The organism is Mycobacterium sp. DL440 (genome assembly GCF_011745145.1).
In the GTDB taxonomy this organism is placed as follows: Bacteria; Actinomycetota; Actinomycetes; order Mycobacteriales; family Mycobacteriaceae; genus Mycobacterium.
On the sequence record NZ_CP050191.1, the window covers coordinates 172,741 to 229,337 of the forward strand.

The 56,597-nt window shown below is 66.7% G+C and carries 55 protein-coding genes, 3 tRNA genes and 1 pseudogene (2 of these 59 only partly in view); 36 read left to right on the forward strand and 23 right to left on the reverse strand.

Going from position 1 to position 56,597, the window contains the following annotated elements:
* The 3 genes in view from HBE63_RS00785 to HBE63_RS00795 are tightly spaced (at most 55 nt apart) and all read left to right on the forward strand, a layout consistent with a single transcriptional unit that may run on beyond the window.
* Positions 1 to 1,176, forward strand: partial view of a DUF6398 domain-containing protein gene (locus tag HBE63_RS00785; RefSeq protein WP_166902451.1) — the 3' portion only. It extends 603 nt beyond the left edge of the window; the window shows 1,176 of its 1,779 coding nt (coding positions 604-1,779); the start codon falls outside the window, past its left edge; it ends in the stop codon at positions 1,174 to 1,176.
* Between the two features lie 55 nt (positions 1,177 to 1,231).
* Positions 1,232 to 1,471, forward strand: coding sequence for an AbrB/MazE/SpoVT family DNA-binding domain-containing protein (locus HBE63_RS00790; RefSeq protein WP_166902452.1), 240 nt, complete (start codon positions 1,232 to 1,234; stop codon positions 1,469 to 1,471).
* Positions 1,468 to 1,902 carry a type II toxin-antitoxin system VapC family toxin gene (locus HBE63_RS00795; RefSeq protein WP_166902454.1) on the forward strand — a complete coding sequence of 145 codons (435 nt, stop codon included), beginning with the start codon at positions 1,468 to 1,470 and terminating at the stop codon, positions 1,900 to 1,902. Before HBE63_RS00790 ends, HBE63_RS00795 begins: the two co-directional genes overlap by 4 nt.
* A 26-nt stretch (positions 1,903 to 1,928) precedes the next feature.
* On the opposite strand, the gene HBE63_RS00800 is transcribed toward HBE63_RS00795, so the two are convergent.
* Positions 1,929 to 3,992: an OPT family oligopeptide transporter gene (locus HBE63_RS00800; protein ID WP_208301272.1), complete on the reverse strand. Its 2,064-nt coding sequence runs from the start codon at positions 3,990 to 3,992 to the stop codon at positions 1,929 to 1,931.
* Positions 3,993 to 4,278: 286 nt separating this feature from the next.
* Between HBE63_RS00800 and HBE63_RS00805 the strand changes: the two genes are divergently transcribed.
* The 9 genes from HBE63_RS00805 to HBE63_RS00845 all read left to right on the forward strand — a co-directional run bounded on the left by HBE63_RS00805 (position 4,279) and on the right by HBE63_RS00845 (position 13,538).
* Positions 4,279 to 5,238: a mechanosensitive ion channel family protein gene (locus tag HBE63_RS00805; RefSeq protein WP_166902458.1), complete on the forward strand. Its 960-nt coding sequence runs from the start codon at positions 4,279 to 4,281 to the stop codon at positions 5,236 to 5,238.
* A gap of 56 nt (positions 5,239 to 5,294) precedes the next feature.
* The gene (locus HBE63_RS00810) at positions 5,295 to 5,492 is read left to right on the forward strand and encodes an antitoxin Phd (protein WP_166902460.1); all 198 of its coding nucleotides are present in this window, start codon (positions 5,295 to 5,297) and stop codon (positions 5,490 to 5,492) included.
* On the forward strand, positions 5,489 to 5,866 hold the full coding sequence (locus tag HBE63_RS00815; protein WP_166902462.1) for a type II toxin-antitoxin system death-on-curing family toxin: 378 nt from the start codon (positions 5,489 to 5,491) through the stop codon (positions 5,864 to 5,866). Before HBE63_RS00810 ends, HBE63_RS00815 begins: the two co-directional genes overlap by 4 nt.
* 101 nt (positions 5,867 to 5,967) lie before the next feature.
* Positions 5,968 to 8,376, forward strand: a complete 2,409-nt coding sequence (locus tag HBE63_RS00820; RefSeq protein WP_166902464.1) for an AAA family ATPase — start codon at positions 5,968 to 5,970, stop codon at positions 8,374 to 8,376.
* Positions 8,373 to 8,732, forward strand: a complete 360-nt coding sequence (locus tag HBE63_RS00825) for a hypothetical protein (RefSeq protein ID WP_371814865.1) — start codon at positions 8,373 to 8,375, stop codon at positions 8,730 to 8,732. The genes HBE63_RS00820 and HBE63_RS00825 overlap by 4 nt, the downstream gene beginning before the upstream one ends.
* A gap of 45 nt (positions 8,733 to 8,777) precedes the next feature.
* The gene (locus HBE63_RS00830; RefSeq protein WP_166902466.1) at positions 8,778 to 9,185 is read left to right on the forward strand and encodes a hypothetical protein; all 408 of its coding nucleotides are present in this window, start codon (positions 8,778 to 8,780) and stop codon (positions 9,183 to 9,185) included.
* 96 nt (positions 9,186 to 9,281) lie between these two features.
* Complete coding sequence (locus HBE63_RS00835) at positions 9,282 to 11,621, forward strand: esterase-like activity of phytase family protein (protein WP_166902467.1); 2,340 nt, start codon at positions 9,282 to 9,284, stop codon at positions 11,619 to 11,621.
* 48 nt (positions 11,622 to 11,669) lie between these two features.
* The gene (cax, locus tag HBE63_RS00840) at positions 11,670 to 12,752 is read left to right on the forward strand and encodes a calcium/proton exchanger (RefSeq protein ID WP_166902469.1); all 1,083 of its coding nucleotides are present in this window, start codon (positions 11,670 to 11,672) and stop codon (positions 12,750 to 12,752) included.
* 87 nt (positions 12,753 to 12,839) lie between these two features.
* Complete coding sequence (locus tag HBE63_RS00845; RefSeq protein ID WP_166902471.1) at positions 12,840 to 13,538, forward strand: LpqN/LpqT family lipoprotein; 699 nt, start codon at positions 12,840 to 12,842, stop codon at positions 13,536 to 13,538.
* A 9-nt stretch (positions 13,539 to 13,547) separates the two neighbouring features.
* On the opposite strand, the gene HBE63_RS00850 is transcribed toward HBE63_RS00845, so the two are convergent.
* Positions 13,548 to 15,170: a peptide chain release factor 3 gene (locus HBE63_RS00850; protein ID WP_166902473.1), complete on the reverse strand. Its 1,623-nt coding sequence runs from the start codon at positions 15,168 to 15,170 to the stop codon at positions 13,548 to 13,550.
* A 73-nt stretch (positions 15,171 to 15,243) separates the two neighbouring features.
* On the opposite strand from HBE63_RS00850, the gene HBE63_RS00855 reads away from it, so the two are divergent.
* Positions 15,244 to 15,777: a TIGR00730 family Rossman fold protein gene (locus HBE63_RS00855; protein WP_166902475.1), complete on the forward strand. Its 534-nt coding sequence runs from the start codon at positions 15,244 to 15,246 to the stop codon at positions 15,775 to 15,777.
* A gap of 125 nt (positions 15,778 to 15,902) precedes the next feature.
* A complete protein-coding gene (locus HBE63_RS00860) occupies positions 15,903 to 17,159 on the forward strand; it encodes an Ig-like domain-containing protein (protein ID WP_166902477.1) in 1,257 nt (418 codons plus the stop codon).
* A 39-nt stretch (positions 17,160 to 17,198) separates the two neighbouring features.
* On the opposite strand, the gene HBE63_RS00865 is transcribed toward HBE63_RS00860, so the two are convergent.
* Entirely contained in the window at positions 17,199 to 17,759 is a 561-nt protein-coding gene (locus HBE63_RS00865; protein WP_166902479.1) for a TetR/AcrR family transcriptional regulator, read from the reverse strand.
* Between the two features lie 77 nt (positions 17,760 to 17,836).
* Here HBE63_RS00865 and HBE63_RS00870 point away from each other — a divergent pair, with 77 nt between their 5' ends.
* Positions 17,837 to 18,718, forward strand: coding sequence for an SDR family oxidoreductase (locus HBE63_RS00870; RefSeq protein WP_166902481.1), 882 nt, complete (start codon positions 17,837 to 17,839; stop codon positions 18,716 to 18,718).
* A 25-nt stretch (positions 18,719 to 18,743) separates the two neighbouring features.
* On the opposite strand, the gene HBE63_RS00875 is transcribed toward HBE63_RS00870, so the two are convergent.
* Positions 18,744 to 19,391, reverse strand: a complete 648-nt coding sequence (locus HBE63_RS00875; protein ID WP_243858422.1) for a TetR/AcrR family transcriptional regulator — start codon at positions 19,389 to 19,391, stop codon at positions 18,744 to 18,746.
* Between the two features lie 129 nt (positions 19,392 to 19,520).
* On the opposite strand from HBE63_RS00875, the gene HBE63_RS00880 reads away from it, so the two are divergent.
* From HBE63_RS00880 to HBE63_RS00890, 3 genes are all read left to right on the forward strand, one after another.
* A complete protein-coding gene (locus HBE63_RS00880; RefSeq protein WP_166902484.1) occupies positions 19,521 to 21,308 on the forward strand; it encodes an alpha/beta hydrolase in 1,788 nt (595 codons plus the stop codon).
* A gap of 12 nt (positions 21,309 to 21,320) precedes the next feature.
* Positions 21,321 to 21,797 carry a hypothetical protein gene (locus HBE63_RS00885; RefSeq protein ID WP_166902486.1) on the forward strand — a complete coding sequence of 159 codons (477 nt, stop codon included), beginning with the start codon at positions 21,321 to 21,323 and terminating at the stop codon, positions 21,795 to 21,797.
* A gap of 160 nt (positions 21,798 to 21,957) precedes the next feature.
* Positions 21,958 to 22,107: a hypothetical protein gene (locus HBE63_RS00890; protein ID WP_166902488.1), complete on the forward strand. Its 150-nt coding sequence runs from the start codon at positions 21,958 to 21,960 to the stop codon at positions 22,105 to 22,107.
* Here the strand turns inward: HBE63_RS00890 and recD are convergent.
* From recD to HBE63_RS00915, 5 genes are read right to left on the reverse strand one after another with little or no spacing between them, the layout of a single operon-like run.
* Positions 22,104 to 23,777 carry an exodeoxyribonuclease V subunit alpha gene (gene recD / locus HBE63_RS00895; RefSeq protein WP_166909195.1) on the reverse strand — a complete coding sequence of 558 codons (1,674 nt, stop codon included), beginning with the start codon at positions 23,775 to 23,777 and terminating at the stop codon, positions 22,104 to 22,106. The two genes, HBE63_RS00890 and recD, sit on opposite strands and share 4 nt — an antisense overlap.
* Positions 23,777 to 27,031 carry an exodeoxyribonuclease V subunit beta gene (recB, locus tag HBE63_RS00900; RefSeq protein ID WP_166902490.1) on the reverse strand — a complete coding sequence of 1,085 codons (3,255 nt, stop codon included), beginning with the start codon at positions 27,029 to 27,031 and terminating at the stop codon, positions 23,777 to 23,779. Before recB ends, recD begins: the two co-directional genes overlap by 1 nt.
* Positions 27,028 to 30,231 (reverse strand): exodeoxyribonuclease V subunit gamma, encoded by a 3,204-nt coding sequence (gene recC / locus HBE63_RS00905; RefSeq protein WP_166902491.1) that lies wholly within the window; start codon positions 30,229 to 30,231, stop codon positions 27,028 to 27,030. Before recC ends, recB begins: the two co-directional genes overlap by 4 nt.
* Positions 30,232 to 30,255: 24 nt before the next feature.
* A complete protein-coding gene (locus HBE63_RS00910; RefSeq protein WP_166902493.1) occupies positions 30,256 to 31,506 on the reverse strand; it encodes an MFS transporter in 1,251 nt (416 codons plus the stop codon).
* Positions 31,503 to 31,979 carry a MarR family winged helix-turn-helix transcriptional regulator gene (locus HBE63_RS00915; protein ID WP_166902495.1) on the reverse strand — a complete coding sequence of 159 codons (477 nt, stop codon included), beginning with the start codon at positions 31,977 to 31,979 and terminating at the stop codon, positions 31,503 to 31,505. Before HBE63_RS00915 ends, HBE63_RS00910 begins: the two co-directional genes overlap by 4 nt.
* A gap of 132 nt (positions 31,980 to 32,111) precedes the next feature.
* On the opposite strand from HBE63_RS00915, the gene HBE63_RS00920 reads away from it, so the two are divergent.
* On the forward strand, positions 32,112 to 32,951 hold the full coding sequence (locus tag HBE63_RS00920; protein WP_166902497.1) for a hypothetical protein: 840 nt from the start codon (positions 32,112 to 32,114) through the stop codon (positions 32,949 to 32,951).
* 103 nt (positions 32,952 to 33,054) lie between these two features.
* On the opposite strand, the gene HBE63_RS00925 is transcribed toward HBE63_RS00920, so the two are convergent.
* The 4 genes from HBE63_RS00925 to HBE63_RS00940 all read right to left on the reverse strand — a co-directional run bounded on the left by HBE63_RS00925 (position 33,055) and on the right by HBE63_RS00940 (position 36,682).
* Positions 33,055 to 33,765 carry a crotonase/enoyl-CoA hydratase family protein gene (locus HBE63_RS00925; RefSeq protein ID WP_166902499.1) on the reverse strand — a complete coding sequence of 237 codons (711 nt, stop codon included), beginning with the start codon at positions 33,763 to 33,765 and terminating at the stop codon, positions 33,055 to 33,057.
* Positions 33,766 to 33,802: 37 nt separating this feature from the next.
* Positions 33,803 to 34,654: a hypothetical protein gene (locus HBE63_RS00930; RefSeq protein WP_166902501.1), complete on the reverse strand. Its 852-nt coding sequence runs from the start codon at positions 34,652 to 34,654 to the stop codon at positions 33,803 to 33,805.
* 72 nt (positions 34,655 to 34,726) lie between these two features.
* On the reverse strand, positions 34,727 to 35,716 hold the full coding sequence (locus HBE63_RS00935) for a DUF2235 domain-containing protein (protein WP_166909197.1): 990 nt from the start codon (positions 35,714 to 35,716) through the stop codon (positions 34,727 to 34,729).
* 240 nt (positions 35,717 to 35,956) lie between these two features.
* Positions 35,957 to 36,682: an MBL fold metallo-hydrolase gene (locus tag HBE63_RS00940; RefSeq protein WP_166902503.1), complete on the reverse strand. Its 726-nt coding sequence runs from the start codon at positions 36,680 to 36,682 to the stop codon at positions 35,957 to 35,959.
* Positions 36,683 to 36,806: 124 nt separating this feature from the next.
* Here HBE63_RS00940 and HBE63_RS00945 point away from each other — a divergent pair, with 124 nt between their 5' ends.
* The 13 genes from HBE63_RS00945 (at position 36,807) to rplA (ending at position 43,367) form a co-directional block, all read left to right on the forward strand.
* Positions 36,807 to 37,259, forward strand: a complete 453-nt coding sequence (locus tag HBE63_RS00945; RefSeq protein WP_166902504.1) for an Rrf2 family transcriptional regulator — start codon at positions 36,807 to 36,809, stop codon at positions 37,257 to 37,259.
* Entirely contained in the window at positions 37,256 to 38,491 is a 1,236-nt protein-coding gene (locus HBE63_RS00950; protein WP_166902506.1) for a globin domain-containing protein, read from the forward strand. The genes HBE63_RS00945 and HBE63_RS00950 overlap by 4 nt, the downstream gene beginning before the upstream one ends.
* Before the next feature lie 108 nt (positions 38,492 to 38,599).
* Positions 38,600 to 38,672, forward strand: a tRNA-Thr gene (locus tag HBE63_RS00955).
* 39 nt (positions 38,673 to 38,711) lie between these two features.
* Positions 38,712 to 38,785: transfer RNA gene (locus HBE63_RS00960), tRNA-Met, on the forward strand.
* A 46-nt stretch (positions 38,786 to 38,831) separates the two neighbouring features.
* A complete protein-coding gene (gene rpmG, locus HBE63_RS00965) occupies positions 38,832 to 38,999 on the forward strand; it encodes a 50S ribosomal protein L33 (RefSeq protein WP_003881823.1) in 168 nt (55 codons plus the stop codon).
* A gap of 10 nt (positions 39,000 to 39,009) precedes the next feature.
* Entirely contained in the window at positions 39,010 to 39,474 is a 465-nt protein-coding gene (hadA, locus tag HBE63_RS00970) for a (3R)-hydroxyacyl-ACP dehydratase subunit HadA (protein WP_166902508.1), read from the forward strand.
* Complete coding sequence (hadB, locus tag HBE63_RS00975) at positions 39,474 to 39,902, forward strand: (3R)-hydroxyacyl-ACP dehydratase subunit HadB (RefSeq protein WP_166902510.1); 429 nt, start codon at positions 39,474 to 39,476, stop codon at positions 39,900 to 39,902. Before hadA ends, hadB begins: the two co-directional genes overlap by 1 nt.
* Before the next feature lie 14 nt (positions 39,903 to 39,916).
* Positions 39,917 to 40,426: a (3R)-hydroxyacyl-ACP dehydratase subunit HadC gene (gene hadC / locus HBE63_RS00980; protein ID WP_166902512.1), complete on the forward strand. Its 510-nt coding sequence runs from the start codon at positions 39,917 to 39,919 to the stop codon at positions 40,424 to 40,426.
* 172 nt (positions 40,427 to 40,598) lie between these two features.
* Positions 40,599 to 40,671: transfer RNA gene (locus HBE63_RS00985), tRNA-Trp, on the forward strand.
* A gap of 81 nt (positions 40,672 to 40,752) precedes the next feature.
* Entirely contained in the window at positions 40,753 to 41,220 is a 468-nt protein-coding gene (gene secE, locus HBE63_RS00990; protein ID WP_166902514.1) for a preprotein translocase subunit SecE, read from the forward strand.
* A 177-nt stretch (positions 41,221 to 41,397) separates the two neighbouring features.
* Positions 41,398 to 42,081: a transcription termination/antitermination protein NusG gene (gene nusG, locus HBE63_RS00995; protein WP_243858808.1), complete on the forward strand. Its 684-nt coding sequence runs from the start codon at positions 41,398 to 41,400 to the stop codon at positions 42,079 to 42,081.
* Positions 42,082 to 42,149: 68 nt separating this feature from the next.
* Positions 42,150 to 42,578, forward strand: a complete 429-nt coding sequence (gene rplK / locus HBE63_RS01000; protein WP_166902518.1) for a 50S ribosomal protein L11 — start codon at positions 42,150 to 42,152, stop codon at positions 42,576 to 42,578.
* An 81-nt stretch (positions 42,579 to 42,659) separates the two neighbouring features.
* Positions 42,660 to 43,367, forward strand: coding sequence for a 50S ribosomal protein L1 (gene rplA, locus HBE63_RS01005; protein ID WP_166902519.1), 708 nt, complete (start codon positions 42,660 to 42,662; stop codon positions 43,365 to 43,367).
* A gap of 291 nt (positions 43,368 to 43,658) precedes the next feature.
* On the opposite strand, the pseudogene HBE63_RS01010 reads toward rplA, so the two are convergent.
* The 7 genes and pseudogenes from HBE63_RS01010 to HBE63_RS01040 form a co-directional block, all read right to left on the reverse strand.
* Positions 43,659 to 43,957 (reverse strand): annotated as a pseudogene (locus HBE63_RS01010) (sigma factor-like helix-turn-helix DNA-binding protein); the annotation flags it as partial.
* 55 nt (positions 43,958 to 44,012) lie between these two features.
* On the reverse strand, positions 44,013 to 44,396 hold the full coding sequence (locus tag HBE63_RS01015; protein ID WP_243858424.1) for a YciI family protein: 384 nt from the start codon (positions 44,394 to 44,396) through the stop codon (positions 44,013 to 44,015).
* Positions 44,397 to 44,449: 53 nt separating this feature from the next.
* Positions 44,450 to 45,310 carry a cyclopropane mycolic acid synthase family methyltransferase gene (locus tag HBE63_RS01020; RefSeq protein ID WP_166902521.1) on the reverse strand — a complete coding sequence of 287 codons (861 nt, stop codon included), beginning with the start codon at positions 45,308 to 45,310 and terminating at the stop codon, positions 44,450 to 44,452.
* A 190-nt stretch (positions 45,311 to 45,500) separates the two neighbouring features.
* Positions 45,501 to 46,373, reverse strand: coding sequence for a cyclopropane mycolic acid synthase family methyltransferase (locus tag HBE63_RS01025; RefSeq protein ID WP_166902523.1), 873 nt, complete (start codon positions 46,371 to 46,373; stop codon positions 45,501 to 45,503).
* A 171-nt stretch (positions 46,374 to 46,544) separates the two neighbouring features.
* Entirely contained in the window at positions 46,545 to 47,462 is a 918-nt protein-coding gene (locus HBE63_RS01030) for an alpha/beta fold hydrolase (RefSeq protein WP_166902524.1), read from the reverse strand.
* 9 nt (positions 47,463 to 47,471) lie between these two features.
* Complete coding sequence (locus tag HBE63_RS01035) at positions 47,472 to 48,842, reverse strand: AarF/ABC1/UbiB kinase family protein (RefSeq protein WP_166902526.1); 1,371 nt, start codon at positions 48,840 to 48,842, stop codon at positions 47,472 to 47,474.
* A 52-nt stretch (positions 48,843 to 48,894) separates the two neighbouring features.
* Positions 48,895 to 49,890, reverse strand: a complete 996-nt coding sequence (locus HBE63_RS01040; RefSeq protein WP_166902528.1) for an oxygenase MpaB family protein — start codon at positions 49,888 to 49,890, stop codon at positions 48,895 to 48,897.
* A 77-nt stretch (positions 49,891 to 49,967) separates the two neighbouring features.
* Between HBE63_RS01040 and HBE63_RS01045 the strand changes: the two genes are divergently transcribed.
* A complete protein-coding gene (locus HBE63_RS01045) occupies positions 49,968 to 50,573 on the forward strand; it encodes a TetR/AcrR family transcriptional regulator (RefSeq protein WP_166902530.1) in 606 nt (201 codons plus the stop codon).
* Here the strand turns inward: HBE63_RS01045 and HBE63_RS01050 are convergent.
* Positions 50,570 to 51,169, reverse strand: a complete 600-nt coding sequence (locus tag HBE63_RS01050; RefSeq protein WP_166902532.1) for a DinB family protein — start codon at positions 51,167 to 51,169, stop codon at positions 50,570 to 50,572. The genes HBE63_RS01045 and HBE63_RS01050 overlap by 4 nt on opposite strands.
* 2 nt (positions 51,170 to 51,171) lie before the next feature.
* Positions 51,172 to 51,696 carry a DinB family protein gene (locus HBE63_RS01055; RefSeq protein WP_166902534.1) on the reverse strand — a complete coding sequence of 175 codons (525 nt, stop codon included), beginning with the start codon at positions 51,694 to 51,696 and terminating at the stop codon, positions 51,172 to 51,174.
* 61 nt (positions 51,697 to 51,757) lie between these two features.
* On the opposite strand from HBE63_RS01055, the gene HBE63_RS01060 reads away from it, so the two are divergent.
* Positions 51,758 to 52,732 carry a YafY family protein gene (locus HBE63_RS01060; RefSeq protein WP_166902535.1) on the forward strand — a complete coding sequence of 325 codons (975 nt, stop codon included), beginning with the start codon at positions 51,758 to 51,760 and terminating at the stop codon, positions 52,730 to 52,732.
* 75 nt (positions 52,733 to 52,807) lie between these two features.
* On the opposite strand, the gene HBE63_RS01065 is transcribed toward HBE63_RS01060, so the two are convergent.
* Positions 52,808 to 53,356, reverse strand: coding sequence for a nucleotidyltransferase (locus tag HBE63_RS01065; RefSeq protein ID WP_166902537.1), 549 nt, complete (start codon positions 53,354 to 53,356; stop codon positions 52,808 to 52,810).
* Positions 53,357 to 53,421: 65 nt separating this feature from the next.
* Between HBE63_RS01065 and HBE63_RS01070 the strand changes: the two genes are divergently transcribed.
* On the forward strand, positions 53,422 to 54,174 hold the full coding sequence (locus HBE63_RS01070; protein WP_166902539.1) for an endonuclease/exonuclease/phosphatase family protein: 753 nt from the start codon (positions 53,422 to 53,424) through the stop codon (positions 54,172 to 54,174).
* 18 nt (positions 54,175 to 54,192) lie between these two features.
* Positions 54,193 to 56,597, forward strand: the 5' portion of a protein-coding gene (locus HBE63_RS01075) for an NEW3 domain-containing protein (protein WP_166902541.1). The gene runs 1,744 nt beyond the window's last position; the window shows 2,405 of its 4,149 coding nt (coding positions 1-2,405); the start codon lies at positions 54,193 to 54,195; its stop codon lies beyond the right edge, outside the window.

The window sequence follows — 56,597 nt, forward strand, 5'->3', positions numbered from 1 at the left end:
GCCGACGACCCGGACGTGATCTGGGAGGAACTCAGCCTGGCTGATGCGCGCGCGTGGCTCGACGAGGCGATCGAAATCGCCGTCATCACCTTCCCCCCGGTCGAAACCGAGACGTGGCCCGCGTGCCGCCCGCTGATCGAATGGGTCACCCGCGGATTGCCCGAAGGGGGATCTGGTTATCAACGGCCCGAATGGGATTCGGCGAAGACTGAGCAGCTCGCAGATCGGTTTTTCGCCTCGAAGTGGGGCCGCCCGCTCGATGACGACGATCATCGCGGACTGCTCGATTCGCTGCTCTGGTATGGCACCGACTACGGACCCGGTGACCCGCTGCGCTGGAGCGGTGTTCAGGTCGAGATCCTGTTCATGGATTGGCTGCCTCGCAAGATCGTCGCACCAGCCGACTATCTCGCCAACGCGCCGGAGCTATTACGGGCCTTTGTGTGCTTTGCGCACAACGAATCTGGGGTACGAGCGGAACTGACGGAGCAGACCTTGGCGGCGATCGATGCCTACGCTCCGCAATACCAGGAAGTGATCCGCTCACCCCGGCCACAGGGGCCGGCAGCGCTGCTCGGTGCGCTCGGCATGGATACAGCGCCGTCGGAGTTCGACGAGCCGCACTGGTCCGAGGAAATGGAGCTGGACAGCCTGGCGCAGGAGGTTGGCAGCCACGAGCAGTTGGACCGGCTCGACACCGTGCCGCTGCCCGACGAACCATTCGACTGGACGGGGATTCCTGACGACATCGCCGCGCGGGTAGCCGAAGTGCTCGAGCTGACCGACCGCTGCTGCGACGAGCTGCTCGATGATGTCGAATACCGAACGGTCGCCCGTCGCGTGCTCGCCCGCGTTGCCTCCGAAGGGCCTGCGGTGTTCAGGCGCAAAGCAGCGGCGGATACGGCGGCCGCAGCGGTGGTGTGGATCGCGGGTAAGGCGAACGGCCTTTTCGAGTGGACTTCCGATCTTCGGGCCGCCGACATCGTGAGGCACTTCGACATCAAAAGCAGCCCCTCGCAGCGCGGCGCCGTCATGCTGCGGGCCGGTGGCTTCCGGGACGAAACCTATGCCGTGGAACTCGGCTCACCCGACTATCTGATCGCCGATCGTCGGGAATGGATCATCGGGCGGCGTGACCACCTCCGTCAGCGGATCGCGTCGCATGACCTGGAGTAATCCAGATTCCAGTTCGACAAGGTAGTAAATGGGATTTCGCTGGTACTATGATCCCATGGAGGCTGTCATCGATTCCGGTGGCCGGATTGTGCTGCCGAAGCAGTTACGTGATGCATTGGGTCTGGCGCCAGGTACGACCGTCGACATTTCTGCTTACGGCGGCGGATTACACGTCATCCCCGGGGGGAGAACCGCGCGCCTCGAGCGGGATGAGAACGGGCGCCTGATCGCCCGGGCCGATACGGTCGTGACCGACGAGATGATGTTTGCGCTCATCGATTCGGGACGGCGTTGACGCCAGCGTCGCTCACAGCAGTCGACACGAGCGTCGGGGTGCCGCTCTTGGTGAGCTCGCACCGGCAACACGCTGCGGTCGCGGAGTGGGCGAAAGGGCGCACCCTCGGGCTCAGCGGGCATGCGCTGGCCGAAACGTACTCGGTGCTGACGCGCCTGCCGGGTGACGCTCGGGTGACTCCTGCCGACGCGCTGGCACTGATCGACGAGAACTTTCCAGAATCCTTTTCCCTCGGCGCACGTGCCGCACGAGTTGCGCACCGCGAGCTCGCCCGGCGGGGCATCGCCGGCGGGGCGACCTATGACGGACTCGTTGCGCTGGCCGCTCGTGAGCGTGGTGCCGTGCTGGTCACCCGGGATGCGCGTGCACGATCGACCTACGAAGTACTCGGGGTGCGCACCGAGGTGCTGGTAGACAACGCTGCACCATGACGGTCCGTCGCTGACGGCTGGGACGCCTATACCTCCGAAGAAGCGGGCAGCTCGCGCGCAGAAATCTTCCGCGTCCGCATGTACAGCCACAGCAGCACCGCCGCGAACCCGGCCACCCCGACCACCTCGGCGAAAGTCCCGTCGTTCCCGGGGAAGATCGCGAACGGATCATCGCTCCCAGTGCCGGCGACGAACCCGGCGAACACCACGCCGTAGAGGCTCTCACCGACGATCATACCGGTGGCCAGCAGCACGCCAAGTCGCTTCTTGCGGTCAACATCGCCACCCTTCCGGTCGGCCCACCGGTTGTAGAACCAACCCAGTAGCGAGCCGAGCGGGATGATCAGCGTCAGGCTCATCGGCAGGTACATGCCCATCCCGACCGCCAGCGGCGGCAGGCTGAACCGTGATGTGCGGGTGAGGATTTCGTCGACGATCACGATCACTACCCCGATCGCCGCACCCAGGCCGATCAGTGACCAGTCCAGGGATCCGCCGAACACCCCTTTGGCGAGCGAGGAGATCAACGCGGCCTGCGGTGCGGCCAGCGCGTGGTCGGTGGCCCCCGGTGCGCCGAGGAACCCGAAGGCCTGCTGCATCAGATCGAGCACCGGCGGAATGATCGCCGACCCGAACAGAACGCCAATCACCAAGGCCACCTGCTGTTTCCACGGTGTGGCGCCGACGAGCTGGCCGGTCTTGAGGTCCTGCAGGTTGTCGTTGGAGATGGTGGCCACCCCGAACGTGACGGCCGCGACGAACAGGGTGAAGGCCACCAGCGCGAGCGACTGGTCATCGTCGGCACGGCCGAACACCACCTTGATCACCAGTGCGGCGATCAGCACCGTCAGGATGCCCACCCCGGAGATCGGGCTGTTCGACGAGCCGATCAGGCCGGCCATGTAGCCGCACACCGCGGCGATGACCAGGCCGATGACGAAGATAAACACCAGGCTCGCCACGATGATCCCGGCCGAACTGCCCTGCAGTGCGGTGCCGCGACTGAAGCCCCACAGCAGCGCCGCGATCGGGACCAGCATCGCCACGATGACCCCCACCACGAGGGGGAACGGGATATCGCGTTGAGTGATGTCGACCAGTTGGCCGTCCCGCCGGTCTCGTGCCGAGGCCATCGCCTCGGTGATGCCCTTGATGATCGGGCGCAGGATCTTCAGCAGCGTCCACACCGCGGCCACCGCGATCGCCCCGGCGCCGATGAACCGCACCTCGTGCACGAACACGCCGTCGATGACGTCGGCCACGGACTCGTCGGTCCCGAACGTCCCGATGGTACGGATTGGCAGCAGCACCCCGAAGGAGATCACCAGCCCGACGAGCATCGCGATGCCCACAGTCATCCCGATCAGATGGCCCACCCCGATCAACGCCAGCGACAGGCTGGCGCCGAACATCGACCCACCGGCCCCGACGCGGAAGTACGCCGCCACATAGTTGGCGAGCACTTTCAGGTTGGCCAGCAGCCCGAATCCGGCCGATACCAGCGCGCCGAACGCGATCACCCGGATGCCGACGCGGTTCTCCTCGACGCCCTGCGTGCTGTCACCGACCTTGAGCACCTCGGCGGCGGCCACCCCTTCGGGATAGGGCAGATCCGAGCCGGTCACCAGGGCCCGGCGCAGCGGGATGGAGTACATCACGCCGAGGATGCCGCCGACCGCACACACGGCCGCCGTGATCCAGTACGGGAACCCGGTCCACCAGCCGATCATGATCAGCCCGGGCAGCACGAAGATGATCGCCGAGAGCGTGCCGGCCGCCGAGGCGACGGTCTGCACGATGTTGTTCTCCACGATGGAGTGGTTGGCGAAGTTGCGCAGGAGGGCCATCGAGATCACCGCCGCCGGGATGGCGGTGGCGAACGTCAGGCCGACCTTGAGACCGAGGTAGACGTTGGCGGCGGTGAACACCAGCGTGATCGCTCCGCCGAGCAGGATGCCGCGGACGGTGAGCTCGCGCAGCGTCGGCGTGGTGGGGTCTACCTGGCTTTCCGTGGCCAACGCGGCCTCCTCTCGGTTGCTGCCTCCCGGGCTGTCGCTGACGCGACGATTCGGTGGATACACGGTATGCATTGGTGCGCTATAGCGCGGGATGATCGACGCAGAGAACGCGGGCCGCACGGCAAAGCGGGCAGCCGAAACTCGTTCGCGGCAACCCAGCGTCTGGAGAGGTTGCGTGCCCGTTTCAGACGGTGCTGATGAGGCTGGAGGGCACATGAAATCAGGCATGTGCGGTGACATAGGTCCCTACATTGCCCGGAGGTGAATTCGATATCGGCACAGTCGATTTGCCGATTGGCCAACGTGAGCCGTTCCGCTTGTTCGACGTGGGCGTCAGTTCTGCCGTACGGTCGAAAATATGGCTGTGTACAACCTGGCTTTCGAATGGACCGATACCAATCGGCATTGGCTGATCGAGGCTCCCATTCGGGTTGTCGCGTACATCGTTGTCGCGTTAATCATTCGATTTTTGCTGCATCGCATGATCAACCGCGCGACCACCGGCAGGACCAAGAAATCCGTTAGCGGCGAACTCGAAGGGCAAGCGAAAAAACCTCCGTTGCTGCGGTATTTGCGGGACCGGGCCTCGGCGACGACCACCGCTATTCGCGCGGCCGAACGCCGTCAGCAGCGCGCACAGACCATCGGGTCGGTACTCAAATCCACCGTGTCGATTGTGCTGCTGGTCTGGGTCGTCTTGGCGCTCCTCAGCGTGCTCGGGGTGAACATTGCTCCGTTCATCGCGTCGGCCGGGGTGGTCGGCCTCGCGATCGGCTTCGGTGCCCAGAACCTGGTCCGCGACTTCGTCAGCGGCGTGTTCATGCTGCTGGAGGACCAATACGGCGTCGGCGACAACGTCGACCTGGGCGACGTGTCCGGGGAGGTGCAGAGTGTCGGGCTGCGGATCACCACGGTCCGCGACATCGACGGCACCCTCTGGTACGTCCGCAACGGTGAGATCGCCCGTGTCGGGAACATGAGCCAGGACTACGCCGTGGCCCGCGTCGAGGTGCCCGTCGCGCTGACCGCTGACGTGGACCGCGCCGAGCAGGTTGCCGTCGAAGCCGCCCACGAAGTGGTCGCCGATCCGTCGATGGCCGGCAAGGTCATCGGCGAACCCGAGATGCTCGGTGTGCAGTCGCTGTCGGCCGACCAGCTCACCTTGCGGATGACGCTGAAGACCCGGCCGAACGCGCAGTGGTCAGTGCAGCGCAAGCTCCGGCGGGAGATCCTGCGCGCCTACGACGAAAACGGCATTGATCTGCCCTACCCGCAGGGCCGTATTCACGCGGTCGTCGGTGGCCGCGACGCTGAGTGACGGCCGGCCTCGCCACGAGGTACCAATTTTGGTACTAAAGAAGGTATTCTGCACCTATGCCTTCGCTGAACATTGACTTCGACGACGCCGAGATGGAGCAGATCCGGGCCGCTGCCCGGGCTGATGACCTGTCGCTGAAGAAGTTCGCGCACGGGGCCGTCATGGAGCGCGCCAGCATGCACAAGCGCAGAGTTGCCGAGGCGGCGCGCATCGTCGCCGAGCGGTCCGCCGAGCTCAACCGCCGGCTGGCGTGACCGAGTATCTGGATCGCGACGATGTGCTCACGGCGGGGTCCATCGCGTTTGGCGCTGAGCTGAAGGTGCGCGACTACGGCTTGCTTGACGCCGCAGTGGCCAGGCCGCAAGCGACCATATTTGGCGTCGATGCGTATCCGGAGCTCTGGGACAAGGCAGCGGCACTGTTGCAATCGCTGGCGCGCAATCGTGCGCTCGTCGATGGCAACAAGCGCACCGCATGGGCCGCAGCGTGGGTGTTCCTATACATCAACGGAGTTGAGCTAGCGGCCGACTTTGATGTCGATCGAGCCGAAGATCTGATGAACGAGGTCGCGACCCAGGAGTGCGAACTGGGCCATATCGCGACTTCGCTGATGGGTTTCAGCGCGTAGGGGCGGTGGGTCTCGCGGTGCTCCTGTGACGGCTGAGGTCCGAAACCTACCCGGCTGACGATCCCGACAAATTTGTCGGGCGCAGGTTGTTAAATCGTTGCATGCCGCAAGAGGGTCAGGCCGCCGCAGGTGCCGAACAGTCCGTGCACGACGTCATCTTGGAACTGCTCGGGACAGACGACGCGTTGTCCGACGGAGCCAAGGACATTGTCCTCAATGCCCTGGCCGAAGTGTCGGGTGGGACTGGCGAGAAAACAGAAACCAGCCCGGCGCCAACATTTCTCAGCTCGATCACGGTCTCCGGATTCCGGGGCGTCGGCCCGTCGGCGCGGTTGGACCTCTACCCGGCGCCGGGTCTGATGGTGGTCAGCGGCCGCAACGGCTCGGGGAAATCCAGCTTCGCCGAGGCGCTGGAGCTCACGCTCACCGGAACGAGCTACCGCTGGAACAAGAAGGAGAGCCTGTGGGCCGAGGCCTGGCAGAACCTCCACCACCCCGACCCATGCGAGATCCAGGTCGGGTTCACCCGCGAGGCGCTCGGCCCGTTCACCGTTGCGGTGGAATGGGACCAGGGCGAAAAGCTGGAGAACTGCACCACCTGGACACAGACCGGCGGCGGCAAGCGGGTCGACGGCACCGCGGCCCTGGGCTGGTCGCGGGCCCTGGAACTGCACCGCCCGCTGCTGTCCTACGAGGAGCTGGGACGGCTGTTCGACGGCGGACCGTCCGCGCTGTACGACGCGCTGGCCAAACTGCTGGGGCTCGACGCGCTCGCCGACACCGAGAAGCTCCTCGCCGCACGACTCAAGGCGATCAAGACCGCCAGCGACACCGCCGACACCGAACGCCGACGCGTCCTGGCCTCGCTGGCCGAGCACACCGATGAACGCGCCGGACGGGCCGACAAACTCCTGCGCAAACGCCCTGTGCCCCTTGATGATGTCCGCGCGTTGGCGACCGGGGCGGGGGGGGCTCAATCGGACGTGGCGCCGGCCTTGCGGGCCCTGACCCTGTTGGAGCCGCCGACCCTCGACAGCGTCGACGAGGCCGTCGGGCAACTGCGCGCAGCTATCACCGCCGCGGCCGACTCCGCGTCCGCCGCGATCGACCTCACCAGTCAACGGGTCGAGCTGTTGCGCACCGCGCTGCGATTCCATGACACGGGCGGTGACGCCGACTGCCCGGTCTGCGCGCAGGGACGCCTCGACGAGGATTGGGCGACTGCGGCCCAGAACAGCATCGCGCAAAGCGAAGAGTTGCTCGACGAATACCGGTCCACGGCACAACAACTCAAGACCACGCGGTCAAGCCTCACCACGCTGATCCAAGGGCTCACCGCAGCGGCCGCGGTGCCCGGCGTCGCACTCCCGGCGCTCGACGCCTACAACGACGCGGTGGCCGCCGCCCGGAAGATCCCGGTCGGCGACGATGCCCTGGCGGCGCACGCCGAGTCGACGCTGACCGAGGCGATCGTCGCCGCTGAATCGCTTCGTGCCGACGCGGCCGACGAACTCGCGCGTCGCGAAACCGCCTGGGCTCCGCTGGCGGCCCAGCTGGGCGGCTGGGTCGGCCTGGAAGAACAGGCCCGGGCGGTGGACGACGAGCTCACCGCCGTGGCCGCCGCCAAGAAATGGGTCAACGAGCACGCTGCCGCCTTCCGCAATCTGCGGCTCAAACCCATTGCCGCCCAAGCCCGCGACATCTGGCATCGACTCCGCCAGGAAAGCAACGTCGACCTCGTCGAGATCTCGCTGGAAGGTACATCCACCCGGCGCAAGGTGGTGCTGGAAGGCTCGGTCGACGGCAAACCCACCAAGGCGCTGTCGGTGATGAGCCAGGGTGAACTGCACGCGCTGGCGCTGGCGTTGTTCCTGCCGCGCGCGACCTCGGCGAAGAGTCCCTTCCGCTTCGTCGTCCTCGATGACCCGATCCAGGCGATGGACCCGTCGAAGATCGACGGATTCGTCCAGGTGCTGTGCGAGATCGCCAAGACCCATCAGGTGATCGTCTTCTCCCACGACGACCGGCTGGCCTCGGTCATCCGCGACACGGGGGTCGACGCCAGGCTCATCGAGGTGGTCCGCGAGGCGGGCTCGCGAGTCACCGTGCGCGACAACATAAATCCGGCGCTGCGACAGGTGGGCGACATCTTCGCGTTGATCAAAGACGCCAAGATGCCCGAGGACATCAAAGGCCGGGCGGCGCCGGCGTTGTTCCGGATGGCACTGGAATCCGCCGCCAAGCAGACCTTCTACGCCAAGGAGGCGCTGGCCGGGCGGGCACTCACCGAATCCGAAGACAGATGGTCGTCGGCCAAGAAGACATCGAGCCGGCTGGCCCTGGCGATCCACGGGGATCCGACGACAGATCTGACGCCATGGCTCAAGCCCGAACGCAAACGGGCGCTGCGAATCTGCAATGCGGGCGCCCACGGCGACGCGAAACCGGTCTCGATCCACGACGCCCGGGATCTGGAGAAGACCGTGCTCGAAGTGCTGGCCTTGCGATGAGCACGATGAATGCGATGAACCTGCTCGGTCAGGCGCAACGCGTCCTGCAGGATCCGGGAGCGGCCGAGGGGTTGTCGTCGCGGGTCGCGGCGTTTCTGGCCCGACAGGCCCTGGAGGAGATCATCAATCAGCGGTGCACTGCCCTCAATGCCGACGCTCCCTGGGCGAATTCGCGCAGCAAGCTTGTCGTGCTCAAGTCCTTGGACACCGCGGAGGCCGCCGACCGCGCGGCGCTGGCCTGGAACCGACTCAGCGTCGCCTGCCATGTGCACGCCTTCGAGATGCAGCCGTCGGTCGCGGAGGTCGAGCACCTGTGCGGGGTGGTCGCCTCGCTGATTCCCACCGAGTCCTTCTGAGCCGAGCCCTTCTGATTGGCGAGGCCGCGGACTTATGATCGGCACATGGCTCGGGCCTGTTTGGTGCTGTTGTCAGGGGTCGTGATCGCGGGGTTCGCCGGCGTGATCACGCCGGTGGCCCATGCCGAACCAGCGCCGCCATGCGATTTCACACTGTCGCCGCCCGCCGTCGTTCACGTTGACGGTGCCGATATGGTCGGCGCGACCGTCACCGCGACCGCCTGTGGAGCCCCGGCAGACCCCCGCTTCAGCGTGGCCTGCGTGCAGCGTCAGGACAACGCCTCGCCCATCCAATGCAATCAGGGCAGGGGAGCCGACCCCGCCGAGGTGCTGGCGCCCTTCAAACCGGGAGCGACGTACGTGTCCACCGGTCGAGGATGCGGCGGTTGGATGGGCATCGCCGAGATCGCCCCGCAGTGTCAGGTGCTCGGCCCGCTCTCGGCGCCGCTGTAGCTACGCGTCGCTTTCCGTTCACCTGTGGACTCCCCGCCAGTTACCTGTGCGGGGCAAGCTCGTGCGACGCACCGGCACAACTGAAGAGGGTGGCGAATGAACACGGCGAGACGGGCCGCAGCGGTGACCACGGCCGCAGCGTTGATCCTGGCGGGCTGCACCACCGAGGACCGGACGCCAGAAGCGCCCGACACCCCGAAAGCGACCTCGCCGGTCGACTGGAACCTGCCCGACGCGGACCGGTATCACCGCACGGCCACGTATCCGGTGTATCTCAACAAACCTGCCGAGGATCCGGTCGAGGGGGAGACCGTCGCCGAGATCTCCACTGTCACCCCGGACGGCAACACCGTCATCTACACCGACGCCGCCGCCAAACGCATCGGCTTCCTCGACATCCACGATCCCGCCAAACCTGTTGGGAAAGGCACGCTTTCCCTCGCAGAGCTGGGCCATAAAGACGACCAGCCCACCTCGGTAGCGGCGGTGGCAGACCACGTCCTCGTCGTCGTCGACACCACCGGCGGTGACTTCGCCCATCCGTCCGGGCGGGTCGACGTCGTCCGCGCCACCGACCGCACCCGCGTGCACAGCATCGATCTGGGCGGCCAACCCGACTCGATCGCCATCAGCCCCGACGGCTCCTTCGCCGCGATCGCCATGGAGAACCAGCGCAACGAGGAGTTCACCCCGCCCGGCAAGGAGGAAGGCGATCTTCCACAGCCGCCAACCGGATTCGTGCAACTGATCGACCTCAACGGCGCACCGAACACCTGGAAACCACGCAAGGTCGACTTCGACTTCGACGTCGAAGCCGCACGGCAAGCCGGCCTGGACACCCCCGAGGATCTCGAACCCGAGTACGTCAGCATCAACTCCCGCGGCCAGGTTGCGGTGACCCTGCAGGAAAACAACGGCATCGCCGTCATCGACGGCCACGCCGGCACGGTGCAAAAGATCTTCAGTGCCGGAAGCGAATCCGTCGAAGGTATCGACACCAAGAAGGACGGCACGATCGACCAGACCGGGTCGATCAAAGACGCGCCGCGCGAACCGGACGCCATCGGCTGGATCGGCGACGACCACCTGGCCACCGCCAACGAGGGAGACTGGAAGGGCGGCACCCGCGGCTGGACGATCTTCGACGCCCATACCGGTGACGTGGTCTGGGATGCCGGCAACACCCTCGAACAGCTCGCGGTGCGCACCGGCCTGCATAGCGAAGGCCGGGCCGAGGCCAAGGGGCCCGAGCCGGAAGGCCTGGCGATCACCAACATCGGGGGCCGGCCCACCGCGCTGATCGCCTCGGAGCGCAGCAACTTCGTCGCGGTCTACGACGTCAGCGATCCCAAAGCGCCGACCTTCCGGCAGATCCTGCCGACCACCCCGGGTCCGGAAGGTGTCCTGCCGATCCCGTCGCGCAATCTGCTGGCCATCTCTTCGGAGGCCGACGACGCCGAAGCCCACGTGCGTGCCTCGGTCAACTTCTACGGCTTCGGCGAATCATTCGCCGCCGCAGGAAAACCGGACTTCCCGTCCATCGTCTCCGGCGATATCGACGGCGCCCCGATCGGGTGGGGCGCGCTCGGCGCGCTGTCGGCGGACCCACAAAACCAGGATCGGCTGTACACCGCGACCGACATCGCTTACGGTCCGGCCCGCATCCTCGGCATCGACGTCAACCAGAAGCCCGCCCTGATCGACACCGAGTTGCCGCTCACCGAGAACGGCAAGCCGGTCACGCTCGACACCGAGGGCGTATCCGCCCGGCCCGACGGAGGATTTGTGCTGGCGGTCGAAGGGAAGGACGGCCCCGGCAACCAGCTCGTCTACGTCGACGCCGACGGCCGCATCGAGAAGCGCGTGCCGGTGCCCAAAGACATTGCAGCCCAGCTGGGTGGCCAGGGTCTCGAAGGTGTCGCCTTCCAATCGAGCAGCGCCGGCGACTCGGTCTGGGTGGTGCTGCAGCGTGAGCTCAAGTCTGACCCGACTGGTGTGGTCCGCATCGGACGCTACACGCCGGCCGGGGACAAGTGGGAATGGTTCGGCTACCAGCTGGAATCCACCGACACCAAGGACAACTGGATCGGTGTCTCCGAAATCGCGGTCCACAACGGCGAATTGCTGGTCCTCGAACGCGACAAACTCAACGGGCCCGACGCACGGCTCAAAGCGCTGTACCGGGTGGCGATTCCCGACGGCCAAGGAGTGGAGTCCGCGGCCGACAAGCCAAAGGTGCTGCCGAAGACGTTGGCCCGCAATCTGGTACCGGATCTACAGGCCACCAACGGTTATGTGCAGGAGAAGGTCGAAGGCTTCGCGATCGCCGGCAACCAGAACCTCTACGTGGTCACCGACAACGACGGGCTCGACGACGCCAGCGGTGAAACGGTGTTCCTCGGTCTGGGCCCGGCTGCCGAGGCGTTGAAGGGGTAGCGCGCCGGTTCAGCCCCGGAGACCGGCCGACGTGTCATTATGGCGCGTATGGGGGCGGCGCTCATCCGATCCGACAAGCTGTTGATCTTCGGTGGCCTGGCCATCTGCGTGGTCGCTGGGCTGTCCCATTACGGTGGCTGGCCGCACCTGGTCGGCTTTGTCGTCAGTGCGCTGGCGGTCACCGTATTGGCGTCGGTCGTCGGCTTGGCCGTCGAACAACTCGGAGATCGGTTCGGCCCCGGCGCAACTGGTGTGCTGCAGTCCGCCCTCGGCAATCTGCCGGAGCTGTTCATCTGCATCTTCGCGCTCAAGGCCGGATTGGTCGACGTGGTGCGGGCCGCGCTCGTCGGTTCTATCCTGGCCAACCTGCTGCTGGTGTTGGGACTGGCTTTCGTCGTCGGCGGCCTGAAGCACGGCCCGCAGAAGCTCGGCTCCGCGCAGGTCCGGACCATCCTGGTGCTGATGGTGCTGTCGGTGACGGCCATGGCGATTCCGTCGATCGCGCACGAGGTGCACGCCCCGGCCTCCGAACACGAAGTGTCCTTCTCGATGATCGTCGCGGTCGTCCTGCTGGTGCTGTTCGGGCTCTCGCTGCCGTACTCGCTGCGTCGGGACAAGACTCCCGAAAAGACCAGTGACCCGGTGCCGCAGCCGCACAAAGAACAGCCGCGATGGCCGGTCGGCTTGGCGATCGGCATGCTCGCCCTCGCGGGCGGCTCAGCGGCGTTCGTCTCGGATTGGTTTGTCGCCGCACTGGAACCGGCGATGGACTCGCTGCACATCTCGCAGGCCTTCGCCGGTCTGGTGATCGTGGCCATCGCCGGCAACGCGGTGGAAAACGTCGTCGGTGTGCAACTGGCAGCCAAAAACCAGTCGGAGTACGCCTTCTCGATCATCCTCAACAGTCCGATCCAGATCGCCCTGGTGTTGGCCCCGGTGCTGGTGTTGGTGAGCCAGATCTTCGGGCTCGCCTCACTGACCCTGGTGTTCGGGCCGATGCTGATCGTCGCGCTGTTGGTTGCCGTCGTCCTCGCGGCGATCATCGCTTTCGACGGGGAATCAACGTGGTTGGAAGGTGCGGCGCTGATCGCGTTGTACTGCATCATCGCCGCGTCGTTCTGGTGGGGCTGACCGTTCTAGACGGCTATTCCCGTCATGGACACGAGTAGCTGGCCGTTAGAGTTTCAGGGGGGACCGGTCGAGGGGGAAAAATTGGTCATGCAGCTGGCACATCGATCTGCGCGCGGCGCCGCTGCGTTGCTCGTTGCCGTCGTGTCGCTGTCGGCGTGCAGCAGCGAGAAGCCCGTGTCGATCGAGGACATCATCAAAGACCACGTGCCGAGCCCGGCGATGACACCGTCCGCTCCAGTGGGTGATGCCATCGGAGATCCGAACGCCTGCGCGCACTTCGACGGGCCGTTGCTCGATATACCGTCACGTGGCTCCGCGGAGCCGAAACTGCGGGTTCCCAAAGCGACGGGCTGGAACCGCAGCACAAAACTCGACAGCGAAATTGTCCGATTCGTCCTGGTAAACACCGATCTCGCGGCTAATCAGTTCGCACCCAATATCGTGGTCACGCTGGAGGACGCCCCCAAGGCTGATGTTCAGACCATTTTCTCGCAGCAACACGCGAATCTGGTGAAGTTAGCGGGGGCGAAGGACCTCACATCCGAGCCGGCGACGGTCTGCGGGCTGCCCGCCGAGACCATCAAGTTCACGGCTGATCCGACTGGCCCCGGGGCACACAGTCGTGTGTTGACCGTGTTGTCGGTGCCTACCATCGTCGGCGGCCACCAGTACTTGGTTACAGCGACCGTGCAGACAACTGACCCGGACAGTCCGACCTATCAGCACGACGCCAAAGCTCTCCTGGATGGATTCCAGGTGCTGCCACCTGAACTCGGTGCGCCGTGACGTCGTGAACTACCCCTCTGCCGCCACCAGCGACCCCAGCTTGATGTCGGGGTTGTCGCGCTGGAAACCCTCCAGCCGCCACGGCGTCGAGAACAGCACGAGCATGACGCCATCGGAACGGGTCAACACCTCGGCCGACACCTGACGGTTCACGAAGTCCGCGTCCTCCGGGGAGACCACCCGCGCGACCTGATACGGCAGGTTCTCCAGTGCGATCGGCGCGCTGAGTTCGGTGGCCATCCGGTGGGCGGCCACCTCGAACTGCATCGGCCCGACGGCGGCGAACACCGGCGCCTGCTCGCCGCGCTTGTCCGAGCGCAGCACCTGCACGACGCCTTCCTGCTCGAGCTGCTCGATCCCCTTGCGGAACTGCTTGTGCTTGCTCGGGTCGGTACCGCGGGCCACCGCGAAGTGCTCGGGGGAGAAGCTCGGAATCGGCGGGTACACCACCGGGATGTCCCGGTACAACGTCTCGCCGGGGCGCAGCGCCGCAGCGTTGGCCAACCCGATCACGTCGCCGGGCCAGGCGTCGTCGAGCGTCGAGCGCTGCTGGCCGAACACCGACTGCGCGTACTTGGTGACGAACGGCTTGCCGGTGGCCGCGTGGGTGAGCACGTCGCCGCGCTCGAACGTGCCCGAGACGACGCGCGCGTAGGCGATGCGGTCGCGGTGCGAGCTGTCCATGCCGGCCTGCACCTTGAACACGAACGCGCTGAACGGCGACTCCACCGCCCGGTGAGTCCCGTCGACACCGAGCGACCCGCTGGGCGCCGGGGCCAACTCGACCAGCACGTCGAGCAGCTGGTTGACGCCGAAGTTCAACGCCGCCGAGGTGAACAGCACCGGGGAGGACTCGCCGCCCAGGAAGGTCTCCCGGTCGTAGTCGGACCCGTCGATCGACAGCAGCTCGGATTCCTCGACCGCGGTATCCCAGTCATCGCCGGCGGCGGCGTGGGCGTCGGCGGCAGCGATGTGCTCCTCGGGGGCGGCGGTGGCCCCACCCGCGGTGCGGGTGAACCGGATGAACTTCTCGGCCCGGCGGTCCATCACGCCCTTGAAATCACCCGCGATGCCGACCGGCCAGGTCAGGGGAGTGGTGCGCAGCCCGATCCGCTCGTGGATCTCGTCCATCAACTCCAGCGCGTGCCGGCCCGGGCGGTCCCACTTGTTGATCACGGTGATGATCGGGATGCCCCGGTGCTTACACACCTGGAACAGCTTCAGGGTTTGTGGCTCAAGGCCCTTCGCGGCGTCGATGAGCATCACCGCGCAGTCCACGGCCGTCAGCACCCGGTAGGTGTCCTCGGAGAAGTCGGCGTGCCCGGGGGTGTCGAGCAGGTTGATCACGCAGTCGCGGTACGGGAACTGCAGTGCGGTCGAGGTGATCGAGATGCCGCGGGCCTTCTCCATGTCCATCCAGTCCGACACGGTGGAGCGCCGGCCGGCCTTGCCGTGGATCGCGCCGGCCTCGGTGATCACCCGGGCGTGCAGCGCCAGCGCCTCGGTCAGCGTGGACTTACCTGCGTCGGGGTGGCTGATGACGGCGAAGGTGCGGCGACGGGCCGCCTCGGCGGCGATCTTGGCAGCTTGGGCGGTGTTGGTGGCTGGGGCGTCGAGGGCGTTGTCGGTCATCTCGACTAGCGATGGTATTGGGGTCGAGGGGCAAACCAATAATTGAGGACGCCGGAAGGCATGATCGTTCGTGATGAACATCTGTGTCTTCCTGTCCGCCGCCGACCTCGATGAGCGCTACACCGAGCCGGCGCGTGAATTCGCCGAACTCCTCGGCAAAGGCGGCCACACGCTGGTCTGGGGCGGGTCCGACAACGGCTTGATGAAGGTCGTGGCCGACGGGGTGCAGGCCGGCGGCGGCCGGTTGGTCGGGATCTCGGTCGAGTTTCTGCGTCAGCACGCCCGGGCGGGAGCCGACGAGATGGTGATCACCGCCGATCTCTCCGAGCGCAAGGCGCTGCTACTGGAGCGTTCCGACGCGCTGGTGGTGATGGCCGGTGGGCTCGGCACCCTCGATGAGGCCACCGAGATCCTGGAACTGCGCAAGCACCGGCGCCACGACAAGCCCGTCGTGCTGCTGAACACCGCGGGCTTCTACGACGGCCTGGTGATCCAGCTGCGACGGATGGAGCAGGACGGGTTCCTGCCCGTGCCGCTCGATGACCTGGTGTTCGTCGCCGACGAACCCGCCGCGGCGATGGCGTACCTGGATCGCGCCGCCAACTGAGGGCAACGACACCGTCACGACTCGCCCACATCGCTGAGCCGTTGCGCCGTGGCCGAACCGGCCCGGCTACCATTGAGACACTGATCACGCCCTGATCAATCAGGCCCTCGCCGAACCACATTGGAGTGATGTTGACGTCTGTTCGTCGTGCCTACCTGGCGGTCGCACTTGCCGTGCTGGCCGTGTCGGGTGGTGTCGTTGTTTCGGCCCTGCCGGACTGCGCCGAGCATTGCCAGACGTTGGCTGCCGCACCCCAGGGCGCCCCGCAGGCCTCGCCCACCGAGCCGGCCAAGCTGACCATCGTTCCCAAGCCCGACGCCGAGGTTGACCCGCTGGCCCGGGTCATGGTCACCGCTGACACCGGCACCGTGGCGCGCGTGACGATGCTCAACGACGCCGGCAAGGAGATCCCCGGCGTCCTCACTCCCGATGCCAGGACCTGGAAGCCGACCACCACGCTCGGCTACGGCCGCACCTACACACTGAAGGTCGACGCGCGCGGCCCCGGCGGCATGCCGACCCGCAAAACCACCAACTTCTCCACCGTGACCCCCGGCTACCAGGCCCGCGTCTACCTCAACGGTACGAACTACGCCCCGCTGCAGGACGGTGCCACCTATGGCGTCGGCATGGTGATCGTCGCGCGATTCGATGAACCGGTCACCGACAAGGCCACCGCCGAGAACCGGATGAAGGTCATCACCGAGCCCAAGGCCGTCGGCTCGTGGAACTGGATCGACGATCAGACCGCGCACTGGCGGCCCGAGAAGTACTACGCGCCGGGCACCAAGGTCACCGTCGACGCCGGCATCTACGGCGCCAAACTCGGCGACGACCTCTACGGCGCCCAGGACGAGAAGGTCGCGTTCACCATCGGCGCCTCGCACGTCACCATCGCCGACGACACCGACAAGCAGGTCAAGGTCTACGACAACGGCAAACTGGTGCGCACCATGCCGACCTCGATGGGCATGGGTGGCACCGAGACCATCGGCGGCACCACGATGAGTTTCTGGACCCCGCGCGGCATTTACACCGTGATGGACAAGGCCAACCCGGTGATCATGGACTCCTCGACCTATGGCCTGCCCGTCAACTCACGGCTCGGGTACAAGACCACCATCCCGTGGGCGACGCGCATCAGCATCGACGGCATCTATCTGCATCAGCTCAACGCGACGGTGTGGGCGCAGGGGAAAACCAACACCAGCCACGGCTGCCTCAACCTGAACGGCGAGAACGCCGAATGGTTCTACAACTTCTCGGTGCCCGGCGACATCGTCGAGATCCGCAACACCGGCGGTGACCCGCTCAAGCCGACCAACAACGGCGACTGGTCCGTGCCCTGGGCCGAATGGGTCAAGGGCAGCGCGCTGCGCTGAGTGGTCCGCCGCCGCGGTGAAAGCCAGGCGCGAACGGGGCTAGCCAGTGAGGGCTTTCAATTCGTCCATTGTCGACGTGACGATCTCGCCCAGCCCGGCCTTGGTGCGCCCGTGCACCCACCGGCCGAACGCGACCTTGAACACCGCCATCCCCGCTTCGGCGCCCAAGCGTGCGGCTGCATCGTCGATACCGCGGCGCCGTAGCGCCTCGGCCATCTCGGCGGACAGCGTGGCGAGTTTGATCAGTTCGCGCTCCTGCAGCGCGGGGTTGGCGTCGATGACGGACTGCCGGCGCAGGGCATGCTCGCGCCGGCCGTCGAATACCGGTCCGAGTGCGGTCATCGCGGCACCGACCACGTCCAGTGGTCCTGCGTCGGCCGGGGCGCCGTCGATGGCGGCGACCAAGACCTCGGTGAGCACGGCCTGTCCGCCGAACAGCGCCTCGCGCTTGTCCGCGAAATACCGGAAGTAGGTGCGCTCGGTCAGCCCGGCCCGCTCCGCGATTTCGGCGACGGTGGTCTGCTCGAACCCGTGCTCGAGGTACAGCTGCAGGGCCGCCTCCTGCAGGCGGTCGCGCGCGTTGGGCTCCCAGCGATTCATGGAATTCGATCCTAGGGAATGTCAGTGACTGTCGTCGCGTTCCAGTGATGACAGTTACTGACATCAGGAGGATCTCCATGAAAGTTTTCGTCACGGGTGCATCTGGTTTTGTGGGCACCGCGGTGGTTCGTGACCTCGTTGCCCACGGTCACGACGTCGTCGGCCTGGCTCGCTCCGACGCCTCGGCCGACGCGATCAGCGCGGCCGGCGCCCGCGTCCACCGCGGGGATTTGAACGATCACAACGGCCTGCGCGCCGCCGCCGACGCCAGCGATGGCGTCATCCACCTGGCCTTCCATCACGACTTCGACAACTTCGCCGACGCCGGGGAACTCGACCGCCGTGCCATCGAGGTCCTCGGCACCACCCTCGCGGGGTCGGGCCGCCCGCTGGTCGTCACCTCCGGCGTGGCCGGTCACAGTGCCGGCCGCCTGCTGACCGAGAACGATGCGTTTCAACCCGGGCTGCCGCGGCACTCCGAACCCGCGGTGTTGGCCTTCGCCGAGAAGGGGGTGCGCGCCTCGATCGTGCGGCTGTCGCCGACGACGCACGGAGAAGGCGATCACGGCTTCGTGCCGCGGCTGATCCAGATCGCCCGGGACAAAGGTGTGTCGGCCTACATCGGTGACGGCGCCAACCGCTGGCCGGCGGTGCATCGCCTCGACGCCGCGCCGCTGTTCCGGCTGGCCGCGGAGAAGGCGCCCTCCGGGACGGTCCTGCACGCCGTCGCCGAGGAGGGTGTCGCGGGCCGCGACATCGCCACCGCGATCGGCCGCCACCTCGGACTGCCGGTGACCTCGGTTCCCGTCGAGCAGGCCTTCGAACACTTCGGGTGGATCGGCGGCATGTTCGCTCTCGATGTCCCGACGTCCAGCGCGTTGACCCGGCAACGGTTCGGCTGGCAGCCGTCCGGAGTGGGACTGCTCGAGGATCTCGACGGCGGGCACTACTTCGAATGAGCGTTGCAGCGCCGGTGTGTCGCGATCAGTGCGGGAACACCCGACGCACCGGCGGCGGCTTCTTCACGATGGCCGGCAGGACGAACGTCTCGATGTAGCGCCGCGCCGCGTCGGGATCGGTGATGTCTGGGACGGTCTTCACCAGGAAGCTCAACGCGGTCGCAATGATGAACTGCGCCAGGTCGTGTGGGTCGAGACCGGGACGGAACTGGCCGGCGTCCTCGGCGATCATGGCCTTGATGGTGGTCGTCACCAGATCGGTCAGTTCGGAATCGGTGGCGATCAATGAGGCGATCGTGCCATCGGGGGTCTGGTCGGCGATCGTGTTGAGCAGCGGGTCCGACACCAGTTCGGTCGCGACGATCACCAGACTCTCGACCAGCAGATGGATGGGCCCGGCGTCCTCGGGTATCCGCGGCAGGATCGACACCATGTGCCGCTGGGTGGTGCGCTGCACCATGGCTGCGATCAGCTCGTCGCGGTTGGTGAACTGGCGGTAGATCGCCGTACGTGAATAACCGGCCTCGTGGGCGATGACCTCCATCGTCGACGCCCGGTACCCGCGGGTGACGAACAGGTGCTCGGCGGCGTCCATCAACACCCCGCGCGCCTGTTCGGCGGTATTGCCGCCACCGACGGGTCGGCCCCGGGGGCGGCGTTCTGGTGCTGACAATCGACTGTCCTGGTCGGCGGCGTGTGGGATTTCAGTATGCCGGACGATCCGCAACGCCATTAAAGAAACATCTATGTCGATTTGTTCATTTGCCTGCGGGCTCCCGATGGAGGCGGTTAGCGTGCCTGCGTGACCACACGGGGGCGGGCAATTCACGCAGTTGCGGCGATCGGATGGGGCGTACTGGTGGTGGCCCTCTGGATGGGCTTGGTCGTGGGGACGGCTTCGACGGCCCATGCCGATCCCGGTCGCGATAAATCAACCACTCAGTCCGCCAACGACTCTGGCGCATCGAGGACGCAACGTGACCCGGTGTCCCGGCTCGGCCCGCGCAAGGAGAAGCCGCGCCGGACCGATAGGGCGACGCTGCGCCAGCGCCCACGGTTGTCCCTGTCGAAGTCCCTGCCGAAGCCCCCGTCGACACATACCGACGTGCGTGACCTGGTCGACGATTTCACGGCTCGCGCGCGCACCGCGGTGAGCGACCTTGCCGACCGCGCGCCGAACCTTGGTTCTGCACAATCACTTCCACGCCCCAAGGCCACGACGAAGCGTGACGCAGTGGAGCGTGACTCAGCGGAGCGCCCCGAGGTCGCTGCCGCCGCCGTGGCCGACAAGGCACCAGATATTGCCGACGCGATCGATGCCATCACCCGCCCGGGCGATGCGAAGGCGCCGCTCTCCGACGTCAGCACGGTCGTCGACCGCGTCGCCGCCCAGGGCCGCACCCTGCTCACCGATATCGGCGACCGGATCACGAACCCGGTTGCGGCCCAGGCGCGTCAGACTGTGACGCCGATCGCCGCCATGACCGCCCCGTACAGCACACCGCGGTCGGTTCCGTTGGTCAACATCGTCGGCTCGCTGGTGTTCGACGTGGTCGGCGCTGCGCTGCAGGTGTTTTCGGGCCCGCCGGTGCTCCCGCCGGGCAGCAACGTCACCGTCCGCACCTCGACGCTGGAGATGCCGGGCACCAACCAGACCGTGCGCGCCGACTGGTACTTCCCCGAAGACCCGGACTCCGCCACCGGCGTCATCTACCTGCAGCACGGATTCATGGCCACCGGCCCGATGTACAGCTACACCGCGGCCTACCTGGCCGAACAGACCAACAGCGTCGTCGTGGTCCCCACCATCTCGTCAAACCTGTTCGACCCCAGCGGGGAATGGATCGGCGGAGAACCGATGCAGCAGTCCGTGGCCGATCTGTTCGCCGACGGCAGACCAGAATTGACCGCGAGCGCCAGCGCGGCAGCCGGCCACCCCGTCACCCTGCCGTCCACGTTCGTCCTGGTCGGCCATTCCCTGGGCGGGATGCTGGTCACCGGCGCCGCCGGACGCATGGTCGACAACGGCGCCGTCGACAACCTCGCCGGGGTGGTGCTGCTCGATGCGGTGGACACTCACGAGGACATGCCCGAGGCGCTCGACCAGCTGAAGAGTGCCAATTACCGTCCGGTGCTGCTCATTTCGTCCGAACCCTACGTGTGGAATCGCAACGGGACGGTGGGCCAAGAACTGCAGGCTGCCCGCCCCGGAGAGTTCAACGGCGTGATGCTGGTCGGCGGGCGGCACATCGACGGATTGCAGGGCGCCAACCCGATCCTGCAGTTCGCCGAGTACCTCGTCGCCGGTTTCTCGCAGCCGCAGAACGTCGGTGCGGTCAAGACGATTTCGGCCGGCTGGATCAACGACATGTACCACGGCACAGCCAGCGGTGTGTACGGCGCACCGCAGGAGAGCATCGAGATCCCCACCTCGTCGGGCACTGCCACGGCGGTGGTGCTGCCGTTCACGTCGACCGAGCCGGTGCAGGCGACGCCGTGGGACGGGTTGGTGGGTCCGATCCTGGATGCTCTGTTCCCGTACGCGGTATACGAACCGTTGGCCGGAAAGTCCGTGCCGGTGGCCGTCTGACGGCCGAAATCGGTGCCCGCAGCCGCACGGTTCCGCCTCTATCCTGGTGAGGACGCCGAACCGGGGGTGCTTGTGGAGGAGATACCACCAGAGGACTACCCGCACGAGTGGGTTGACCGTTACGGGCCCCAGCCCTACGCGCCCCAGGCCTATCTCCAGCCACCGCCGACAGATCGGCACTACCAACTCGTGCTGACGCTCCGGTGCCTCGCCGCGCTGATCGGCGCCGGCGCCCTGGCGCTGTGGGCCATGGTCGTCTTCGTGATGCTGAGTTCGGCGTTCTCGACCGACCCCGCCAGCGATCCGCACGGCTACGGCATCATCTTCGGCATTCTTTTCTACCTCCCGCTCGGCCTCTTCTGGGCCCTGCTGCTGCCGTTCGCCGCGCCCAGGCGCCGGTGGGGCCGCGCGTTCGCGATCTCGTTGCTGAGCTTCGCGGGTGTCACCGCACTGGTGCTCGTGGCGTTGAACGTGTCGGGCGCCGGGTAGCGCCGCCTCCGAGTTCGCTGAGGTGTGCTGAACAAGGCATATACCAAGCTCAGCTATACATGTTGCCGCAAAATTGTTAACCGAATTGGTGCCCCATCTGTATGTGATTCAGCCCACGGACGATGTACATTGTGATCGCTGTCATACGAAAGGGCGGTCCATGTTTGGAGCAATTGTTGGGGCACTCCTGCTGGTGCTCGGCATCGGTGCGATCGCCGGTGTCGTAGTGGCAGTGGCAATGGGTCTTCCCACCCTGGCACTCGTGATCGGTCTCATTTCCGGCGCATTTTTCGCCGGACGTGCCGTTTAGAGCTTCAGCCGCTTTCGCAGGCCGGTCGCTCGGACTGCCTGCCGGGCGATAGCCGCGCGGATTTCCGCTTCGGAACCCACGACGCGTACCCGCGTCTTGGCCCGGGTGACCGCGGTGTAGAACAACTCCCTCGTCAACAACCGGGAGTCCTCCGGGGGCAACAGCACGGTCACCTCGTCGGCCTGGCTGCCCTGAGACTTGTGGATTGTCATGGCGTGCATGGTCTCCACCTCGGTGAGCCGGCCGGTCGCGAATGACGCGGACCCGCCCACTGTCCCACCCACGACGGCACGTAGCCCGTCCGGGGTGGCCACGGTGACGCCGGTGTCGCCGTTGTAGAGCTTGAGCCCATAATCGTTGGCCGTCACCAGGATTGGCCGCCCGACGTACCACTGCGCCCAGGTGGGATCCCCGGTCGCCTCAGCCAGCCACCGCTGCACCTGACGGTTCCACTGCCCGACACCGAACGGACCGTGCCGGTGCGCGCACAACAACCGATGCTCGTCGAGGATATCCAGGGCCGCACCGGCGTCCCCGAGAATCGCTGCCTGCCGCAGTGCAAGGGCGTGTGGCACAAGCACTTCCCGCAGCCGCTCGCCTGCGTCGGCAGACACCCACTCGACATGCTCACCGCCGGCCGCCAACACCTCCACCGCACCCGAAGCGTCCCCGGCCCGGATAGCTGACGCCAGCGCACCGATCGATTCACCGAACCGGTGCGAGGTTTGCAGCGCCGCCACCCCGCGCGACCCCAGCCCGTCGACCAGGTCGGCCAACACGGCCCCGGCCTCCACCGACGCCAGCTGATCGGGATCACCCACCAGCAGTAGCCGGGTCTGCGGACGCACCGCCTCCAACAACCGGGCCATCATGGTCAGCGACACCATCGACGTCTCGTCGACGACGATCACGTCGTGCGGCAACCGATTCGCCCGGTGATGACGGAACCGTGACGACGTGTCCGGACGCGACCCCAACAACCGGTGCAACGTGGTGGCCTGCAGCCCCGAGATCCGTTCACGGTCCACGGCATCGAGCCGGTTCACCTCGAGCTGCACAGCCTCCTGCAGCCGGGCCGCGGCCTTACCCGTCGGCGCGGCCAGCGCGATCCGCAGTGACGGCCGGCCGGCCAGCGCCGACTGCTCGGCCAAAAGCGCCAACAACCGCGCCACCGTGGTCGTCTTTCCGGTGCCCGGCCCACCCGTGAGCACGGTGAGCCCCTGCGACAACGCCACCTTCGCCGCGGCCCGCTGCTCCTCGAAACCCGGTGGGAACAACCGCGCCACATCGGGAACCATGCCGCCCGGCTGGGCGCCCACCAGGGCCAGCACGTCGTCGCACACCTGCTGCTCCTCCAACCAGTACCGGTCGAGGTACAGCAGATCCCCGAACAATCGCAGCACCGGGGGAGTGCCCAGCAGCGGGCTGGCCGCCACGGCCGCCAGCCACTCGTCGACCGGCGGCCACGGCAGCTCGGGCAGCTGGGCCTGCTCGGCCACCGCGCGCAGATCCACACACACCGAGCCGCCGCGCAAGGCGCGTACCGCCAGGGCCAGGGCCAGGGTGACAAACTGATCGGCCGCGCTGTCCTCGCCGTAGGCCAGCGTGCTCAACCGTTGAGCGACTTGCACATCGGCAGGTTCCAGGATCTCGGCGAACGCGTCCAACATCATGGAGCCCCCTGATCCAGTAGCTCCGACATCGCGATGACCAACGCGGTGGGCGGCTCCCAGCTGAACACGCCGGCCGGGTGCCCGTCGACGACGGGCGTCTGCGCCCCGCACATCCCGCGCACGAACAAATACATCACCCCGCCCAGATGCGTGCCCGGGTCGTAATCCGGCAACCGCCAGCTCAGGAACCGGTGCAACACAACGCTGTACAGCAATGCCTGGAGCGGATAGTCCGAGTGCAGCATGGCCTCTGCCATCCGGTCCCGCCCGTAATCGGCCGCGGTGAGCGGCGCGTCGCCGGTCCCCAGCCAGTTGGTCTTGTAGTCCACGACCACGAAGCGTTGCCCGATCCGCAGCACCACATCCACCGAGCCGGACAGGTAACCGCGCAGCGGCTGGCGGCCCAGCAGCCCGGTCGACAACCGCTCGGCGTAGACGGCCATCGGATCGCCGGCAGGCAGATGCGCGTCGAGCAGGGCCCCGATCTCAGCCAGCCGCGCGAACTCGCCGCCGCGCAGATCGCCACCGGCCATCGGGAACTCGAAGTCCAACTCGCACAGCCGGTCTGCCAACCCGATCCGGCGGAGCGTCACACCGGGCGCCAATGGGCCCAGTGGGGTGTCGTGCATCGGCAGCAGGGCGGCGGCCAGCTCGTCGGCCTCGATTTCGACGGGCCAGTGGGCGGCGTGGCGGCGCACCTCGGTCTGCAGCTCGGCCGTCAGATCCGCGGCCAGCGGGTCGGTGGTCTCCAGCACCGCGTGCACGAGCGACCCGAACGCGGCCCCGGTCGGAAGCGACGCCATGGGGGAGGGGACGTCGGCGCCCTGGGTGGGGGCGACGACGGCAATGTCGGTCGACTCGTCGTCGAGCTCGGCGACCTCGGGTTCGCTGGACACCCCGGAGTTTCCGGCATCTTCGGCGGCCCGCAGTAGTCCCGAATAGGACGTGCGGCGCCATGTCGTGTCGATGGAGCGGTGAAAATGCCGCGCCGCCAGATCATCCGGTATCGGGTGGGTCGGCACCGGCATGACCGCGCCGATCACCGACTCCTCCAACACCGGGCCACCCGCGTCCGCCCACGCCCGCAGCCGGGCCAGCGCATCGTCATCGGAGACCCTGGCCGGTGCGCAGCGATCGGGCACCGCGGACTGCCCGGGAGCGCGCCCCCGCAGCAGGCGCGACAGACCGCCGTTCGGCTCGTCGTTGGACGGTGCCCACCACGCCACCACCTGTGACTGGGCCCGCGTCATCGCCACATAGGTCAGGCGGCTGTCGTCGGCGGCCGCCTCGGTGCGGCCGGCGCGGGTCACCGCCGGATCGGGGCCGCCGATCTGCAGACAGCGCACCCCCTCATCGTGGAACAACACCAGATCCGGCTCCGGCACATACCGATTGAACGCGAACGGCAGGTACACGATGGGGAACTGCAGTCCCTTGCTCACCCACACCGTCATGATCTGCACCGCGGCGGCATCGCTGTCCAGGCGCCGGTTGCGCTCGGACGCGCCGCCGCCCTCGGCGCGCTGGGTGCGCAGCCAGTCCCGCAGTGCGGCCAGTCCGAAGCCCTCCCGGTGGGCGGTGTCGCCGAGCAGCTGAGTCATGTGGGCCAGGTCGGTCATCAACCGCTCTCCGCCCTGCCAGGACAGCACCCGCCTGCCCATACCGGCCAGCTGCGCGGCCTCGAAGATCGCCGCCACACCGCGCTCGCGGGCATGGCCGGCCCAGGTGCGCAGCGTGTCGGCGACCCGGTCGGTCAACGCATCACCCCCCGCGGCAAGGGTTTCCGCGGTCTCCCCGAAGAACATCGTGGCGGCCGCGGCGCGCACCAGCCCGGGACGGTGCGGCTGGTCGAAGGCCTCCAGCAGATACAGCCAGTCCTCGGCCGCCTCGGAATTGAACACGTCCGAATCCCCGGTGTAGACCGCGGGGATGCCGGCGTCGAGCAGCGCGGTGTGGCAGGCCCGGGCGTCCTTGTGGGTCTCGACGATCACCGCGATGTCGCCCGCCTCCAGTTTCTGGCCGGCGTAGGTGGCGCCGCTGGCCAGCAACGCCCCGATGTCGGCGGCCAGGTCCCTGCCGATGTGGTGGCGCAGATCGGCGATCGGAATCACCCTGGTACCGGTGCGATTCCGCGTCACCACCCGCAGCCGGAACGGGTCATTGCGCGGCGCTCCGGCCAGCCGATGCCCCTGATGGTGTGCCTGCACGTCGTGCACCACGATGTCGGGGCCGCCGAGTTCGGCGCCGCGCAGCACCGCCTGCAGACGGTCGACCAGCACACTGTCACTGCGCCAGTTGGTGCCCAGCGTCTGCTTGTCCCCGGCGGTCGCCGCGGCCCGCAGGTAGGTGTCGATGTCCCCGCCGCGGAACGCGTAGATCGCCTGCTTGGGGTCACCGATCAAGATCAGGGTGGACCGTCCGGAGAACGCGCGCTCGATCACCTGCCACTGCACCGGGTCGGTGTCCTGGAACTCGTCGACCATCACGATCGGCCAGCGCTGCGCCATCCGGACCCGGGCTGCGGAATTCTCGGCGGCCAAGGCGCCGGCCAGCCGGGTCAACAGATCGTCGTAACCCAGCACGCCGCGGCGCCGTTTGCGAATCTCCAACTCCGCCAGCACCGCCCGCGCGAACGCCACCCGAATCCCCGCCGGGGACTCCGGTTCGGGGTCCAGCGGGCGCAGCTCGGTCGCCGGATTGGCCACCACCACCCGGGCCAGCCGCAGCGCCTCGGCATACCCCAGCTCCGGGGTATCCCGCTGAGCACCGAAGTGGGCGAGATACAGATCGTCGGTGATCTCGCAGACCAACTCGTCGAGACTTTCGACCAGCGTCACACCCGAATCGCTGTCCCCGGCCACACCGAGGGATTTCAGTACGATCTGGCAGAACTGATGCGTGGTGGCGATCGTCGCCGCATCGAAACCGGCCAGAGCGTCGCGCAGCCGCTGCCCGCGGGCCGCCTGGTCCTCGGCGATCAGATACTGCAACAGATCGTTGTCGGCGCGTGAGGGGTCCTCCAACGCCGCCAGAGCGCTGACGATCTGGGCGCGCACCCGCTCACGCAGCTCCTGACTGGCGGCCCGCCCGAAGGTGATGAGCAGCATCTGATCCAGCGTCGCCGCGCCCTCGGCCACCAGGCGGGTCACCAGCCCGGCCAGCGCGAAGGTCTTGCCGGTGCCCGCGCTGGCCTCCAACACCGTGGTGGTGTTGGTCAGCGGCAGTGGGCCGATCAGGTCGAAGACGTTCACCGGACCGACCTTTCGGCCTGCATCTCGGCCCGTAGGACTGGCAGCCACAACCGCTCGGAATATTCGCCGAGACCAAGTCCGACCAGCCGGCTCAACGGCGCGCCGCGGCCCCACGCCCGCACATGGGCCGGCGCCTCGTCCTCCCCAGGGTATTTGCCGCTGCGCCACCGGAATCCGGCCTCGCGTTCCGGGTCGTCACCGGCGTGGCGTGCTGCCGCCCACGCATAGGAGGTCTTGATGGGCAGCGGCAATGGCTCCCGCCGGCCCGCGTCGTAGATGGCGACCAGATCGGCCAGCAGCGCCACCGGATCGTCCGGACGACCCAGCCCTTCGATGCGCGGGGTGTCGCCGCGGCGGGGCCGCCCGATGCACACCGCCGACCAGTCGCGGTCGGGATGCCCGGCAGCCAACGCCAGCAACGGAATCCAGGACTGCAGCAGATGCTTGCCGTCGAGCTTGGAGTAGGTCACCGACACCAGCCGGTCGCCGAAAACCGGCGAGACCGTGCCGGTGAGCCGCCGCCCGGTGCCCAGGTCGATGTCGACGTCATAGGCCTGCGCGTCGGCATCCCGGTACCGCAGCGCCTCGGCGGCCAGCAGCGCACACCGATCACGCAGCGCGACCGCGCGGCGCCAGCCCAACTGGCCCGGCGGCAGGGTGCCGCGCCGCCACTCGGCCTGCTGGGCGTCGGCCGGGGTCATGCCCCCCATGATGTCGCCGAGCATGCGATCGCCGACGGTCCACTCCTCCAGCGCATCGATATCGACGGGCATCACATCCGACACCCCGTCCACATCCCAGGGCAGCGTGTAGTCCAGTGCCCGGAAGAAGCCCTTCACCGGATCCCTGAAGAACGTGGCGAGATCCTCCAACGCGACGTCCCCGGTGGGCGGCGACGGAAGTTGACGGGCGAAGAACGGCGGCCGTTCCGCCCGCTGCCCGGCGCTGGCCTGCGCCGCGGTCAGCACCGTGGGATCGAACGTGAACGGTCCGTCGGGAAGTAGCGCGCCGGGGGTGACATTACGAATATCGAAGGGCTGCAACGGGTGTGTGGTGACGACATCCACCGGCTGCTCGGCGGTGATCTTCAGCGTGTCGATCAGCTCGGACAATGGCACCGCCGGCGGTCGGGCCTGCCCGGAGTATTCGTTGGCGCCGGTATAGGTGACCACGAGGGTCTGTGTGGCCGCGCCGATCGCGTCGAGCAGCAACTGGCGGTCCTCGGAGCGGATGTCGCGCTCACCCGTGCGCGGGTCGCGGGCCAGGACGTCGTCGCCGTCGACGGCACCCAGCCGCGGAAACACGCCGTCGTCCAGCCCGACCAGGCACACCACGCGGTGCGGCACCGAGCGCATCGGCACCATGGTGCACACCGTCAGGGTTCCGGTGCGGAAGTTGGCCCGCGTCGGACGGCCGGCCAGATGCCGATCCAGCAGCGCGCGAACATCACTGAGCCGCAGTGGTGTTGCTGCCGCACCCGCGGCCTCGCCGATCTCGGCGAACTCGCGCTGCACCTGGGCCGCCGGCCACTCCTCGTCGGAGTACGCCAGCGCCTCGATCCCCGTGCCCAGCGCCGACAACCACTCGTCGAGGTGGCGGACGCCGCTGAGCTGACGGACCGTGTGGCTGAGTTTCTCCACGAAGTCGGCGAACCGGCCGGCCAGCTCGACCCGGTTGCTGCTGACGTCGTCGAGTGGCAGCGTGGTGCCCAGCCAGGCATGCGAGTCATCGGACATGGCCACTCCGGCGAGCACCCGGTCGATGCCGAAACGCCAGGTGTTGTGCACGAATTCGACGCCGTAGGGGCTGCGGTGCTCCTGATCGAAACCCCACCGGATGTTGGCCTCGCGCACCCAGGCGGTGACGGCCTCCAGATCATCATCGGTGAACCCGAACCGGGCCCGCACCGGGTCTGACTCAGCCAGGTTGAGCACCTCGCTCGCGGTGGCCCGCCCACCGGCCAGCGTCAGCACCGACGAGGCCACCGACAGCAGCGGATTCGTCTGCACCAGAGCGCGATCGGCCAACCGCACCCGCAGCTTGTGCGCCGGATGCGCGCCGCGCACCACATCGCCCAGCCCGAACCCGGCCGTGATCAACGGTGCATAGGTCTCGATGTCGGGGCACATCACCAGGATGTCGCGGGGCTCCAGGGTCGGATCGTCGGCGAGCAGGCCCAGCAGCACCTCGCGCAGCACCTCGATCTGACGGGCGGGGCCGTGACAGCTGTGCACCTGCACCGAGCGGTCCTCACGCCGTGGCACCCGCCCGGCCGGGCGGACCGCGTTGGCCGCGATATCGGCCTGCAGCCAGCCCAGCACAGTGTCGGGATAGCCTGTGCTGCTGAGATATTCGTCGGTATCAGGGATCGGCAGGCTGCGCTGCAACTCCCGCAGATCCCGGCCGAGGGTGGCCAGTAGCGGGTGGCGCACATCGCGGTGACTGTTGTCCTCGCGGCGGGGGAGCGGGCCGGTGTGCGCGGCCAGCGACTGCCACAGGTCATCGCTGGGGTGCGGCAACCACAGGTGCAGATCGTGATGGGTCGCCAGCGCGGTGAGCAACTCGATCTCGGTGACCGGTAACCGCGTGTGCCCGAACAACGACAACCGCTCGGGCAGATCGCTGGGCGATTCGGTCAGCCGGGCAAGGGTTTTCGCGTGCCGGACGTGCGGTGGCTCGGCGTCGATCCGCTCGAGGAGCGCCTGCCACAGCGGCGCCTGCCAGGACAGATCGTCGGGCAGCTCCGCCCAATCGACCAGCAGTTGCGGGCGCTGCCGCGCATACGAGGCGAACAGTCCCGCCAGCCGTCGAGCGACCGCATAGCGCCGGCCCTGGCGCAGCTCGTACTCGTCACCGGTCTCGAAGTGACCGAGGTGGGTGGCCACCGGCGCACACCACGGCCGATCCAGGTTGTCGTCGATGACCGCCAGCAGTGGCCAGGTCATCGCGTCGGCCGACCAGGGATCGTCGTCGGCGGTCCCGGTCAGCTCGGCGATCAGCGAACGCGGATTACGGAACTCGACCGCCGCGCACACGCCCAGCCGGTTCGACAGCCGCTGACTCAGCCAGCGCTCCACGCCCTTGGCCGGCACCAGCACCAGCTCCTGGGCGAACGGATCAGCCGGCGGGTGCGACAGCAGATCTGCCAGCCCGTCGGCGAGCAGATCGGTGCGCTCGGCCCGGTGCAGGTGCAATGCCATCGAGAGACACGATAGGAGACCCGATCAGAGTGTTGCTGCGTTTGGCGCCGACAGTGCGGCGGGTCGAGTGGCGAGTGCGACCGCGAGGGTCAGCGCGCCGGCGATGACGAACGCCACCCGCACGCTGAACATGTCGGCCGCGCCGCCCAACAACGCCGCGGCGAACGGGCGCGACCCGAGGAAGCCGACCAGCCACAGCGCCATGATGCGGCCCCGCAGTTCTTCGGGTGCCCGCTCCTGCACGACAGTGCTCAGGCCCGTCATCGCCCAACCGAAGCCCAGCCCCGCGACCGCGAAACCGGCCAGCGCCAAGGCCGTGACGGTACCTACCGCGAGCAGTCCACAGCCGGCCACGAGCAGCCACAACCCGATTGCCGAAACCCGGGCGGCCGCCAGCCGGCCACGCATCGACGCCAGCACCACCATGCCGACCGCCGCGCCGATGCCGAACGCCGCCGAGAGCGCACCGACCAGGTGGGCGCCGCCACCGAGGTCCTCGGCCATCGACGGGGTGAGCGTGATCGACGGATCGGAGGCGAACCCGACGGTCGCCACGGCCAGCAGGGCCAGCAGCAGCGGGCGGTCCCGCCAGACGTACGTCAGCGCCGCCCGCACGCGGTAATCCCCGTGCGGGCTGCGCTCCGGCCGGGTCGGGAAGGTGACCAGCAGCAGGAAGATCGCGAACACCATGTGCAGGCCCGCGCTGATCGCGAAGCCGGGCGCCGCACCGAGCCGCGCGGCCAGGAAAGCGCCGATGGCCGGACCGAGGATCCGGCCGATGGTCATCGGAATGCTGTTGAGCGCCATGGCCGTCGCGAGCTCGCCGTCGCGGATCAGGCTCGGTACCACCGACTGCATGGCCGGTCCGCCGATGACGAATCCGAAGCCGACCAGGGTGGAGCCGACGAGCACGGGTACCGCCGCCGCGGTGCCCTGCAGGTCGGGGTCCAGGGCCAGCCAGAGAGCGGTCGAGCCCGAGCCGATGATGCACAACACCCGGCCCCACAGGATCTGGCGGGCCGGGTCGCCGATGTCGGCCCACTTGCCGCTGGTCGGGCTCAGGATGAGTTGCGGCAGGAACTGTGCGACGCCGACCATGCCCACCATCACCGCCGAACCGGTGGCGTCGAAGATCACGATGGCCGCGACGATGCCGTGCGTCCACACCGCGACGACCGAGAACATCTTGCCCCAGAACAGGGCGCCGAACACCGGGTCGAACATCAACCGCAGGGCACCGCGCGGCTGCGGGCGGGCAGTGGTCTGGGCTGTCACGAGCTGATCCCCCGCTCGAAATCGGTGACCAGCTGCTCCAACAGGTCGACGAGTTTGTCGACGTCGGACTCGGACCATTCGGCGACGGTCTCGGCGACCATCTCGCGGCGCCGTTCGGTCACGTCGGCCAGGGCCTCGCGGCCTTCAGCGGTGAGGGTGAGGACGCACCGGCGTTGATCCTCGACGTCTTGGGTTTTGGTGAGCAGCCCGGCGGCGACGACGTTGGCGACGGTGCGGCTGGCGGTGGAGTGCTCGACTGCCATGTACTCGGCCACCTCGCCGACCGAGGCGCTCTGCCCGGCCCTCTCCCGCTGCTCGACGGCGCGGAGCACCCGCAGCGTCGACAGCGACGGGACGCTGCCCGACCCGTCGATCAGCCGGCGCCGCCACCCGGGGCGCTGCCGGACGATGTGGATGCGCACCAGAAGCTCATCGAGTTGGTTGTAGCGAGGCACTATATGTGCATAGCACATACATATATTTCCGGCGGAGGCGCGTGTGCGCGGCGTTGACCGCGCGCGTAGCGCTGTGACGGACGAACGGCCCAGAAATCGCCATAGCGCTGCATGCGTGAAGCTGTCGGTAGCCCTCGGCAGACTCCGCCCATGGGGGATCCATTCGTCGGAAGCGAAGCGGTGGCCTCGGGTGCCCTGACGCGGCATGAACTGAGAACCCGATTCAGGGCCATCCATCGCGACATTTACGTCGCCAGAGGCACCAGGCCGACCGCGCTACTGCGGGCAAGGGCCTGCTGGTTGCGGTCACGGGGCCACGGAGTCCTGGCCGGATACTCCGCGTCGGCCTTTCATGGGGCGCGGTGGATCGACGCGAGCCTGCCCGCCTACGTCATCGACAACAACAATCGCAGGCCGGCCCGAGGAATCGTCACCTGGGCAGACGCGATCGATGACGACGAGATCTGTTCGCTCGGGGATATCCGCCTCACCACGCCTGTCCGCACCGCCCTCGATCTGGCCTGCAAGTTCCCCGAAGACACGGCTGTCGCTGCGATCGATGCGTTGGCGAGGGCCACCCGCCTCAAGGTTTCTGACATCGAACTGGCGGCCGAACGTCACTCGGGCCGAAAGGGCATCAAGCAGGCCCGCGCCACTATCGGGCTGGTAGACCCGGGGGCGGAGTCGCCGCAGGAAACCTGGTTGCGACTCTTGGTTGTTCGCGCGGGCTATCCGCGGCCGCAATCGCAATACCCGATCTGCAACGAGTACGGCGCGCTGATCGGTGAGGTTGATCTGGCGTGGCCGGAGGTGAAAATCGCCCTGGAATACGAGGGCGTTCATCACACCGATCCCGAGCAGATCCGTAAAGACATCATGCGGGTCGACGCGATGGTCGAAATGGGGTGGATCGTCATTCGGGTCACGTCCCGCGAGGGAGCCGCAGGGGTTCTGGGCCGGATCGCCAAAGCGTGGGCCTCGCGTGCGTAGCGCTGTGGCGGAAAAACGGTCGCGAAATCGCCCTAGCGCTTCACACGCGAGCGGATGGCCCCGGCAGTGGGGCGAAAGTGACAGGTGCGACGCGCGAGAGCGCCTAGCCTGCGAATTCCTTTGCCAGGCCGTCGATTCCGGCACGAATCGCGGCCAGGGCCTCGGCGCGGGCCTTGAGCTTGCTGGCCACGTGTGCGCCGGTGTTCAAGGTCGCCGCGGCCTCGGCGGCCACCTCCTGGGCGCGGGACAGCACCGCGCCCGCCTCGACGACCTCATCGAGCCAGCCGCCCGCAATCGCCGCGTCACCGGTGAAAACCGCCGCCATGGCGATTCCGCGCTGAAAAGCGGCGCGGGTCAAGCGCATCCGCATGATCTCGATGGCGGCGTTCGGCAGCGTCATCCCGATCTTCACCTCGTTGGCCTGGCACCGCGACGTCACCGCACCGACCCGGTGATCACCGGACAACATCAGGAACGAGCCCATCGCGATGGCATGTCCGGTAGCGGCCATGATCACCGGCACCGGGAAGCTCAGGCACCGCACCGACAGTTCGAAACCGCCGGCGAGCATGCCCAGGGTTGCCGCGACGTCGCCGGACGAAAACACGCTCAGGTCGAACCCGCCGCTGAACACCTTCGAATTGCCGGCCAGCACCACGGCTTTCACCTCGCCGGCAGCCGCACTGGCCGCCGCCTGATCCAGCGCCGCGTTGATCTCGGCCTGCATCGCCGGCGACAAAGCGTTGACCTTGCCGTCGTCCATCGTGATCGTGGCCACGGCATCGTTGAGCTCGTAGCTCACCAGGCTGCTCATCGCACTGATGCTAGCGAGTGGGTGCTAGCGAGTGGGCTCAGGCCCGATGACGCCTGCCGGAGCTTGTCGTCGGCTTGATCAGATCGGTCTCGGGATCGTCATCGTCGTAATCGTCGTCGTCATCGTCATCACCGGCCTCGTAGCGGTCGCGCCAGCGGGACCGCAGCTCGGCGCCCAGCGCGTTGATGCGGTTGATCTCCGTGCGCAGCTTCTGCTCGTCGGTCTCCTTGGCCGCGTACTGGAAATAGGTCAGCACGCCGCGCAACAACTCCAGCTTCTGCTTCTCCCGGCGGGCCTGGTCATGAGTGGTCAGCAGTTCCATGCGGTCCACCGGCGGCAGCGTCGCCCAATCGAGCACCGCGGTGTTGCGCAGCTTGCGTCCACTGGGCTTGCCGGGTGAGCCCGGCTCGTCGTAATAGGTGACCGCGCCGTCGAAACGAGACGCGATCGCTTCACCGAGTTGCTTGCGGTCCAGCGCCGAATCCCACACGATGCGCCACTCCTGCGACGGCGCCAGGTACGGGATCTCGGCGGGCAGGTTCAACGGCACGATGTCGACGAAGTTGTCGTCATACGAGCTCTCGTACTTGCCGACGGTGGGTGGATTCGCGAACTCGAACCGCAACCCGTACGCCGGGCGTTGACCGTAATTGCGGACGACGAGCTCCACCAGGTGCCAATCGGCACTGCTCGGCTCCATGAACATCGACACGTTCGGCTGGGTCAGCTCGGCGCGTCGGTCCCTGGCCTTCAGATACTGTCGCCACGCATAGATCAACGCGATGACGATGACGGCAATCGCCACCCATGCCGCGAGCGCAGTCCATGCACCCGGTTCGAAACTAGCCAACTCACGCCCCCGCTCCGTGACTGAATCGATGATCCCCACCAAGTGGGTATATCACGGACATTCACCGCGGGCAGCGGTCCGGCTCAGCAAACTTCGGTCAAACGAGCGTTCTTACGAGGCGACGGCGGTGAGAATGTCGCGCTGCACCGGCACGGTCACGGGGGTGTGGACCAGCCGCTCACCGCGGGCCAGCCATTCGGCGTCGGTCCATTCGATACGCGCGGGCAGTCGCCGCCAATAGTGCGGGTGCGAACGCAGGTACACCTCGACACTGGCGTGCACCTTGGCGTCCAGCGGCGCCCGGCACCGCCCGATCGCCGGCGCGGTCCCGGCCAGGGCATCGAGATCGGTGGGGCAGGCGCTGTGATCGTGAACCCGTAGCCCTGAGGAAATGGCCCCGTCGAGCATCCAGTCCAGAGCAATGTCGGCCAGCGGCCAGCACGCGCCGGTGCCGCCGATGACATCGCCGCGGGTTCCCCGGAACCAGACTTCGTCAACTCTCTCGCTGTACCGCATGGTCCGGCGACCGCCGTCGACCGCCACCGCGTGCCGACCGGACTCCACCGTCGGCAGCGGACCCACGTGGTGCTTGGCGCCCGGGATGGCCGTGGCATTCCACAACCCGAGGAACTGCACCGGCACGGCCGGATCGCGGTCACCGAACAACTGGGCCGCCAACACCCTGATCTGTCGCCAGTCCTGGGGCGTGCGCGCCGTGCGGGGCAGTACATAGGTGGCAAGCGCGTAGTCCAGTACGTCATCGGAATGAGCCGGCAACAAGCCGACCGTACCGAGCAACGTGGCCAGTTCACCGGCGCGATGGCCGCCCTCCCCGCCGCCGAACACGAAGATGCGATCCCCGGGATCCCACGCATCGCCGAGGAAGCGGTAGGCCTCGGCGATGGCCGCCCGGGCTTCGCCGGCCGAGTCGCCGCGGCGGCTCGGCGTGATGCGTCTACCGTGCAGCGTGGCCGTGCCGCTGTGATACCAGGTCAACTGATCGGTGTCGTCCAGCAACCGAAACAGCATCTCGGTATTCGACGCGTCACGGAGCCCGGGATATTCATCTGTGTGGTCGAAGCACAGCACGATGTTCTTCACGGCGACCCCCGGCGGGACTGTCAACTACTGCTCAACTGATGCTGACCAATACTTTGCCGGGTCTGCGGGCTGGTGTCCTGAGTATTGCACTACTCGAATCGCGCAAAACGGTACGTAGTTCCCCTTGCAACCGCTTGAGCTACGAAATCCGTGGCAGGAGGACCGTTATAAGGCGCAACTGCCCCGTTGATTGATCATGAATTCAGTGGATTCCGCACTTGGCGGAACTGAAACGATTCATCAGCCGCCCATCAACATGCGCCATTGCTCGAGGTTCGACGCCCGATACACGTAGTTGCTGCGTCTGACTTCGTCGAGCGGAGCGCTCGGTTCCTCCGAGTACCAGTGCCCGGGGAACACGGTCGGGTCCCCGGGCAGCTGGGCCAGCGCCTGCAGGCTGCGGAACATGTCGTCGACATTGCCGCCGGGAAAGTCGGTGCGCCCGCAACCATCGAGGAACAACGTGTCCCCGGCGACCAGTCGGCCCTCCAGCAGGAAGCACTGACTCCCCGGGGTGTGGCCAGGGGTGTGCAGTAGCTCGATCTCCACCGCGCCAATCGCGACCTTGTCGCCGTGGACATGTGAGGTCAACTCACTGGGCGCGATCCCGGTGACCTTCGAGACCCAGTCGGCCTCGTGGGTGTTGACGTGGACCGGCACGCTCTGGCGCTCCAGCAGTTCGGCGAGACCCTTCAGGGAGAAGCCCGCCATCGTGCCGCCGACGTGGTCGGGGTGGTGATGGGTGACCAGCACCCCGGAGAGGTGCATGTCGTCGGACTCGAGCACGTCGACGAGGTCGTTGGCTGCGTATGCCGGGTCGACCACCACGGCGTCGCCAGTCTCGCGGTCGCCGATCAGATAGGAGAAGTTGCGCATCTGCTGGGCAATCGGGTCGCCGGCCGCATAGTCGCGGCCCGACAACAACTGCCGGAAGTACAAGCGGTCTGCAACCTGGGGCTCGGACATGTGCCAAGCCTATTGCGGCTCCGTACGGGCATCCCTGCAGGTCCAAAAACCGCACGTCATGGAGTGTTTGACCCCACACCGATAAAACTCGCATCAAAAATGCGCAATTACTAGCGTCATGGCCATGCACCTCACCCGGTTCACCGACCTAGGACTGCGCACGCTGATGCTGCTGTCCGCCGGTGAGTCGCAGGAGCAGCGCATCACCACTCGCACCATCGCCTCAGGCGCCAACGCGTCCGAGCATCACGTCGCCAAGGCCGTCTCCAAGCTGTCCGAACTCGGCATGGTCCACGCCCGGCGCGGCCGGGTCGGGGGACTGGTGCTCACCGATGCCGGGCGCAACGCCTCGATCGGCTGGCTGGTGCGCGAACTCGAAGGGGACCGCGAGGTCATCGAATGCGGCGGGGATTCCCCCTGCCCGCTGATCGCAGCCTGCCGGCTACGCCGGTTGCTGGCCGACGCGAAGGAGGCGTTCTATCGCGAACTCGACCGCTACACCGTCACAGACCTGACGGCGGACAACCGCCTACCGATCGTTCTGCAACTCACCACCCCTGAAAGGAATCCCCGATGACCGTCACCAGCCCCGAGCCGTCTGCGGTACGCGACGAACTGGAGCCGCAGCACGCCGAAATCGTCTCCGCGACATTGCCCCTCATCGGCGCGCACATCGACGAGATCACCTCGGAGTTCTACCGCCGGCTGTTCGCCAACCACCCCGAACTGCTGCGCAATCTGTTCAACCGCGGCAACCAGGCGCAGGGAGCCCAGCAGCGCGCGCTGGCGGCGTCGATCGCCACGTTCGCCACCCACCTGGTCAACCCCGACCTGCCGCACCCCTCGGCGCTGCTGGCACGCATCGGTCACAAGCACGCCTCGCTGGGCATCACCGCCGACCAGTACCCGATCGTGCACGACAACCTGTTCGCGGCGATCGTCGAGGTACTGGGCGCCGACACCGTGACGCCCGAGGTTGCCGAGGCCTGGGACCGGGTCTACTGGATCATGGCCGACACCCTGATCGCGCTGGAGCGCGACTTGTACGCCGGCGCCGGCGTGGAACCCGGTGACGTCTTCCGGCGGCTGCGCGTCGTCTCCCGCGTCGACGACCCGTCCGGTGCCGTCCTGGTCACGGTGCGCGCCGGAGAGCCCGTCAACTTCGTTGCCGGACAATATGTCTCGGTCGGCGTCACGCTGCCCGACGGAGCCCGCCAGCTACGTCAGTACAGCCTGGTCGGCGCACCCGGGTCCACCGACCTGACGTTTGCGGTCAAGCCCGTCGACGCCGTCGCGGACCAGCCCGCCGGCGAAGTCTCGTCCTGGATCCGGGCCAACCTCTGCATCGGCGACCTGCTCGACGTGACGCTGCCGTTCGGTGACCTGTACACCGGCGCTCGGCCCGACGGCCCCCTGGTGCTGGTGTCGGCGGGCATCGGGATCACGCCGATGGTCGGCATCCTGGAATTCCTGACCGCCGAGGCGCCCGACAGCCACGTGCGGGTCCTGCATGCCGACCGCAGCGACAGCGGCCAGCCGCTGCGCGAGCGTCAACACGAGCTGATCGACGCGCTGCCCAACGCGAGCCTCGACCTCTGGTACGAGGACGGCGTCACCGGCGGTGCCCCCGGCGTGCACGCCGGACTGCTCAAGCTCGACGGGATCGAACTGTCCGCCGACGCCGCGTACTACGTGTGCGGCGGGGCCGGATTCGTCGAGGCGGTCCGCGCACAGCTGAATGGCCGCGGAATCGCCCACGAGCGGGTGCACTGCGAGCTCTTCGCACCCAACGACTGGCTCCTGGACTAGCCGACCAGGTAAAACAGCTCCCCGGCGGCCGCGTTGACCTGCGGTTTGGTTTGGCTGCCGGGGAAGCTGTACCCTCTTTAAGGCCCCGCAGCTACGGCAACGGGACACGCCCCCTTAGCTCAGTCGGTAGAGCGTTTCCATGGTAAGGAAAAGGTCAACGGTTCGATTCCGTTAGGGGGCTCGGTGGACGAGCAGGCGGTGCGCCGACTCGCATCATCGGGGCGGTGTAGCTCAGCTGGTTAGAGCGCACGACTCATAATCGTGAGGTCGGGGGATCGAGTCCCCCCACCGCTACTGGAACATCAACAGCAGAGCGTGATTTTAAGCAGGGAGAACTGACGTGGCGTCGAGTACCGACGTACGGCCGAAGATCACTTTGGCGTGCGAGGTGTGCAAGCACCGCAACTACATCACCAAGAAGAACCGCCGCAACGATCCCGACCGGCTCGAGATCAAGAAGTTCTGCCCCAACTGCGGCACCCACCAGCCGCACAAAGAGTCGCGATAGCCAAACGCTCGTGGCTCTATCGTCAAACATCGTCGGGATGCACTACCGGCATCCCGAGCATTACGAGGTCGGACGCGAAAAGATTCGCGAGCATGCGATCGCGGTAAAGAACGACGATGCGTTCTTCCACGACGAGGCTGCCGCGGCTGAGCTCGGCCACGACGCACTGCCGGCGCCGCTGACCTTTATCAGCATCTTCGGTTACCAGGCACAGTGGGCCTTTTTCGAGTGGGCCGACATCGGTATCCAGGACGCTCAGATCGTCCAGGTCGACCAGGAGCTGAAGTTCCTCAAGCCGGTCAGGGCCGGAGACAAGCTTTACTGTGACGTGTACGTGCATTCCGTACGCAAGGCGCACGGTACCGACATCATCGTGACCAAGAACATCATCACCGACGACAAAGGTGACGTGGTCCAGGAGGCTTACACGACCCTGGCCGGGCGTGCGGGCGACGGAGAAGAGGGTTTTAACTGATGGCGCTGCGCGAGTTCAGTTCGGTGAAGGTCGGTGACACGCTTCCGGAGCGGGTGATCCCGCTGACCCGTGGAGATCTGGTCAACTACGCCGGCGTGTCCGGTGACCTCAACCCGATCCACTGGGACGACGAGATTGCCAAGCAGGTCGGACTCGACACCGCAATCGCCCACGGCATGCTGACCATGGGCCTCGGCGGCGGCTACGTCACCGCATGGGTCGGTGACCCGGCAGCGGTGACCGAGTACAACGTCCGGTTCACGGCCGTCGTGCCCGTCCCCAATGACGGTGTCGGAGCCGAGATCGCCTTCAACGGTCGTATCAAGTCCGTTGATCCCGAGGAGAAACTGGTCACCATCGCCATCTCGGCGACCGCAGGCGGAAAGAAGATCTTCGGGCGCGCCATCGCGACCGCGAAACTGGCGTAAGGAGTTCTCCGACCATGGCACTCAAGGCAAACATCCTGGGAATGGTCTACGAATACCCCGAGGTTTTCGAGGTTGGTCGCGAGCAGGTGCGGCAGTTCGCGCGGGCTGTGAAGGCCAACGATCCGGCCAGCTTGGACGAGGAGGCCGCGGCCGCCCTGGGCCACGATGCGCTCGTCGCAGGCCCGACGTTCTCCTCCATCTTCGCGCTGCTGGTGCAAGCCGATTTCTTCCGAAATGTCGACCTCGGCATGGAAACCATGCAGATCCTGCAGGTCGATCAGAAGTTCGTCTACCACCGGCCGGTCAAGGTCGGCGACCGCCTGCACGCCAAGATGGTGATCGCCTCGGTGGACAAACGCTTCGGCGCCGACATCGTCGTCACCCACAACGTGTGCACCGACGACAACGGTGAGGTGGTGCTGGATGGATACACCACGCTGATGGGCCACGAAGGCGACAATTCGGTCTCCGTCAAGTGGGATCCGGAATCCGGTCAGGTCATCCGCAAGGCCGCCGGAGAGTAGTTGTCATCAGTGGGCGCGATTAGTTTCTCGCGCCCACGCCGGGTACACTCGGAATCCGGGGTTTTTCCCATTTCAGCGCGCTGTCCGTCGGCTTGACCATGAACGGGCCGCGCGCGAATTGTGTAAGCCCCGACGCAGTACGGTGGCGAAAGCGCCAGTAAGCCACCGACAGAGGGGCGTAGCTCAACTGGCAGAGCAGCGGTCTCCAAAACCGCAGGTTGCAGGTTCAAGTCCTGTCGCCCCTGCTCAAAGTGAATACTCGACAAGTGTGGACACTGGAAAGTGACCGCAACAAACCAGTCCGCTAGAGATGAACGGAGCATGCGGTGAGCGACGAGCGTGAAGGTGCCGGCTCCGCAGACGACACTGGAACCGACGCCGGCACCGACACCGGGGCAACGGACACCGCCCAAGGCCAGACCGCGGTGGTGACCCGGCCGTTGCGTCCGACCGGCAAGCGGACTCGTCGTGGCGTGGCTGATGAGGCCGACGGTGACGAGGCCGCCGAGGGCGACGCGTCGAGTGATGATGCCAAGGCCGACTCCGGTAAGTCGAAGAAGGCCAAGAAGAACGCGAAGGCCAAGAAGAACGGGCCGTCGCGTAACCCGATCATGTTCGTCGTCAACTACCTGAAGCAGGTCGTTGCCGAGCTCCGCAAGGTGATCTGGCCGAACCGCAAGCAGATGGTCAGCTACACCACGGTGGTGCTGGTCTTCCTGGTGTTCATGGTCGCGCTGATCTCCGGCGCCGATCTCGGCCTGGCGCGACTGGTGTCGCTGGTGTTCGGCACCTGATCTGGAATTTGAGAGAGGACTGACAACGTGACTACGTTCGACGGCGACGAGACCGTTGCCGACGAGACCGTTAACGTCGACGGCGTCGAGTCGCAGACCGATGAATCGGCCGAGGGCCAAGAGGCTGTAGCGGCCGACACGGCCGACACGGTCAACGAGACCGATTCTGCCGAGTCCGTGGCCGAGGCCTCTGAGGAGGCACCTGCTGCCGACGAAGAGGCTGTCGACGAAGAAGAGGATCCGGCAGTCGCGCTCAAGAAAGAGCTGCGCCTCAAGCCGGGCGACTGGTACGTCATCCACTCCTACGCCGGCTACGAGAACAAGGTGAAGGCCAACCTCGAGACCCGCGTGCAGAACCTGGACGTCGGCGACTACATCTTCCAGGTCGAGGTGCCCACCGAAGAGGTCACCGAGATCAAGAACGGCCAGCGTAAGCAGGTCAACCGCAAGGTGCTGCCGGGATACATCCTGGTGCGCATGGAGCTCAACGACGAGTCGTGGGGCGCGGTGCGCAACACGCCCGGCGTCACCGGCTTCGTCGGCGCCACCTCGCGTCCGTCCCCGCTGTCGCTGAACGACGTGGTGAAGTTCCTGCTGCCGCAGGGCGCGGCCAAGAAGCCCGCCAAGTCCAGTGCCGCCGCCGCGGCCGGTGCCAGCACCGAGGCCACGTTGGAACGCCCCGAGATCCTGGTCGATTTCGAGGTCGGCGAGTCCGTCACCGTCATGGACGGCCCGTTCGCGACGCTGCCCGCCTCGATCAGCGAGGTCAACGCCGAGCAGCAGAAGCTCAAGGTGCTGGTCTCCATCTTCGGCCGCGAGACACCCGTCGAACTGACCTTCAACCAGGTCTCCAAGATTTAGTCGCCACAGCGGCTAGAAACAACGGGCGTTTACGCCCTTGGATGAGCAAGTAAAGGAACACCAGAAGCATGGCCCCGAAGAAAAAGGTCGCCGGGCTCATCAAGCTGCAGATCCAGGCCGGGCAGGCCAACCCCGCCCCGCCGGTCGGTCCTGCACTTGGCCAGCACGGCGTCAACATCATGGAGTTCTGCAAGGCGTACAACGCCGCGACCGAGTCGCAGCGCGGCAACGTCATCCCCGTGGAGATCACTGTCTACGAGGACCGCAGCTTCACTTTCGCACTGAAGACCCCGCCCGCCGCCAGGCTGCTGCTCAAGGCCGCCGGTGTGCCCAAGGGTTCGGGCGAGCCGCACAAGACCAAGGTCGCCAAGGTGACCTGGGACCAGGTGCGCGAGATCGCTGAGACCAAGAAGGCCGATCTCAACGCCAACGACATCGACGCCGCGTCGAAGATCATCGCCGGCACCGCCCGCTCCATGGGCATCACGGTCGAGTAAATACCGGGTTAGCTGCACAACCCGAGTGGAAGGGCTGGCATCGGCCCGCACCACGACTCCAGCAACACGATTGGATTTCCAATGAGCAAGAACAGCAAGGCATACCGCGAAGCCGCGGAGAAGATCGACCGGGACAAGCTCTACTCGCCGCTTGAAGCCGCGAAGCTCGCCAAGGAGACCTCCTCCAAGAAACAGGACGCCACCGTCGAGGTCGCCATCCGCCTCGGTGTGGACCCCCGCAAGGCTGACCAGATGGTGCGCGGCACCGTCAACCTGCCGCACGGCACCGGTAAGACCGCCCGTGTCGCCGTGTTCGCCGTCGGCGAGAAGGCCGAGCAGGCGCTGGCCGCCGGCGCCGACGTGGTCGGCAGCGACGACCTGATCGAGAAGATCCAGGGCGGTTTCCTGGACTTCGACGCCGCCATCGCCACCCCGGATCAGATGGCCAAGGTCGGTCGGATCGCCCGCGTGCTGGGCCCGCGTGGTCTGATGCCGAACCCCAAGACCGGCACCGTCACCCCCGATGTCACCAAGGCTGTGGCCGACATCAAGGGCGGCAAGATCAACTTCCGCGTCGACAAGCAGGCCAACCTGCACTTCGTGATCGGCAAGGCGTCCTTCGACGAGGCCAAGCTGGCCGAGAACTACGGCGCCGCCCTCGACGAGGTGCTGCGTGCCAAGCCGTCGTCCTCGAAGGGCCGTTACCTCAAGAAGGTGACCGTCTCCACCACCACGGGCCCGGGTATCCCGGTTGACCCGTCGGTGACCCGGAACTTCACGGAGGCGTAGCGCAGCGGAGCCGACCATCGGCACTGCGGCGTAATTTCTCCTCCGCGAGCAGACGCAAAACTGCCCCAAATCTTCGGATTTGGGGCAGTTTTGCTGGGGGCCCCTCCCGCTTGCGGGGGACTGCTCGGCATCAGGGGATGCTGCACTCGGCGAGGCGGCGAGGCGGCGAGGCGGCGAGGCGGCGAGGCGGCGAGGCGGCGAGGCGGCGACGCCGGAAGGCCCGCGCCGGTTCAGACCCAGTGCCTTCGCCCTTGAGCGCGATGCGGTACCAGCGCTGGGCCTCACTCAGCCTGGCGGCACCCGCAACGGGATGTTGGCCTGGCGAATCTTGTTCTGGCCCTGGTGATTCGTTGACCCACCGCGGTCTCGGTCTGCAGCAGGGCACGGGCGATCTCGGTGACGGTGAGACCGGAGATCAGTCGCAGCGTCAGAGCCAGCTGCGAGCTGCGGTCCAGCGCGGGGTGGGCACAGGTGAACATCATCCGCAGCCCGTCATCGCGCACCGGCTGCAGCTCGGCATCCCCGCCGCCGGACGCACTGACCTGTTCGTACACCGCTGCGAGTTCCTTTCCAGGACGCGAAGATTCACGCCACCACCGGGCCCCACTCGCGCCGAAAGATGCCGTCCAGCTGGGTCACCGAGGACTACAGGCCCGAGACGTCCGACAACTGGCGGACCTCGATGGCCGACGCCGGAATCATCGACGCCAGCTTGACTGCCTCCTCCCGATCGGAGGCACGCAACACGTAGAAGCCGTTGGCCACCTCGGCGCCCTCCGCATACGGGCCGTCGGTGACCGTCGGGTTGTCCGGCCCACCGTCGATGCGGGCGGCCGTGCCGGCCCGGTCCAGCGCGTCGCCCGCCCGGATCGCCGACTTGGCCTTGGCGTGAAAAGCCTGGAAGGCAGCCATGCCCTCGGCCCGCTGCTCGGGTGCCAGCTCCACCTCCTGGCTGATCAGTAAGGCGAAGTAATGCATCGTCATCTCCGGCGTCAGCGAGCGAAACCCTTTGTTCCACTCTCTACCCATCCGACGAACGAGGCTGCCGGGATCCGACACTCTGCGGAAGATATTTTCGGCGGCTACTTCTGGAGGGTGAACTGATGCACGCTGATGTGACCCGAGGCGAAGTACTTCTGGCAGCCGTTGAGGTACTTGTCGTAGCGGTCGTAGACCTCTTGGCCCTGGATCGCGATGGCCTCGTCCTTGTGGGCCTCGAGCGCGTCGGCCCAGATCTTGAGCGTCCGCACATAGTGCGGGCCGATCTCCTGCAGCTGGGTGACCTTGAACCCGGCTTCGGTCGCCTTTTCCTGCTCCATCGACACCGAAGGCAGCCGACCGCCGGGAAAGATCTCGGTCATGATGAACCGGGCGAACCGCGCGTCGTCGAACGTCATGTGCAGGCCGAGCTTCTGGCCCTGACGAAGGTCGAATCCCGTGATGTTGTGCAGCAACATGGTGCCGTCATCGGGCAGCGCGTTGTAGGCCGTCTCGAAAAACGCCGGATACCGCTCGAATCCGAAATGTTCGAATGCCCCGATGGACACGATGCGGTCGACCTTGTCGTTGAACTCTTCCCAGCCCTGGAGCCGAACCTCGACGTTGCGCTCAGTGGGAACCTTGGCGAGGTTTGCGATGGCGTATTCACGCTGCTCGCCACTCAGCGTCAGCCCGATGACATTGACGTCGTACTTCTCGATCGCGCGCGCCATGCCGGCGCCCCAGCCACAGCCGATGTCGAGCAGCGTCATCCCCGGTTCAAGCCCCAGCTTGCCCAGCGCCAGATCGAATTTGGCGATCTGGGCTTCGTCGCCGGTCATGTCCTCGCGCTCGAAATAACCGCAGGTATAACCCATTGTGGGCCCCAGAAACAGTTCATAGAATTCATTTGAAATGTCGTAGATCGATTGCAGTTCTTCGTATTTAGGTGTCAATTTCGACATCGTCGAATCGCTCCAAACCTCAGAGGTCGTCCTGCATTTCGTAGAGTACCGCGCGTAACTGCCGGGCGGGTGGCACCGTTGCCGACGAGTATTTCCAGCAAACATCTCTATCTCATCGGTGGGTCGAAGAGTCGGTGTTGCCTGCGGAAATCCTTGCGCCCGTGCATCAGAGCGAAGGGCTATCGACACGCTACTTCTGCAGCGTGAACTGATTGACGTCGATATAACCGGTCCGGAAGCAGTCCGCGCATCCGGTCAGATAATGCATGTACCGGTCGTAGACCTCTTGAGACTGGATGTCGAGGGCCAGGTCACGATTGGCCTCCAGGTTGGCTGCCCAGATGTCGAGGGTGCGCGCATAGTGCGGCTGCAGTGACTGCCGCCGGGTCAACGTGAACGCGGCCCCCGCGGAGTGCTCCTCGACCATCTCGATCGACGGCAACCGCGAACCGGGGAAGATCTCGGTAACCATGAACTTGATGAACCGGGCGACCGCGAACGACAACGGCATCCCGCGGTCGATGATCTGCTGCGGTAACAGCCCGGTGATGGTGTGCAGAAGCATCACACCGTCGGCGGGTAAGGCATTGTGGGCGAAGCGGAAAAAGTCGTCATAACGGTCGTGTCCGAAATGTTCGAATGCACCGATCGACACGATGCGATCCACCGGTTCGTCGAACTGTTCCCAGCCCGCCAGTAACACCCGCTTGGTACGTGGGCTGTCGGATTCGTCGAACCGCCGCTGCACGTGAGCGGCCTGGTTGCGGCTGAGCGTGAGGCCGACGACGTTGACGTCGTGGCGGTCGATCGCACGCATAGCCGTTGCACCCCAACCACATCCGACGTCGAGCAGGGTCATTCCGGGTTGCAGGCCGAGCTTGCCCAACGCCAGGTCGATCTTGGCGATTTGAGCTTGTTCCAACGTCATGTCGTCACGTTCGAAGTACGCGCAGCTGTAGGTCCTGGTCGGATCCAGGAACAGGGCGAAGAAATCGTCGGACAGGTCGTAATGGGCCTGTACGTCGTCGAAATGGGGTTCGAGTTGCTCAGGCTGATCTGGCATGCGTCACCTATCGGAAGGGGACCACCGGGCGGGAGCTGCGCCAGGCCGCTTCTTGACCGAGCCGTCCCCCCAGACTGCTGGAAGAAAACTGTAGAACGTGTTTCCCCAGCTACCGAGCTTTTAAACGCTGGCAAACCCAGGTTTCGATAATTAACGTTGCAGATGCAGAGACTATCCGGTGCAGGCAAAGTTTGTCTTGAGCTCGCCGACGACCTCATCCCACACCGGCTCTGGTAGCTCGTGGCCCATCCCGTCGATCAGCACCAGTCGGGCGCCCACGATCGCGCGGGCCACCGCCCGGCCCCCGAACGGGCGCATCAACCGGTCGGAGCGTCCATGGATCACCACGGTGGGCACCTTGATCCGCTTGTCGTGATGGCGCAGGCTGCCGCTGCCGAGAATGGCATCGAAATGGCGGGCGATCCCGGCCGGGTAGTAGGCGCGGTCGTACAGTTCGGCGGCCTGGGCCCTGATCTCCGTCTCGGGAGTGGGGTAGCCGGGGCTGCCGTTGATCCGGCTGATCCGAACTGCGTTGTCGATGACGGCATCTCGCGACGAGTTGGCGGGCGGGCCGGTGATCACCGACAGCAGCTGCTTGATGCCCGGCGGCGGCAACAGGGGCTGGTTGTTGCTGGAGAAGATGACCGCCAGCGACCTGGTGCGCTGCGCGTACCGGGACGCGAACACCTGGGCGATCATCCCGCCCATCGAGCCGCCGACGATGTGGGCGTTGTCGATGTCGAGGTGATCCAGCAGGGCGGCAGCGTCATCGGCGACATCTTCGAGTGTGTAGACCGACGGGCTGCGCAGGCCCACAAACGACCGGGCCATCCGCAGCGCCAGGGGAGAGTCCACCCGCTTACCCGACAACTTGGTGGACAGGCCCACGTCGCGGTTGTCGTACCGGATGACGCGCAAACCCTGGCTCACCAGCTTTTCGCAGAACCCGGTGCGCCACAACAGCATCTGCGCGCCCAGGCCCATGATGAGCAGCACGGCCGGATCATTCGGGTCGCCCATGTCCTCGTAATACAGGTCGACATCGCCGGGTTCTGCGGACGACTTGGCGAATCCCGTTCGCACGCTCATCCCGGCCACTCAGGCCTCGTCCCCGTCGGAATCACTCTCTTTGTGCTCGCGGCTGATGTCCACCATGAAGTTGGCGAAGTACCCGGTGAGCTGGGGATCGTTCATCATCTGCCACTTCGGGGCCAGCAGCTTCATGTACCGCTCGACGTAGAGGAACTGCTTGCCGATCAACACCAGCTCGCGGGGCAGCTTGACGTCGTAGGCATCGGCCAGCGTCGAGAGCTGCTTGCCGATTTCGGCGTAGGACATATCGCCGAGCGACTTCATGGTGAGGGGGGTAGCGAACTTTTCCAGGTCCTTGGCTGCCTGCGCCTCGGGCTTCACGGTGCCGACCGCGCCCATCAGCACGACGATCTTGCCCGCGGCCGCGTGGTCCTTCTTGACCAGCAGGGCGTACACGAGCTCGCGCAGGAGCCAACGGGTGCGCGGGTCGATGCGGCCCATGATGCCGAAGTCGAAGAACACGATCTTGCTGTTGTCATCGACGTAGAGGTTGCCCGCGTGCAGGTCGCCATGGAACAGGCCGTGTTTGAGGCCGCCCTCGAACACGCTGAACAGCAGGGCCTTGACCAGCGCGGTGCCGTCGAAGCCCTTCTTGCGGATGGCCGCCACGTCGTCGATGCGTACCCCGGTGATTCGTTCCATCGTGAGCACCCGCTGGCTGGTCAGGTCCCAGTAGACCTGGGGCACCCGGATGTTCTCGCCGAGCGGGGAGGCGTGCATGTGCGACACCCAGGCGTCCATCGACTGGGCTTCCAGCCGGAAGTCGAGCTCTTCGGCCAGGTTCTCGGCGAAGTCGGCGACTACGTCCTGGGCCGACAGCCGGCGGCCCAGTTTGGCCAGCTCCACCAGCTGCGCTCCGCGCTTGAGGATCTGCAGGTCGGCGGCGACGCGGCGGCGGATCCCCGGGCGCTGGATCTTGACCACCACCTCCTCGCCGCTGTGCAGTGTGGCGTAGTGCACCTGGGCGATCGAGGCCGAGGCGAAGGGCTTCTCGTCGAAACTCTTGAACAGTTTCGTGGGCTCGTCGCCGAGCTCCTCTTTGAACAGCTGGTGGATGGCTTCGGCATCTGCCGGCGGCACCCGGTCGAGCAGGCTGCGGAACTCGCGGCTCAGCGGCTCACCGAAGGCGCCTGGGCTCGACGCGATGATCTGGCCGAACTTGACGTAGGTGGGTCCCAGATCGGAGAAGGTCTGCGGGACCTGCCGGATGATCTTCTGCTGCAGGGAACCGCTGCCGAACATGCTGGCGGCGACGCGGGCTCCGGTCCGGGTGATCTGCCATCCGGTGGCCCCGATACGGGCGGCTTCCACGGGCAGCGGCACCCGGCTCAACCTGGCGACCTCGCGGTGCTTGGTTTTCGGCGGCGTAGTGCTCATAGCTGCAGTGTCTCAAAGGCCACGGTCGGGCCAAAAACATCTGTGCTGTGCGTCACACCGACGCGAAACTTTCTTCGACCTCTTCGCGGCTCAGCGCCGGGTCGGTTCCGGGCACGTAAGTGGGCTCGGTGTGCGACACGGTGGTTCCGGCGGCGACGCGTTTTTGTGCTGCCCGGAACTCGCGTGTGTCGCCGGCCGCGGTGTGCAGCCCGTTGATGATCGACCACACCATCGCACGCCGGGCCGCCCGCTCGATCGGATTGGGATCAGTGTGCCCGATCAGCTGCTTGGCCCACTTCGGCATGGTGTCGCGGATCGCCCAGTCCACCGCGCTCTGCGGCATGGGCAGGTTGGGGCCGGTGGCCATGGCTGCACCGTGGGTGAGCGCAAGCTTGGGCAGGTAGGAGTGCAGGCACTCCAGTGTCTCGGCCTTGGTTTCGGGCAGGTCGGTGCCGCCCAGGGCGTGCCCGACCCGGATGAACTCGCCGTAGTAACGGTCAAGTTTCTTACCGCGCAACGGGTTCGGATGGTAGATCTCGTGGGCGGTGGCCAGCCCCCACACCACGGTCGCGTAGTTCCAGCGCAGCCAGTCGGGATCGTCGGCGTCATAGACCGCACCGTCGGGGCGGGTCCCCTTGATGGTGTGGTGCATGGCGCGGACGGTCTTGGCCACCCGTTCGGCGGTTTCGGTGTTGCCGTAGGCGGTGCCGATGAAGAACGCGATCGAATGTCCCAGGCGCACCGCGGCGCCCTGGGGATCGATGACGGGGATGGCGGTGCCGTCTTCCTCGCGCTTGACCAGACGTGAATGGTGCATGCCCATCCAGTAGATCGAAGGATCGAGGCGCTCGATGTAGGCCGCGCACTGCAGGCCGAAGATGAGTGCCTCGGTGTGGGAGTGCACGTGCCAGACGGCGCTGCCCGGGCCGAACCACCCCGGATCGCCGGTCGGCCCGGCGAATTCCATGCCACGGAAGTAGTGCTGACGAATGTCCGTGTCGAACTTCCGTTGCAGCATCTGCTCGAGCATTTGGTGTGGCATGTCCACCGGGGGACCCCCTTCTGGTTACGTCTGTAGCCAGAATACATTTTGGGTACGGGTGTGACCAGACTTAGTCTGTAGGAATGTCGAGCCCGACCCGATGGGCCGGCGTGCCGCTGACGGACCGCCGGGCCGAACGCCGCGCCCTGCTGGTGGACGCGGCGTTCCGGTTGTTCGGGGACGGCGGTGAGGCAGCGGTCTCAGTGCGCTCGGTCTGCCGCGAATGTGGCCTGAACACCCGCTACTTCTACGAGAGCTTCGCCGACACCGACAACCTGCTCGGGGCCGTGTACGACGAGGTCAGCGCGGCCCTGGCCGTCGACGTCGACGCCGCGACGGCCGGGGCCGCAGACTCCCTGCGGGCCAGGACCCGCGCCGGAATCGCCGCGGTGCTGGGCTTCAGCTCGGCCGACCCGCGGCGGGGACGGGTGCTTTTCACCGACGCCAGGGCGAACCCGGTATTGGCCGCCCGACGCACGGCGACCCAGGACCTGTTGCGCGCCGCCGTGCTGTCCGAGGGCGGCCGGCTGCATCCGGGGTCGGACCCGGTGGCTGCCCAGGTCGGTGCGGCCATGTACACCGGAGCGATGGCCGAACTCGCCCAGCAGTGGCTGAGCGGCAACCTGGGCGACGACCTCGAGGTGGTGGTGGACTGTGCCCTCCGGTTGGTCCTCGGTGCCGCCAGTTAGACCCCGGCGGGCCGCCAGCGCTTGATCCACTCGGTCTCGGGCCACTGCTCCTCGGCCGCGAGCAACTCGTACATCGTTGCGCGGTCGATCGATTCGCGAATGATGTCGGCATGGCCCGCGTGGCGGCTGAGTTCCTCGATCAGATGCATGGCCGTCCACCGCACCGACCAGTTGTCGACGTCCTGCGGGAACCACGGCACATCGTGGGGTACGGGCACGGCGGTGTCGAGGTCCCGCTCGGAGAACACCCGCAACGTCTCGGTGTTCTGGGCCTTGAGTGCCTCGAGTAGACCGGCCAGGGTCTCGTCCTCCCGCATCACGTACATATCGGCGTACTCGGCCGCCTGTTCCTCGAACGGGCGAGGATCTGCCGGTGGAAACTCCGGTCCGTACTCGGCTCGGGCGGTCCAGCTTTTCTGCACGGAGGTGATGTGCTTGATCAGACCGCCGACCGACAACGCGCTCACTGACGGGGTGGACCGGGCCTGCTCATCGGACAGGCCGTGCGCCACCGCGAGGAAGGCGTTTTGCTGAAAGGCGAGGAACCCGATGAGGTTCTGGCGCTCGTCGGCGGCGGGAGGCGGCATTCCTGGCATGTTCAGTTCTCCTTCTTGTGGGATGAGTGGGCGTAAAGATCTCGGATACAGGCGATTTCGGCGCCGTGGTGGATCGCTTCCCGATGGATGTGCAGGACCAGCACGGCCATCGGCTCATTACCGTACGGCCCCTCGGCCGGCCCGCACGGGCGCTTCAGATCATCCTCACTCAGTGACCTGACGCCGTCGATCCAAATTCGGTATGCGTCGTCGAGCTGGCTCAGCGCGGTGGCCGCATCGGTGGCGTACGGCCACGACTGGTAGTCCGCCGGCGGGCCGCCGTAGTGCGAGTGGTTGCGCATCGCGAACACGCCGACGATGACGTGTGCCAGCCGCCAGGCGATCGTGGTGAACGGTTCCGGTTGTGGCGGTGGATAACTGAAGTCGATGGCGCCGTCGGGGTGAACACTCCAGCAGGCGGGGACGGGTTGCCAGTTGTATTCGTCGTCAGTGAGGCCGTCCAATCGCGGCCTCAGTTGATTGGTCCAGTGGAAGTCCAGTTGATCGGCCAGAAGGTTTGTCCACATAGGACCACCGTCTCACGCATATAGGACAGTTTCGGTCCTAAAAGTGCGGCAGACTTCATGCATGGCCGTAAGTAGCGAAACCACCGGCCGCGTGTTGCAACTCCTCGGGCTGTTGCAGTCGCGCCGGGCCTGGACGGGTGAAGAGTTGGCCGAACGGCTCGGTGTCACCACCCGCAGCGTCCGTCGTGACATCGAGAGGTTGCGCGAACTCGGGTATCCCGTCCACGCCAGCAAGGGGCAGGGCGGGGGCTACCAACTCGGCGCGGGCGCGGCACTGCCCCCGCTGCTGCTCGACCCCGACGAAGCCGTCGCGATGGCCGTCTGCCTGCGGCTGGCCGCCGGCGGAAGCGTCGCCGGCGTCGGCGAATCCGCCTTACGGGCGCTGTCGAAACTCGACCAGGTCATGCCCACCCGGTTGCGTTCCCAGGTCTCGGCGGTGCACGACGCCACCATCACCCTGGCCCCGAACTCCTCGGACTCGCCGGTGGAACCCGAGGTGCTGATGACCCTGGCCCGCGCCTGCCGCGACCGTGAGCAGGTGAACACCGACTACACCGACATCAGAGGCAACCACACCCAGCGGCGGCTGGAGCCCTATCAGCTGGTGACCACCGGCCGGCGCTGGTACCTGATGGCCTACGACCGCGACCGCGAGGACTGGCGCAGTCTGCGCTTGGACCGGATGTCCGCGGTGGCGGCCCGCGGCACCACCTTCGCGCCGCGCGAGGCGCCGGACGCGGCCGACTACGTGCGTCGCTCGATCAGCTCCTCGCCCTACCGCTACGTCGCCCGGGTGCGCTATCACGCCCCGCAAGAGATTGTGGCGCAGAAGTTTCCACCAGCGTCGGCCACCGTCGAGGCGGACGGGCCCGACGCCTGCATCGTCACCACCGGCGCCGACGACCCCGAGCGCATGGTGCTCTACTTCGCCACCGTGGGTCACGACTTCGAGGTGCTCGAGCCGCCCGAGGTGGCTGGTGCCGTGCGCACGGTTTCGGCCCGTTTGCGGCGCGCCATCCCAGACAAGCAGACGTGAATGCACCCCCAATTGCCACATTTGGGGTAACCGGAGCGTCTGCTCGCCAGGGGAAATGGTCAGGCAGCAGAAAGGTCAGGTGATCCCGAGGCGGTCGAGCAGCATCAGGAACGCGGCAGCGAAGTCGTTGTCGACGGTCGCGGCGCGCACCACGTCCCAGTCGACCTGCTCGCGTACTGCACGGGTGGCCGGCAGCAACGCCGCGAAGTCGCAATGGTGTTCGTTGAGCGACCGCAGCTTCTCCGACACCACCAGTGTCGGCGGCAACACCGGCATCCGGATCGCGAGCACGTCGAACACCTCGGCGGAGGCCAGCGTGGCCGCGTCCACCGATACGCCGTTGAGTTGGTAGAGCACGTCGACCAGCACCTCGTCGTCGGGATAGGCCTTGAACAACCAGTCCTCGGGCACATGCACGATCTGAAACCCGGCCTTGCGCAACGTCACCTCGGCCGCCTCGGCGTCGGCCTCGGCCACCACGAAATCGACGTCGTGCACCGGTTCGGGCGCGCCGTACACCCACAGCGCATAGCTGCCGCCGAGCGCGAAGTGCGGGCCATGCGCCTTGAGCGCCGCCGCGGCACGCTTCAGCGCGTCACGCAGGTCGTCGTTGCGGTCGAGCATGTGCCATCCCGGATCGGTCGGGCATCGCCATGGTGGAGCCGATGCAGAGTGGGTACTGAGTACCCATGCGGCTGGCCACTTTCAACATCCTGCACGGACGCAGTGTCCACGACGGCGACGTGGACCTGGGCAGACTGGCCGCCGCGGTGGCCGAACTCGACGCCGACATCCTGGCGCTGCAGGAGGTCGACCTGGATCAGCCGCGCTCGGGCAAGGCTGATCTGACCGCCGTGGCCGCCCGGGCGATGAACGCGGTGCACCACCGGTTCGTCGCCGCGATCTCCGGAACCCCCGGCGCCACCTGGATGGCTGCGACCGGCCGCGAACAACCCGGCACCGCCGCCTACGGCATCGCCCTGCTCACCCGGTACCCGGTCGAGAACTGGCAGGTGTTGCGGCTTCCCCGGATCCCGGTCCGGTTCCCGATGTACGTCTCGGGGATCCGCCGGGTTCGGATCGTCCACGAAGAACCCCGGGCCGCGATGGTCGCCCGCATCGACACCCCACTCGGCGCGCTCACCGTGGCCAACACCCACCTGTCGTTCGTGCCGGGGTGGAACCGGGTGCAACTGCGGCATCTGGTGCGGGACCTGAGCGGTTTCCCGGCGCCGAGGCTCCTGATGGGAGATCTGAACTCGGGCGCGCCGGCGCACTGGCGTCAACTCGGGGCCACGCCCACGTTTCCCGCCGATACGCCCACGACGCAACTCGACCACATCCTCACCGACGACTCGACACTGTTCGCCACTGCCTGCGTGGCGCCGCACCTACCGATTTCGGATCATCGGGCGTTGGTCGTCGACATTTCGGCGGGTTGAAGTCGTAGGGTTTTTCAGATGCGCGTCCTGTCAGTGGAGACGACGGAGCTGTTTGCCGGGCCGGAGGATGCCCCTCGGCAGCTGGTGCGGGTGCGGTACGAGGCCTGCGCGGCGCCGACGCCGGTGCGGGTCAACGGGGACGGGCTGACCGGTGAGGCGATCGCCGCGCCTGGAGCCGGCGCCGTCGAGGTTCCGGTGGACGTCGAGCGAGGCGTACCCGGCGAGGTCCGGCGCGCCCGGGTGGGTTCGACCGACTTCGAGTTCACCGTGGCCGAACCGGGCTGGACCATGTACATGATCAGCCACTTCCACTACGACCCGGTCTGGTGGAACACCCAGGCCGCCTACACCAGCGTCTGGACCGAGGATCCACCCGGCCAGTGCCGACAGACCAATGGATTCGACCTGGTGCACGCACACCTGGAAATGGCCCGCCGCGAACCGGAATACAAGTTTGTCCTGGCCGAGGTCGACTACCTCAAGCCCTACTGGGACGCTCGGCCGGAAGACCGGGCCGACCTACGCCGGTTCATCGCCGAAGGCCGGGTCGAGATCATGGGCGGCACCTACAACGAGCCCAACACCAACCTCACCAGCCCGGAGACCGCGATCCGGAACTTTGTGTCGGGCATGGGTTTTCAACGCGACGTGCTGGGTGCTGATCCGGCCACCGCGTGGCAGCTCGACGTGTTCGGCCACGACCCGCAGTTTCCCGGGATGGCGGCCGACGTTGGCCTGACCTCCAGCTCGTGGGCCCGCGGACCGCACCACCAATGGGGGCCGATGCAGAACGACGGCGACCCCGAGCGCATGCAGTTCGCCAGCGAGTTCGAGTGGATCGCGCCGTCGGGCCGCGGGTTGCTCACCCACTACATGCCTGCGCATTATTCGGCGGGATGGTGGATGGACTCCTCGGCCTCACTGTCCGAGGCCGAGGAATCCACCTACACGCTGTTCACCAAACTCAAGCGAGTTGCGTTGACCCGCAACGTGCTCCTACCGGTCGGCACCGACTACACCCCACCCAACAAATGGGTCACCCAGATCCACCGGGACTGGAACTCGCGGTACGTCTGGCCGAAGTTCGTGTGCGCGTTGCCGTCCGAATTCTTCACCGCGGTGCGGGCCGAAGCCGACGAACGCGGCATCACACCGTCCCCGCAGACCCGCGACATGAACCCGATCTACACCGGCAAGGACGTCTCCTACATCGACACCAAGCAGGCAAACCGGGCCGCCGAGGACGCGGTGCTCGACGCCGAGCGGTTCGCGGTGTTCGCCGGACTGCTCGGCGGCGCGGACTACCCGCAGGCTGCGATGGCCAAGGCCTGGGTGCAGCTGGCCTACGGCGCACATCACGACGCCATCACCGGCTCGGAATCCGATCAGGTCTACCTCGATCTGCTGACCGGCTGGCGCGACGCCTGGGAGCTGGGCGTCGGCGCCCGCGACAACGCCTTGCACCTGTTGTCCCAGGCCGTCGACGGATCAGTGGTGGTGTGGAACGCCGTGGCGCACAATCGGACCGACATCGTCACCGTGCACCTGGACGCACCGTTCTCCGGCGCGGTGTTCGACAGCGACGGCAACGAGGTTCCCGTGCTGATCGAGCACGATGGGGCGACGGTGAGCTGGCTGGCCCGTGACGTGCCGTCGCTGGGCTGGCAGTCCTACCGATTCGTCGCCGGCGCAGCACGCGGCTGGGAACCGCTGGCCGGTGCCGAGATCGCCAACGACCGGTACCGGCTGCGCGTCGACGCGGCCCGCGGCGGCGGGGTGTGCTCGCTCGTGGACGACGGGCGCGAGCTCATCGCCGACGGCGGCGTCGGCAACGAACTGGCGGTCTACGAGGAGTATTCGGCCCACCCCGAGGCCGGGGAAGGGCCCTGGCACCTGCTGCCCACGGGGCCGGTGGTGTGCTCGTCGGCCGGCCCGGCCGACGACGTGCAGTGTTACCGGAGCGCGCTCGGTCAGCGGGTGATCGTGCGAGGACGCATCGCAGATCTGTTGCGCTACACCCAGATCATCACGCTGTGGTCCGGTGTGGACCGGGTCGATTGCCGCACCGTCATCGATGAATTCGTCGGGGCGGACCGCCTGGTGCGGCTGCGTTGGCCCTGCCCGGTGCCCGGAGCGCTGCCGGTGAGCGAGGTCGGCGACGCGGTGATCGGCCGCGGATTCGGTCTGCTGCACGAGCATTCGGCCCACCACGCGGTGGACGCGGCACAACACCCGTGGACGCTGGACAACCCGGCCTACGGCTGGTTCGGGCTGTCGTCGGCCGTACGCGTGCGTATCGGAGCCGATGCGGTGCGAGCCGTTTCAGTGGCCGAGGTGGTCGCTCCCGACGACGGCACCGACCCGCGCGATCTGATGGTGGCACTGGTGCGCGCCGGGGTAACAGCCACCTGCAGCGCCGCCGA

Bases quoted from the DNA above. Each gene is read 5' to 3' on its own strand.
- HBE63_RS00790 (WP_166902452.1), top strand. From the start codon at position 1,232: ATGGAGGCTGTCATCGATTCCGGTGGCCGGATTGTGCTGCCGAAGCAG.
- HBE63_RS00800 (WP_208301272.1), bottom strand. From the start codon at position 3,992: ATGCATACCGTGTATCCACCGAATCGTCGCGTCAGCGACAGCCCGGGA.
- HBE63_RS00805 (WP_166902458.1), top strand. From the start codon at position 4,279: ATGGCTGTGTACAACCTGGCTTTCGAATGGACCGATACCAATCGGCAT.
- HBE63_RS00810 (WP_166902460.1), top strand. From the start codon at position 5,295: ATGCCTTCGCTGAACATTGACTTCGACGACGCCGAGATGGAGCAGATC.
- HBE63_RS00820 (WP_166902464.1), top strand. From the start codon at position 5,968: ATGCCGCAAGAGGGTCAGGCCGCCGCAGGTGCCGAACAGTCCGTGCAC.
- HBE63_RS00825 (WP_371814865.1), top strand. From the start codon at position 8,373: ATGAGCACGATGAATGCGATGAACCTGCTCGGTCAGGCGCAACGCGTC.
- HBE63_RS00830 (WP_166902466.1), top strand. From the start codon at position 8,778: ATGGCTCGGGCCTGTTTGGTGCTGTTGTCAGGGGTCGTGATCGCGGGG.
- HBE63_RS00835 (WP_166902467.1), top strand. From the start codon at position 9,282: ATGAACACGGCGAGACGGGCCGCAGCGGTGACCACGGCCGCAGCGTTG.
- cax (WP_166902469.1), top strand. From the start codon at position 11,670: ATGGGGGCGGCGCTCATCCGATCCGACAAGCTGTTGATCTTCGGTGGC.
- HBE63_RS00845 (WP_166902471.1), top strand. From the start codon at position 12,840: ATGCAGCTGGCACATCGATCTGCGCGCGGCGCCGCTGCGTTGCTCGTT.
- HBE63_RS00850 (WP_166902473.1), bottom strand. From the start codon at position 15,170: ATGACCGACAACGCCCTCGACGCCCCAGCCACCAACACCGCCCAAGCT.
- HBE63_RS00855 (WP_166902475.1), top strand. From the start codon at position 15,244: ATGAACATCTGTGTCTTCCTGTCCGCCGCCGACCTCGATGAGCGCTAC.
- HBE63_RS00865 (WP_166902479.1), bottom strand. From the start codon at position 17,759: ATGAATCGCTGGGAGCCCAACGCGCGCGACCGCCTGCAGGAGGCGGCC.
- HBE63_RS00870 (WP_166902481.1), top strand. From the start codon at position 17,837: ATGAAAGTTTTCGTCACGGGTGCATCTGGTTTTGTGGGCACCGCGGTG.
- HBE63_RS00890 (WP_166902488.1), top strand. From the start codon at position 21,958: ATGTTTGGAGCAATTGTTGGGGCACTCCTGCTGGTGCTCGGCATCGGT.
- recD (WP_166909195.1), bottom strand. From the start codon at position 23,777: ATGTTGGACGCGTTCGCCGAGATCCTGGAACCTGCCGATGTGCAAGTC.
- recC (WP_166902491.1), bottom strand. From the start codon at position 30,231: ATGGCATTGCACCTGCACCGGGCCGAGCGCACCGATCTGCTCGCCGAC.
- HBE63_RS00915 (WP_166902495.1), bottom strand. From the start codon at position 31,979: ATGTGCTATGCACATATAGTGCCTCGCTACAACCAACTCGATGAGCTT.
- HBE63_RS00920 (WP_166902497.1), top strand. From the start codon at position 32,112: ATGGGGGATCCATTCGTCGGAAGCGAAGCGGTGGCCTCGGGTGCCCTG.
- HBE63_RS00925 (WP_166902499.1), bottom strand. From the start codon at position 33,765: ATGAGCAGCCTGGTGAGCTACGAGCTCAACGATGCCGTGGCCACGATC.
- HBE63_RS00940 (WP_166902503.1), bottom strand. From the start codon at position 36,682: ATGTCCGAGCCCCAGGTTGCAGACCGCTTGTACTTCCGGCAGTTGTTG.
- HBE63_RS00945 (WP_166902504.1), top strand. From the start codon at position 36,807: ATGCACCTCACCCGGTTCACCGACCTAGGACTGCGCACGCTGATGCTG.
- HBE63_RS00950 (WP_166902506.1), top strand. From the start codon at position 37,256: ATGACCGTCACCAGCCCCGAGCCGTCTGCGGTACGCGACGAACTGGAG.
- hadB (WP_166902510.1), top strand. From the start codon at position 39,474: ATGGCGCTGCGCGAGTTCAGTTCGGTGAAGGTCGGTGACACGCTTCCG.
- hadC (WP_166902512.1), top strand. From the start codon at position 39,917: ATGGCACTCAAGGCAAACATCCTGGGAATGGTCTACGAATACCCCGAG.
- rplK (WP_166902518.1), top strand. From the start codon at position 42,150: ATGGCCCCGAAGAAAAAGGTCGCCGGGCTCATCAAGCTGCAGATCCAG.
- rplA (WP_166902519.1), top strand. From the start codon at position 42,660: ATGAGCAAGAACAGCAAGGCATACCGCGAAGCCGCGGAGAAGATCGAC.
- HBE63_RS01015 (WP_243858424.1), bottom strand. From the start codon at position 44,396: ATGGGTAGAGAGTGGAACAAAGGGTTTCGCTCGCTGACGCCGGAGATG.
- HBE63_RS01020 (WP_166902521.1), bottom strand. From the start codon at position 45,310: ATGTCGAAATTGACACCTAAATACGAAGAACTGCAATCGATCTACGAC.
- HBE63_RS01025 (WP_166902523.1), bottom strand. From the start codon at position 46,373: ATGCCAGATCAGCCTGAGCAACTCGAACCCCATTTCGACGACGTACAG.
- HBE63_RS01030 (WP_166902524.1), bottom strand. From the start codon at position 47,462: ATGAGCGTGCGAACGGGATTCGCCAAGTCGTCCGCAGAACCCGGCGAT.
- HBE63_RS01035 (WP_166902526.1), bottom strand. From the start codon at position 48,842: ATGAGCACTACGCCGCCGAAAACCAAGCACCGCGAGGTCGCCAGGTTG.
- HBE63_RS01045 (WP_166902530.1), top strand. From the start codon at position 49,968: ATGTCGAGCCCGACCCGATGGGCCGGCGTGCCGCTGACGGACCGCCGG.
- HBE63_RS01050 (WP_166902532.1), bottom strand. From the start codon at position 51,169: ATGCCAGGAATGCCGCCTCCCGCCGCCGACGAGCGCCAGAACCTCATC.
- HBE63_RS01055 (WP_166902534.1), bottom strand. From the start codon at position 51,696: ATGTGGACAAACCTTCTGGCCGATCAACTGGACTTCCACTGGACCAAT.
- HBE63_RS01060 (WP_166902535.1), top strand. From the start codon at position 51,758: ATGGCCGTAAGTAGCGAAACCACCGGCCGCGTGTTGCAACTCCTCGGG.
- HBE63_RS01065 (WP_166902537.1), bottom strand. From the start codon at position 53,356: ATGCTCGACCGCAACGACGACCTGCGTGACGCGCTGAAGCGTGCCGCG.
- HBE63_RS01070 (WP_166902539.1), top strand. From the start codon at position 53,422: ATGCGGCTGGCCACTTTCAACATCCTGCACGGACGCAGTGTCCACGAC.